Annotated in this window: 53 protein-coding genes; 43 read left to right on the top strand and 10 right to left on the bottom strand. The window is 39.0% G+C overall.

Annotation, left to right across the window (positions count from 1 at the left end):
* Positions 1 to 262 precede the first annotated feature (262 nt).
* The 7 genes from HMPREF2984_RS02640 (at position 263) to HMPREF2984_RS02605 (ending at position 7,271) form a co-directional block, all read left to right on the top strand.
* Entirely contained in the window at positions 263 to 1,111 is an 849-nt protein-coding gene (locus HMPREF2984_RS02640) for an SAM hydrolase/SAM-dependent halogenase family protein (RefSeq protein WP_021001990.1), read from the top strand.
* 18 nt (positions 1,112 to 1,129) lie between these two features.
* Positions 1,130 to 1,675 carry an ECF-type riboflavin transporter substrate-binding protein gene (locus tag HMPREF2984_RS02635; RefSeq protein ID WP_070670312.1) on the top strand — a complete coding sequence of 182 codons (546 nt, stop codon included), beginning with the start codon at positions 1,130 to 1,132 and terminating at the stop codon, positions 1,673 to 1,675.
* Between the two features lie 681 nt (positions 1,676 to 2,356).
* On the top strand, positions 2,357 to 3,118 hold the full coding sequence (locus HMPREF2984_RS02625) for a nucleoside phosphorylase (RefSeq protein ID WP_070670309.1): 762 nt from the start codon (positions 2,357 to 2,359) through the stop codon (positions 3,116 to 3,118).
* Positions 3,119 to 3,128: 10 nt separating this feature from the next.
* Positions 3,129 to 4,808 carry an ABC transporter ATP-binding protein gene (locus HMPREF2984_RS02620; protein WP_070670306.1) on the top strand — a complete coding sequence of 560 codons (1,680 nt, stop codon included), beginning with the start codon at positions 3,129 to 3,131 and terminating at the stop codon, positions 4,806 to 4,808.
* On the top strand, positions 4,801 to 5,637 hold the full coding sequence (locus HMPREF2984_RS02615) for an energy-coupling factor transporter transmembrane component T family protein (protein ID WP_003023551.1): 837 nt from the start codon (positions 4,801 to 4,803) through the stop codon (positions 5,635 to 5,637). Before HMPREF2984_RS02620 ends, HMPREF2984_RS02615 begins: the two co-directional genes overlap by 8 nt.
* Before the next feature lie 32 nt (positions 5,638 to 5,669).
* Positions 5,670 to 6,422 carry an SDR family oxidoreductase gene (locus HMPREF2984_RS02610; RefSeq protein WP_070670303.1) on the top strand — a complete coding sequence of 251 codons (753 nt, stop codon included), beginning with the start codon at positions 5,670 to 5,672 and terminating at the stop codon, positions 6,420 to 6,422.
* A gap of 21 nt (positions 6,423 to 6,443) precedes the next feature.
* Positions 6,444 to 7,271 carry a glycosyltransferase family 8 protein gene (locus HMPREF2984_RS02605; protein WP_049534666.1) on the top strand — a complete coding sequence of 276 codons (828 nt, stop codon included), beginning with the start codon at positions 6,444 to 6,446 and terminating at the stop codon, positions 7,269 to 7,271.
* Between the two features lie 37 nt (positions 7,272 to 7,308).
* Here HMPREF2984_RS02605 and rsmG read toward each other — a convergent pair whose 3' ends face one another.
* Positions 7,309 to 8,022 carry a 16S rRNA (guanine(527)-N(7))-methyltransferase RsmG gene (gene rsmG, locus HMPREF2984_RS02600; protein WP_049534665.1) on the bottom strand — a complete coding sequence of 238 codons (714 nt, stop codon included), beginning with the start codon at positions 8,020 to 8,022 and terminating at the stop codon, positions 7,309 to 7,311.
* Positions 8,023 to 8,169: 147 nt separating this feature from the next.
* On the opposite strand from rsmG, the gene HMPREF2984_RS02595 reads away from it, so the two are divergent.
* Positions 8,170 to 8,730: a LemA family protein gene (locus HMPREF2984_RS02595; protein ID WP_006270461.1), complete on the top strand. Its 561-nt coding sequence runs from the start codon at positions 8,170 to 8,172 to the stop codon at positions 8,728 to 8,730.
* A gap of 1 nt (position 8,731) precedes the next feature.
* Positions 8,732 to 9,634: a zinc metalloprotease HtpX gene (gene htpX, locus HMPREF2984_RS02590; RefSeq protein WP_003029919.1), complete on the top strand. Its 903-nt coding sequence runs from the start codon at positions 8,732 to 8,734 to the stop codon at positions 9,632 to 9,634.
* Between the two features lie 37 nt (positions 9,635 to 9,671).
* Here htpX and HMPREF2984_RS02585 read toward each other — a convergent pair whose 3' ends face one another.
* On the bottom strand, positions 9,672 to 10,901 hold the full coding sequence (locus tag HMPREF2984_RS02585; RefSeq protein WP_003029922.1) for an MFS transporter: 1,230 nt from the start codon (positions 10,899 to 10,901) through the stop codon (positions 9,672 to 9,674).
* Entirely contained in the window at positions 10,885 to 11,085 is a 201-nt protein-coding gene (locus tag HMPREF2984_RS02580) for a hypothetical protein (protein WP_003041551.1), read from the bottom strand. The genes HMPREF2984_RS02585 and HMPREF2984_RS02580 overlap by 17 nt, the downstream gene beginning before the upstream one ends.
* A 187-nt stretch (positions 11,086 to 11,272) precedes the next feature.
* Here HMPREF2984_RS02580 and HMPREF2984_RS02575 point away from each other — a divergent pair, with 187 nt between their 5' ends.
* A complete protein-coding gene (locus HMPREF2984_RS02575) occupies positions 11,273 to 11,812 on the top strand; it encodes a DUF177 domain-containing protein (protein ID WP_003029925.1) in 540 nt (179 codons plus the stop codon).
* A 122-nt stretch (positions 11,813 to 11,934) separates the two neighbouring features.
* On the opposite strand, the gene HMPREF2984_RS02570 is transcribed toward HMPREF2984_RS02575, so the two are convergent.
* The 4 genes from HMPREF2984_RS02570 to HMPREF2984_RS02555 are packed head-to-tail and all read right to left on the bottom strand — an operon-like array spanning position 11,935 to position 14,263.
* Positions 11,935 to 12,162, bottom strand: coding sequence for a hypothetical protein (locus HMPREF2984_RS02570; protein ID WP_003029926.1), 228 nt, complete (start codon positions 12,160 to 12,162; stop codon positions 11,935 to 11,937).
* Positions 12,162 to 12,890 carry an ABC transporter permease gene (locus tag HMPREF2984_RS02565; RefSeq protein ID WP_003029927.1) on the bottom strand — a complete coding sequence of 243 codons (729 nt, stop codon included), beginning with the start codon at positions 12,888 to 12,890 and terminating at the stop codon, positions 12,162 to 12,164. Before HMPREF2984_RS02565 ends, HMPREF2984_RS02570 begins: the two co-directional genes overlap by 1 nt.
* Positions 12,874 to 13,608 carry an ABC transporter ATP-binding protein gene (locus tag HMPREF2984_RS02560; RefSeq protein ID WP_003029928.1) on the bottom strand — a complete coding sequence of 245 codons (735 nt, stop codon included), beginning with the start codon at positions 13,606 to 13,608 and terminating at the stop codon, positions 12,874 to 12,876. The genes HMPREF2984_RS02565 and HMPREF2984_RS02560 overlap by 17 nt, the downstream gene beginning before the upstream one ends.
* Positions 13,598 to 14,263, bottom strand: a complete 666-nt coding sequence (locus HMPREF2984_RS02555) for a TetR/AcrR family transcriptional regulator (protein WP_049534658.1) — start codon at positions 14,261 to 14,263, stop codon at positions 13,598 to 13,600. The genes HMPREF2984_RS02560 and HMPREF2984_RS02555 overlap by 11 nt, the downstream gene beginning before the upstream one ends.
* 204 nt (positions 14,264 to 14,467) lie before the next feature.
* Between HMPREF2984_RS02555 and gndA the strand changes: the two genes are divergently transcribed.
* From gndA to HMPREF2984_RS02535, 4 genes are all read left to right on the top strand, one after another.
* Positions 14,468 to 15,892 carry an NADP-dependent phosphogluconate dehydrogenase gene (gene gndA / locus HMPREF2984_RS02550; RefSeq protein ID WP_059221018.1) on the top strand — a complete coding sequence of 475 codons (1,425 nt, stop codon included), beginning with the start codon at positions 14,468 to 14,470 and terminating at the stop codon, positions 15,890 to 15,892.
* A gap of 8 nt (positions 15,893 to 15,900) precedes the next feature.
* Complete coding sequence (locus HMPREF2984_RS02545) at positions 15,901 to 16,590, top strand: response regulator transcription factor (protein WP_022526966.1); 690 nt, start codon at positions 15,901 to 15,903, stop codon at positions 16,588 to 16,590.
* Between the two features lie 211 nt (positions 16,591 to 16,801).
* Complete coding sequence (locus HMPREF2984_RS02540; RefSeq protein WP_049534654.1) at positions 16,802 to 18,991, top strand: PTS transporter subunit IIBC; 2,190 nt, start codon at positions 16,802 to 16,804, stop codon at positions 18,989 to 18,991.
* A gap of 16 nt (positions 18,992 to 19,007) precedes the next feature.
* Positions 19,008 to 19,823 (top strand): endonuclease/exonuclease/phosphatase family protein, encoded by an 816-nt coding sequence (locus HMPREF2984_RS02535; protein WP_070670300.1) that lies wholly within the window; start codon positions 19,008 to 19,010, stop codon positions 19,821 to 19,823.
* A 46-nt stretch (positions 19,824 to 19,869) separates the two neighbouring features.
* On the opposite strand, the gene HMPREF2984_RS02530 is transcribed toward HMPREF2984_RS02535, so the two are convergent.
* Positions 19,870 to 20,481 (bottom strand): hypothetical protein, encoded by a 612-nt coding sequence (locus HMPREF2984_RS02530; RefSeq protein ID WP_070670297.1) that lies wholly within the window; start codon positions 20,479 to 20,481, stop codon positions 19,870 to 19,872.
* Positions 20,482 to 20,647: 166 nt separating this feature from the next.
* Between HMPREF2984_RS02530 and nrdR the strand changes: the two genes are divergently transcribed.
* From nrdR to HMPREF2984_RS02460, 14 genes are all read left to right on the top strand, one after another.
* Positions 20,648 to 21,121, top strand: coding sequence for a transcriptional regulator NrdR (gene nrdR / locus HMPREF2984_RS02525; protein ID WP_022526962.1), 474 nt, complete (start codon positions 20,648 to 20,650; stop codon positions 21,119 to 21,121).
* Entirely contained in the window at positions 21,122 to 22,270 is a 1,149-nt protein-coding gene (locus HMPREF2984_RS02520; protein ID WP_070670293.1) for a DNA helicase, read from the top strand.
* The gene (gene dnaI / locus HMPREF2984_RS02515; RefSeq protein WP_049534648.1) at positions 22,271 to 23,170 is read left to right on the top strand and encodes a primosomal protein DnaI; all 900 of its coding nucleotides are present in this window, start codon (positions 22,271 to 22,273) and stop codon (positions 23,168 to 23,170) included.
* Positions 23,167 to 23,880 (top strand): NADPH-dependent oxidoreductase, encoded by a 714-nt coding sequence (locus tag HMPREF2984_RS02510; RefSeq protein ID WP_070670290.1) that lies wholly within the window; start codon positions 23,167 to 23,169, stop codon positions 23,878 to 23,880. The genes dnaI and HMPREF2984_RS02510 overlap by 4 nt, the downstream gene beginning before the upstream one ends.
* A gap of 338 nt (positions 23,881 to 24,218) precedes the next feature.
* Positions 24,219 to 25,529, top strand: coding sequence for a ribosome biogenesis GTPase Der (der, locus tag HMPREF2984_RS02505; RefSeq protein ID WP_003029941.1), 1,311 nt, complete (start codon positions 24,219 to 24,221; stop codon positions 25,527 to 25,529).
* An 88-nt stretch (positions 25,530 to 25,617) separates the two neighbouring features.
* A complete protein-coding gene (locus HMPREF2984_RS02500) occupies positions 25,618 to 25,956 on the top strand; it encodes a hypothetical protein (RefSeq protein ID WP_003029943.1) in 339 nt (112 codons plus the stop codon).
* Positions 25,957 to 26,036: 80 nt separating this feature from the next.
* Complete coding sequence (locus tag HMPREF2984_RS02495; protein ID WP_070670287.1) at positions 26,037 to 29,147, top strand: pilus expression-regulating Snf2 family helicase; 3,111 nt, start codon at positions 26,037 to 26,039, stop codon at positions 29,145 to 29,147.
* A 40-nt stretch (positions 29,148 to 29,187) separates the two neighbouring features.
* Positions 29,188 to 29,832, top strand: a complete 645-nt coding sequence (locus tag HMPREF2984_RS02490; protein WP_049534644.1) for a divisome accessory protein ZapJ — start codon at positions 29,188 to 29,190, stop codon at positions 29,830 to 29,832.
* Between the two features lie 81 nt (positions 29,833 to 29,913).
* Positions 29,914 to 31,245 carry a UDP-N-acetylmuramate--L-alanine ligase gene (murC, locus tag HMPREF2984_RS02485; RefSeq protein WP_070670284.1) on the top strand — a complete coding sequence of 444 codons (1,332 nt, stop codon included), beginning with the start codon at positions 29,914 to 29,916 and terminating at the stop codon, positions 31,243 to 31,245.
* Positions 31,235 to 31,768, top strand: a complete 534-nt coding sequence (locus HMPREF2984_RS02480; protein WP_070670281.1) for a GNAT family N-acetyltransferase — start codon at positions 31,235 to 31,237, stop codon at positions 31,766 to 31,768. Before murC ends, HMPREF2984_RS02480 begins: the two co-directional genes overlap by 11 nt.
* On the top strand, positions 31,765 to 32,274 hold the full coding sequence (locus HMPREF2984_RS02475; protein WP_070670278.1) for a GNAT family N-acetyltransferase: 510 nt from the start codon (positions 31,765 to 31,767) through the stop codon (positions 32,272 to 32,274). The genes HMPREF2984_RS02480 and HMPREF2984_RS02475 overlap by 4 nt, the downstream gene beginning before the upstream one ends.
* A gap of 98 nt (positions 32,275 to 32,372) precedes the next feature.
* Entirely contained in the window at positions 32,373 to 33,977 is a 1,605-nt protein-coding gene (gene mltG, locus HMPREF2984_RS02470; protein WP_070670275.1) for an endolytic transglycosylase MltG, read from the top strand.
* 452 nt (positions 33,978 to 34,429) lie between these two features.
* Positions 34,430 to 34,912 carry a transcription elongation factor GreA gene (gene greA / locus HMPREF2984_RS02465; RefSeq protein WP_070670272.1) on the top strand — a complete coding sequence of 161 codons (483 nt, stop codon included), beginning with the start codon at positions 34,430 to 34,432 and terminating at the stop codon, positions 34,910 to 34,912.
* Positions 34,913 to 34,991: 79 nt separating this feature from the next.
* Positions 34,992 to 35,456, top strand: coding sequence for an 8-oxo-dGTP diphosphatase (locus HMPREF2984_RS02460; RefSeq protein WP_003041300.1), 465 nt, complete (start codon positions 34,992 to 34,994; stop codon positions 35,454 to 35,456).
* Positions 35,457 to 35,528: 72 nt separating this feature from the next.
* Here the strand turns inward: HMPREF2984_RS02460 and yidC are convergent, their stop codons facing one another.
* On the bottom strand, positions 35,529 to 36,446 hold the full coding sequence (gene yidC, locus HMPREF2984_RS02455; RefSeq protein WP_049534638.1) for a membrane protein insertase YidC: 918 nt from the start codon (positions 36,444 to 36,446) through the stop codon (positions 35,529 to 35,531).
* A gap of 79 nt (positions 36,447 to 36,525) precedes the next feature.
* A complete protein-coding gene (locus HMPREF2984_RS02450; protein ID WP_003023619.1) occupies positions 36,526 to 36,804 on the bottom strand; it encodes an acylphosphatase in 279 nt (92 codons plus the stop codon).
* A gap of 31 nt (positions 36,805 to 36,835) precedes the next feature.
* Between HMPREF2984_RS02450 and HMPREF2984_RS02445 the strand changes: the two genes are divergently transcribed.
* The 15 genes from HMPREF2984_RS02445 (at position 36,836) to HMPREF2984_RS02375 (ending at position 47,082) form a co-directional block, all read left to right on the top strand.
* On the top strand, positions 36,836 to 37,576 hold the full coding sequence (locus tag HMPREF2984_RS02445; protein ID WP_003023621.1) for a TrmH family RNA methyltransferase: 741 nt from the start codon (positions 36,836 to 36,838) through the stop codon (positions 37,574 to 37,576).
* A gap of 45 nt (positions 37,577 to 37,621) precedes the next feature.
* Entirely contained in the window at positions 37,622 to 38,113 is a 492-nt protein-coding gene (locus tag HMPREF2984_RS02440) for an HDIG domain-containing metalloprotein (protein WP_003029959.1), read from the top strand.
* 25 nt (positions 38,114 to 38,138) lie between these two features.
* Entirely contained in the window at positions 38,139 to 38,822 is a 684-nt protein-coding gene (locus HMPREF2984_RS02435) for a Bax inhibitor-1/YccA family protein (RefSeq protein ID WP_021001963.1), read from the top strand.
* 84 nt (positions 38,823 to 38,906) lie between these two features.
* Positions 38,907 to 40,157: a diaminopimelate decarboxylase gene (locus HMPREF2984_RS02430; protein ID WP_070670268.1), complete on the top strand. Its 1,251-nt coding sequence runs from the start codon at positions 38,907 to 38,909 to the stop codon at positions 40,155 to 40,157.
* 54 nt (positions 40,158 to 40,211) lie between these two features.
* On the top strand, positions 40,212 to 40,460 hold the full coding sequence (locus HMPREF2984_RS02425; protein ID WP_003031614.1) for a YneF family protein: 249 nt from the start codon (positions 40,212 to 40,214) through the stop codon (positions 40,458 to 40,460).
* Positions 40,461 to 40,553: 93 nt separating this feature from the next.
* Complete coding sequence (gene racE, locus HMPREF2984_RS02420; RefSeq protein WP_024051489.1) at positions 40,554 to 41,348, top strand: glutamate racemase; 795 nt, start codon at positions 40,554 to 40,556, stop codon at positions 41,346 to 41,348.
* Entirely contained in the window at positions 41,345 to 42,331 is a 987-nt protein-coding gene (locus tag HMPREF2984_RS02415) for a nucleoside-triphosphate diphosphatase (protein WP_049516800.1), read from the top strand. Before racE ends, HMPREF2984_RS02415 begins: the two co-directional genes overlap by 4 nt.
* The gene (locus tag HMPREF2984_RS02410; protein ID WP_003068159.1) at positions 42,307 to 42,828 is read left to right on the top strand and encodes a metallophosphoesterase; all 522 of its coding nucleotides are present in this window, start codon (positions 42,307 to 42,309) and stop codon (positions 42,826 to 42,828) included. Before HMPREF2984_RS02415 ends, HMPREF2984_RS02410 begins: the two co-directional genes overlap by 25 nt.
* Entirely contained in the window at positions 42,825 to 43,286 is a 462-nt protein-coding gene (cbpB, locus tag HMPREF2984_RS02405; protein WP_018543705.1) for a cyclic-di-AMP-binding protein CbpB, read from the top strand. Before HMPREF2984_RS02410 ends, cbpB begins: the two co-directional genes overlap by 4 nt.
* Complete coding sequence (xerD, locus tag HMPREF2984_RS02400) at positions 43,283 to 44,014, top strand: site-specific tyrosine recombinase XerD (protein ID WP_003041382.1); 732 nt, start codon at positions 43,283 to 43,285, stop codon at positions 44,012 to 44,014. Before cbpB ends, xerD begins: the two co-directional genes overlap by 4 nt.
* Positions 44,014 to 44,724 carry a segregation/condensation protein A gene (locus HMPREF2984_RS02395; RefSeq protein WP_049534630.1) on the top strand — a complete coding sequence of 237 codons (711 nt, stop codon included), beginning with the start codon at positions 44,014 to 44,016 and terminating at the stop codon, positions 44,722 to 44,724. Before xerD ends, HMPREF2984_RS02395 begins: the two co-directional genes overlap by 1 nt.
* On the top strand, positions 44,717 to 45,283 hold the full coding sequence (scpB, locus tag HMPREF2984_RS02390; protein ID WP_049534628.1) for an SMC-Scp complex subunit ScpB: 567 nt from the start codon (positions 44,717 to 44,719) through the stop codon (positions 45,281 to 45,283). The genes HMPREF2984_RS02395 and scpB overlap by 8 nt, the downstream gene beginning before the upstream one ends.
* Positions 45,270 to 45,995 carry a pseudouridine synthase gene (locus tag HMPREF2984_RS02385; protein WP_049534625.1) on the top strand — a complete coding sequence of 242 codons (726 nt, stop codon included), beginning with the start codon at positions 45,270 to 45,272 and terminating at the stop codon, positions 45,993 to 45,995. The genes scpB and HMPREF2984_RS02385 overlap by 14 nt, the downstream gene beginning before the upstream one ends.
* The gene (yidD, locus tag HMPREF2984_RS02380) at positions 45,995 to 46,249 is read left to right on the top strand and encodes a membrane protein insertion efficiency factor YidD (protein WP_049534622.1); all 255 of its coding nucleotides are present in this window, start codon (positions 45,995 to 45,997) and stop codon (positions 46,247 to 46,249) included. Before HMPREF2984_RS02385 ends, yidD begins: the two co-directional genes overlap by 1 nt.
* A gap of 347 nt (positions 46,250 to 46,596) precedes the next feature.
* A complete protein-coding gene (locus tag HMPREF2984_RS02375; RefSeq protein ID WP_049534620.1) occupies positions 46,597 to 47,082 on the top strand; it encodes an acyl-CoA thioesterase in 486 nt (161 codons plus the stop codon).
* Positions 47,083 to 47,483 lie beyond the last annotated feature (401 nt).

The following is a 47,483-nucleotide window of genomic DNA, read 5'->3' as shown; positions in this document are numbered from 1 at the left end:
GTCACTTACAGTATAGTCCAAATGGGCTTTTTATGGTGTTTTGAGTTTAACTAGCACCACGGGTTAATGTTATTTTTTAATATTAGAGATTTGTACCAAGTTTGAATTAGAATGATATTTTTTGTTAAAGTAGCTATTCTGTATTTAGTTATTGGGGGATATGGGCAAATAGCTATAGAGAGTATTTATCAACGTGATAAAAAATAGATATGGATAAGAAACTTAATTTATGTTATGATATAAGTGTAATAAAGGAGAGAAAATGCAGAATAATTTACTGGTATTACAGTCAGATTTTGGTTTGGTAGATGGGGCTGTATCGGCAATGGTCGGTGTGGCTTTAGAGGAATCCCCAACGTTAAAAATACATCATTTGACCCATGATATTACGCCTTATAATATTTTTGAGGGAAGCTATCGTTTGTTTCAAACGGTGAATTATTGGCCGGAAGGGACAACGTTTGTATCCGTTGTGGATCCAGGTGTCGGTTCTAAGCGTAAAAGCGTGGTTGCCAAAACTGTACAAAATCAGTATATTGTCACGCCAAATAATGGGACACTTTCGTTTATCAAGAAACATGTGGGAATTCTAGCGATTCGTGAGATTTCGGAAGTGGAAAACCGGCGGAAGAATACGGAACATTCTTACACGTTTCATGGCCGAGATGTTTATGCTTATACTGGTGCGAAGTTAGCAAGCGGACACATTACATTTGAAGAAGTGGGCCCAGAATTAAGTATAGATGAAATTGTAGAAATTCCTGTTGTGGAAACGACAATTGGGAATGATTTTGTTAGTGGGGCTATTGATATTTTAGATGTTCGTTTTGGTTCGCTATGGACGTCTATTACACGTGAGGAATTTTATACTCTTAGTCCTGAATTTGGTAATCGGTTTGAGGTCACGATTTATAATAACGATATGCTGGTCTATCAGAACCAGGTGACTTATGGGAAATCTTTTGCGGATGTACGGATTGGTCAGCCTATTTTGTATATCAATTCTCTTTATCGTGTTGGTCTTGCTATCAATCAGGGGTCTTTTGCGAAGGCCTATAATGTAGGAGTCGGAGCGCAATGGAGTATTGAAATCAAGCGGATTGAAAAATAAATAATAAAGGAGATTATTATGAAAAATAATTCAATAAGAAGTGTTGTCGCAACGGGGATTGGTGCAGCTCTCTTCGTCGTTATTGGAATGATTAGTATTCCAACTCCTGTGCCAAATACGAGCATTCAATTGCAGTATGCTTTGCAGGCCTTGTTTAGCGTGATTTTTGGTCCGATTGTTGGATTTTTAACGGGTTTCATCGGGCATGCCTTAAAGGACTCTTTGCAATATGGAAATCCTTGGTGGTCATGGGTGATTGCCAGCGGTTTGTTTGGCTTGATTGTTGGACTGTTTCGGAAAAGAATCCGTGTTGTGCAAGGTATTTTTGAAGCAAAAGATATTGTATCGTTCAATGTAATTCAACTGTTGGCCAATGCTGTGGTGTGGATTGTCATTGCGCCGCTAGGTGATATTTTGATTTACAATGAGCCTGCAAACAAGGTGTTTGTACAGGGCGTTGTTGCAACGATTTCTAATGGTTTGACGGTTGCTATTGCAGGAACAGTGCTTTTGCTAGCTTATGCCCGCACGCAAACCAAATCAGGAAGTTTGAAAAAAGATTAGTGACAGGAAGCGGGAGTGAGACGGAGCGAAGGTTTGAAAATGTTTTTTCCTATTCTCACCACTGCGTCTTATAATTCTGATGACTATATAAACTATATAAACAAAGGAGCTGAGCATTTTTGCCTCAGTTTCTTACTTTATAATGGCAAAATGCCCTATGATGGAGCTTTTCATTTGCTTTTAGGCTTAAGAAAGCACCTAATACGGAAAATATTGTCTGGGTAAGCTTTCTGAGGCTCAGACGGAGCGAACTAGTTTTAGTTCATGTCATCCGAGGGGCAGACGGAGCAAATTGGTTTTAGTTCATGTCATCCGAGGTTCGGACGGAGCAAACTGATTTTGGTTCATGTCGTTCGAGGCTCAGACAGAAGAAACGAGTTCTTGTTTGTCCCGTCGACCGGGTCGATACTTTTAATGAGTTTTAGTTTGCTTCGTTGACTGGGTCGATAGTCTCAACGAGTTTTGGTTTGCTTCGTCGATCGAGTCGAGCATTTTAACCATTGTCGCACTTTCTCATTAACCGTGTAGGGTTTGGCAGGAAGCTGAACGCTTCTTGTTTGGTCAGATTTTTTTCACGTTCAAGGTTTAATTTTGCGGCAGTGTTAGCGGACTTCAAAATTGATTTTCATCTTATTTTCTTTTATGCTACAATAGAATGAGTAAGTACAAGAGGAGAAGTGGATGATTTTAGAGGAATTTGATGAAAACCGTCAGGCGATTATCAATCCAGAAGATTTGGTTGAGGCGTTGCCAGATTTTCCAGAAATAGTGGTGTCTTGCTTTGCCCGTGAGACCTTTAAGCGCATGCTGGCTGATTTTCAGCATGAGTTATTGACCTCCACTTCCATGGCAAATATTGAGATTCCCATTTACAAGGTTGTTATAAAAGGTAAGGCAATCGCCGTGTTTAATTCACCAGTAGGGGCGGCTGCCTGTATCGCTATTTTGGAAGATTTGATTGCCTTTGGAATGAAGAAGCTGGTTCTTTTTGGAACATGTGGTGTTTTAGATGAAACGATTAGGGAAACGTCTATCATTGTTCCTCATGCGGCTATTCGTGATGAAGGGACCAGTTATCATTACCTGCCGGCTTCTGATGAGATAGAAGTAAATGTCGGTTTGCGGGATTTTCTGCTTTCTTTTTTAACGAAAAACAAGATTTCCCATTCGACTGGGAAAGTTTGGACGACAGATGGTATTTATCGGGAAACGGCTGCGAAACTCCGTAAGCGAAAAGAAATGGGTGCTGTTTGTGTAGACATGGAATGTTCAGCAGTTGCAGCTTTGGCAGCTTTTCGTGAGATTTCCGTTTGCCATTTCTTTTATGCGGCGGATCACTTGTCAGAAGAAGCCTGGGATATGCGCAATTTAGCCAATCATGCAGACCTAGATGAAAAAGACAAAGTGGCTAACTTGGCAATGCAAATTGCCCTTGCTTTATAGAGAACATGCTATGAAAAAACCAATTATTCAATTTGAAAACTTTAGTTTTCAGTATCAAGCGCAGACAGAACCAACCTTGAAAAATGTTGATTTGACGATTTATGAGGGCGAAAAGGTCTTGATAGTCGGCCCTTCTGGTTCGGGAAAGTCCACTCTTGGGCAATGCTTAAACGGCATTATTCCAACTATTTATCATGGAGAAATGACTGGGAATCTGTGGATTCAAGGGAAGTCTGCGTTTGGCAGCAGTATTTATGACCTGTCCAACCTTGTCAGTACCGTCTTGCAAGATACAGACGGTCAATTTATCGGGCTGAGTGTCGCGGAAGATTTGGCTTTTGCTTTGGAAAATGACATGGTTAATTTGCCAACGATGAGAGAAAAGGTTCATTTGTGGGCAGAGAAATTGGATTTGTTATCGCTGTTACACCAACGTCCTCAAGACTTATCTGGTGGGCAGAAGCAGCGGGTCAGTTTGGCTGGGGTGCTGATTGATGAAAGTCCGATTTTGCTCTTTGATGAGCCTTTGGCAAATTTAGATCCGAAGTCGGGACAGGATACGATTGAGCTGATTGATCAGATTCATGCGGAAGCAGGAACGACAACGATTGTTATCGAGCACCGTCTGGAAGATGTGCTGTATCGGTCTATTGATCGGATTGTCCTCATTAATGACGGGCAAATTCTCTTTAACGGCAGTCCTGATGACCTGCTGCATACGCAGTTATTAACCGAAAATGGGATTCGAGAGCCGCTTTATCTGACTACCTTGCGTCAGCTTGGTTTTCAGCTGGAAAATTCTGCACAGTTGGCAAATTTAGCTCAGATAGATGTCTCCGCTGTTCAGTTTTTGGGTAAAAAAGTCTCTATTCAAAAACCACAGGCCCAGGATGATTTGCTGAAGTTGAAAAATGTCCACTTTGCATACGGTGAGAAAAAGGTTTTACAAGATATTGATTTTACAATCTCTAAAGGAGAAAAAATTGCCATTGTTGGTAAAAACGGTGCTGGAAAATCCACGTTAGCTAAAGCGCTCTGCCAGTTTATCGCAACAGAAGGAAGCTATACTTGGCAGGGAAGAGACATCAAAGGCGATTCCATTAAGGAGCGGGCAGAACGGATTGGTTACGTTTTGCAAAACCCAAATCAGATGATTTCTACGACCATGATTTTTGATGAGGTTGCCTTGGGCTTGAAGTTGCGTGGGATTGCAGAAGATGAGATAAAAGAGCGTGTATTGGCTGTGCTGAAAACCTGTGGTTTATATGAATTTCGGCATTGGCCCATTTCTGCTCTGTCTTTTGGGCAAAAGAAGCGGGTGACCATTGCTTCGATTTTAGTGTTAAATCCAGAGATTATCCTTTTAGATGAGCCAACGGCTGGCCAAGATCAACGCAATTATACAGAAATCATGAATTTCTTAGATGAGTTGAACCAAAAAGGGCATACGATTATCATGATTACGCATGATATGCAGCTGATGCTGGATTATTCTGACCGTGCGGTTGTGATGTTAGACGGAAAGATCTTGGCAGACAAAACACCGGCCGAAGTTTTGACAGATAAGACTTTGATTCATGCAGCGAACCTTAAGGAAACGTCTATCTTTTCCTTGGCTAAGAAATTAAACGTTGATCCACTAGCTTTAACAGAATTTTATATGCAAGAAAGGGAGGAAAGCCATGCTTAATCAGCAAAAACTTATTGGTTACCATGCGGGAACGACCTTTTTGCATCGCCTATCCGGAGCGAGTAAGTTACTGTTTTTCATTTTGGTATCAACTGCAGCGATGATTAGTTACGATACTCGCTTGCTGTTGGTCATTGCGATTGGCTCACTCTTTCTTTTTAGAGTGTCGAACATTCATTTTAAAGATGTATCGTTTGTTTTGGCTTTTGCAGGTATTTTTGCCGCTTTGAATCTTATCATGGTTTATCTGTTTGCTCCTCAGTACGGAGTGGAGATTTATGGCCAACAGACGGTCTGGTTCAGCGGATTGGGCAGTTATACCGTAACTGCGCAGGAAATCTTTTATCTGTTTAATCTGTTCTTGAAATATCTCTGTACCATTCCTTTGGCAGTTATTTTTCTAATGACCACTCACCCTAGTCAGTTTGCGTCTAGTATGAATCAAATCGGAATTCCTTATAAAATTGCCTATTCTGTCAGTTTGACGCTGCGCTATATTCCTGACCTGCAGGAGGAATTTTACCTGATTAGAATGTCGCAAGAAGCGCGTGGACTGGAATTGTCCAAAAAAGCAAAATTAAGCCAGCGCATCAAAGGGAACCTGCAAATCATTATTCCATTGATTTTTAGCTCACTGGAGCGGATTGATACGATTGCAACAGCCATGGAATTGCGGCGTTTTGGTAAAAATAAAAAGCGGACTTGGTACACTTATCAGGCTTTTCAGAGGTTGGATATTGAAGTGATTTTGCTGGCTATTTTATTTTTACTGCTGAGCTTCCTACTCTTTTTTGTCAATCACGGTCGCTTTTACAATCCTTGGTTATAAATGAGAATTGAAATGTACATAGGAGGAAGAAAATGATTGCATTGGTAACAGGAGCTTCAGCTGGTTTTGGTGAAGCTATTTGTCGTCGCTTGGTGGCAGAAGGTCACCGAGTGATTGGTTCAGCGAGAAGATTGGGAAAGCTGACACAACTTCAAGAGGAGTTGGGTCTTGAAAATTTTTATCCGCTTCAAATGGATGTGTCGGATACAAAAAGCGTGGATCAGGCCTTAGAAAGTTTGCCAGAGGATTGGCGAACGATTGATATTTTGGTCAACAATGCAGGTCTGGCATTGGGCTTAGACAAGTCTTATGAGGCAGATATGCAAGATTGGCTGACGATGATTCAGACCAATATTATTGGTTTGGTTTATCTAACACGTCAGATCCTACCGCAAATGGTAGAGCGAGATAGCGGATTGATTATCAATCTAGGTTCGACTGCTGGAACGGTTCCTTATCCAGGGGCCAACGTCTATGGAGCTAGTAAAGCATTCGTGAAGCAATTTTCTTTGAATTTACGTGCTGATTTGGCAGGACATCATATTCGTGTTACTAACATTGAACCCGGTCTTTGTGAGGGAACAGAATTTTCAAATGTCCGATTTAAAGGGGACGATCAACGAGCTGAAAAATTGTATGAAGGAGCTCATGCTATTCAGCCAGTTGATATTGCCAATACTGTTGCTTGGATTGTTGGACAGCCTCCTCATGTCAATATTAACCGGATTGAAATCATGCCTGTTTCACAAACATTTGGAGCGCAGCCTGTTTTTCGAGAAGAATAGATGAGATAGAATGGGGAGAGTATGACAGAAATAAACCTTTTGTTTTCAATCGATGATCGCTATGTCGAGCAATTTAAAACGACTTTGTATTCAGTTTATTTGAATACACCTTCAACTTTGCTGCATGTGTTTGTCTTGCAAAAACAATTGTTAGAAAAGAATGCGGAGATTGAGGATTTTTGTGCAGCATTAGGAATCATCTATGAGCCGGTTGTGATTGGTGAAAAAGCTTTTGAAGATGCTCCAAGTACTGATCGGTATCCAGAAACAATCTACTATCGCTTGCTGGCACATGAATACCTTCCTCAAGATTTGGATCGGATTCTTTATTTGGATGCAGATATTTTATGTTTGAACGACATTTGTCCTCTTTATGAAATGGAGTTGGGAGCTTCTTTGTATGCTGCGGCCAGTCATGGATCAGATGACAATATGACAGATTTAGTCAATAAGATGCGTTTGCAGAATTTTGAGGCAGAAAGTTATTACAATTCCGGCGTTTTACTGATGAATCTAGCTGAGATTCGGCGAGAAGTGAAGCGTGATGCTATTTTGGATTACATTGCTCAAAATAGTTTTAAACTCTTTTTACCGGATCAAGATGTGCTAAATGCCTTGTATGGGCATTTGACAATTCAAATTCCAGATGAATTGTATAATTATGATGCACGCTACAATGTGCTGTATTATGCTCGGAGTAAAGGAGAGTGGGACTTGGATTGGATGATTGAGAATACCGTTTTTCTTCACTTTTGCGGTCGAGATAAGCCTTGGCTGACAGAATACCACGGACGCTATGCTGCACTTTACAAGCATTACCAACATCGCAGCCGAAAAGTTGGCAGATAAAAACGAAACCAACCAATTAAATGGTTGGCTTTTCTTTTTATAACGGCCGTTTATTAGGCATCCCTGCTTTGCGCGGGTATTTATTGGGAGTTTCTTTTTTTTTGCCAACAACCGTGATATACCGCGGGTCGCCATTGGGGAGTTGGTAATGAATGTTTTCTTCGACTTTGCTGAAAAGAAGGCTAAGCGCAGTTTTTGCTTCCGTTAATTCCTCAGGAGCATTGCTGGCTTTGAGCGCTAAAAGACGTCCACCAACTTTAAGAAAAGGAATGGTCAGTTCGGCTAAGATTTGCATACGGGCGACGGCGCGCGCAGTTACAATATCAAATTGGGCGCGGAAGTCTTTATCTTGAGCAAAATCTTCTGCCCGACCATGATAAAAATGAACTTTTTCCAGACCTAATTCGTCAGCCAAGTGATTTAAAAACAGAATACGCTTGTTTAGAGAATCAATAATCGTCACATCTAGCGCTGGATAGAGGATTTTCATCGGAAGACTCGGAAAACCTGCTCCAGCTCCAATGTCCAGCAGTTTAATGCCTTTATTGTCAATCAATCCCTGTAAAATTGGCGCAATGGAATCATAAAAATGCTTGAGATAAACTTCCTTTTTGTCAGTAATAGCTGTCAGGTTGATATTTTCATTCCATTCAACGAGCAGTTCAAAATAGCGTTCAAATTGTTGCTTTTGTCGGTCTGTGAGTTCAATCTGGTGTTGTTTTAAGAGTTCATAAAATTCTTCGGGTGTCATCATTTGTCCTTACTTGTATCGTCTTGCCTCTATTATACCAAATAATCAGAAGAGAATCTTTAAAATTTCTCTTTTGAAGAAGTCAAAATGTTTATTATTTTCATTTTTCTGGTATAATATCTATAATAAATTAAAAGGAGAATGACTATGTGGATAATTATTTTAGCTATTGTAGTGGTACTAGTGCTGTTTGTAATTGCTAGTTACAATGGTCTTGTCAAAAGCCGCATGCAAACCAAAGAAGCATGGAGTCAGATTGATGTTCAATTGAAACGTCGAAATGACTTGTTGCCAAATTTGATTGAAACGGTCAAAGGGTATGCCAAATATGAAGCATCAACGTTTGAAAAAGTAACAGAACTGCGTCGGCAGGTGGCTGCTGCAACAACTCCAGCAGAAGCTATGAAAGCAAGTGATGCCTTGACGCGTCAGATCTCAGGAATTTTTGCTGTTGCAGAAAATTACCCAGAATTACAAGCAAGTACAAATTTTGTAAAATTGCAAGAAGAATTAACTAATACTGAAAATAAAATCTCGTATTCTCGTCAGCTTTATAATAGTGTAACAAGTAATTATAATGTGAAGTTAGAAACATTTCCAAGTAATATTATTGCTGGAATGTTCAGTTTTAAGCCAGCAGATTTCTTGGCTGTTCCAGAGGAAGAAAAATCCGTACCAAAAGTTGATTTTAGCGGTTTAGGTGACTAATATGCTCTTTGATCAAATTGCTAGTAATAAAAGACGAACGTGGGTTCTCTTGATTGCATTTTTTGCTCTCTTAGCGATTATTGGTGCTGCAGTTGGCTATTTGTGGTTCGATTCGATTCTTGGCGGAGTGTTGATTGCCTTTATCATTGGAGGGATTTATGCTTTTAGCATGATTTTTCAGTCTACCGAGGTTGTCATGTCCATGAATGGTGCTCGACAAGTCACGGAAGCTGAGGCTCCTGATCTTTATCATGTGGTAGAAGATATGGCAATGGTAGCCCAAGTTCCTATGCCACGAGTGTATATTGTTGAAGACTCATCACCCAATGCTTTTGCAACAGGCTCAAAACCTGAAAATGCTGCAGTAGCAGCGACAACAGGTCTGTTGAATATGATGAATCGTGAAGAATTAGAAGCTGTTATTGGACACGAAGTGAGTCACATTCGTAATTATGATATTCGAATTTCAACGATTGCAGTAGCTCTAGCAAGTGCTGTGACGATGTTGTCCAGTATCGCAGGACGCATGATGTGGTTTGGTGGTGGCAGCCGACGTCGAAGCAATGATGATCGTGATAGCAGCAGTGGTTTAGGAATCATCATGCTGTTGTTATCCTTGATAGTCATTGTTCTTGCTCCTCTAGCGGCAACTTTGGTGCAGTTGGCTATTTCGCGCCAGCGGGAATTTTTAGCTGATGCCTCCAGTGTTGAGCTGACTCGTAATCCACAAGGTATGATCAATGCCTTGCAAAAGTTAGATGGAAGTGAGCCCATGCATCGCAAGGTTGATGATGCTAGTGCAGCTCTCTATATCAATGACCCTAAAAAGCCAGGTGGTTTGCAAAAACTTTTTCACACTCACCCTCCGATTAGTGAGCGGATTGAACGTTTGAAAAATATGTAAAAATAACTCTCCTAATGACATAACTGGGAGAGTTTTCTTATCTGTTTTTCCAAGCAAGTCCAAGGGCGAGTACTCCTAGTAGAGTAAATACAGTCCAACAAATAGTCATATTCCAAACAGCAAGAGCTGTAAAAAGAGTAGTTCCGACAGGAAGGGAGAGACTAAAGAGAAGGGATAAAAAAGAGCTGGTCTGTGCGAGAACATCAGAAGGAAGGCTGTTGAGAAGAAGAGCATTGAGCTTGGGATTGACCTTCGCTGCCAGATACATGAGGAACATGGTGGAAAGAAGAGTAATTAGTTGAGAACCAAAAAATATTTGATTTAATCCAATAAGAACAATGGGAAGGATTGCCCATAAAACAATTTGGGCGACGGAGAGTTTAGCAAAGTAGTCTCTGGGAGTGAGACTTCCGAGAACCATACCTGCCATGACTACTACTTGAATGAGAAATAGTGATTGACTGAAAGTGAAATTCCAGAAAGGACGATTTAAAAGGCTGAGGTTAAAGATGGCATTTAAGCTGCCACCCAAGGCATTAATAATGGCAATGCTGGCTAGGAGCAGTATAAAATTGCTTTTTTCTTCTTTTTGGAAAATTTCTTCGCCCAATTTAAAAATTTCTTTAGCTTGAGTAAGGAAAGAAGTCTTTTTCTCTAATTTTTTGACAGTGACAGGTGCATGAGTTAGCTGTTTGCGGTAGAAATAGAGGACAGTTGAAGAAAGCAGGAAAGCTAGGGCATTGATAGAGGCAACGAAAAAGAAATTTTGATTGCTAATGGCGAGTAGCCATACTCCCAGAGCTTGCCCCGAAATAGAACAAATGATAGAGAGAAATTGAGTAAAACTATAGGCTTCCATACGATCTTCTTCAGGAATATTTTTCTGGAAAATAGGCATTTGCAAACCGCCGCGGTAGTCACTGAGAATATCTGAGATGATGTTAATTAAGCAAACAAAGGAAAAAGCGATTAGACTTTTTTGATAAGTCAGCATTGCAACAAGGACAAACAATATTGCTTGAATGTAGCCTGTGGCAATCAGCCAGTACCCTTTTTCGTGCGTTTGGTCAGCCCGCTTACCGACATAAACAGTAAAAAGGATAGGAGCAAGTAAGATAATATTGGCAGTTCCAACTGCGAATTTAGCATGGGGCAGACTTGCTGCAAAAACTACAAAAACAAGATTGTAGATAGAGGCTCCTAAGTAGTTGAAAAAGCGAGAAAGAGCTATGACACGAAAAAGTGAATTTTTAATCAATAGTTTCATCTGCTTTATCTCCTGAATATTTTTTGACAAGTTGTTTAGCGAGGCTAGGACTTTTGAGTTGAAACCTTTTACCCTGTGTGACAAATTCCCAAACCTGACGAATATCACTCTTTATGGTTCGCTTAACAATTCGACTTTCACTTGATGTGAGAGTAATTCTTTTCTTTTCAATGTATATATTCATAAATTGTTCTCCTAAAAGCTTTATTGCCACCATTATAGCGGGGTATAACAGGGTTTTCAAGGTCTTTTAGCCAAGTGGTGTCAAAGGGAAAGTGACTGGTAGAAAACGGCAGGGTAAGTTGCAAAGAAAGGCGCACAAACAGAAAGAAAATGCTATAATGGTTTAAGGAATATTGGAGGAAAAGTATATGCTAAATATTCATGAAATTCGTAAGAACCCCGATGGACTAGACTTTGAAGTGAATTTTGACTTAGTTGCTGATTTAAAAGGGCGTAACCCTGAAATTTTGGGCATCCGCGATGTGCTTGCAAGAGGCAAGGCTCAGTATGAGGACGGTCTTTACTTTTTAGACTATGATTTGTCCTACACGATTACTCTGGCGTCCAGCCGCAGCATGGAGCCTGTTGAGCGCAAGGAAACTTACTTGGTCAATGAGATTTTCATGGAAAATCATGGCGAGAAGATCAGCCAAGACTTGATTGATGATGACCTCGTTTTGGGGCTTGAGGGCGATGAGATTGATCTGGCAGAAAGTGTAGCGGATAATATCTTGCTCAATATCCCGCTTAAGGTCTTGACGGCTGAGGAAGAAGCAGGGCAGGATTTTCCAGTGGGACAAGACTGGCAGGTCATGACCGAGGAAGAATACCGCCGCCAGCAAGAAGAGCAAAAAGCAAGCAAGAGCCCTTTTGCTAGACTGAAGAACCTGTTTGATGAAGAAAATTGAGTTAATAATCCAGATAGAAGAAACACACAAATATATATTTGTGTGTTTTAATATTTTTAAATGTTAGGATTTATTCTTTTGACGTGGATATCTCTTGGAAAATTGAAAGTAACTAAGAATAATTATAACAATAACTGAATGATACCACTGATAATTCCTAAGCAGCCTAATCCAATGCAAATCCATCCAATTGTTCGCTTTTTGGAAGACGAGTTGTTTTTTGAAAATAAAAACATGCCTATTCCTACTACTAAGATGATAAATCCAAAAATCATATTGATTTGCAAACCGTTTTTACCAAAAATGCTTTCAAGCACAGTATTAACTGTATTATCTAAGGTCCGTTCCATTATTCTACCTCCATATGGTTTATTTTTTTAGTAAGCAACAATGACACACCAATTCCACCCAAAACAGTAAGGCACATTAAGATAAGAGCGGCTACATCATTTTTATTGCTATTTCCTATAAAACTAAACAGGATATTACAAAATAAAGAGGAAAGAAAGACAGCCGACAAAATGGTAGTTGGTATAGATTTTTTCAAAAAACCAATACCTACAGCTATAATCCCAGTTGATGCTGCTATCATGGACATGATGATTGTTATTTTGATTGCTCTCATCATAAGAGAGACAGTCCATGTGCCTTCAACCAAAGGACTAATGGACTCTGTGATGCCAAATATTCCAAAGGCTAGCACATTACAAGATACCATTGCCATGAGCGTAAAAAGAAAGACAACCATTAATTTTGAACATAATATTTTATCTCTTCTGATAGGGTAGGAAAATAATAAAATAGCTCGTTTATCTTTGTATTCATCAATGATAAACCGTGTACACATGGTGGCAGAGAGTGTTGCGAAGACAGCCATACTTAGTGTTGAAAATAAGGAAATAATTTTAGGATATCCTGCAAATATTTGTAGATCTGGGTCTGGATTTATTTGAGGGGCATATGCAAACAAGTAAATAAAGCCAAGCATTACAATAAAGGTAACGCTACTTGCAATTACATATGTTTTGATATTATTTCTTTTTAATTCTAATTTTATCAATTTAAACAATTTTTTCACCCCCACTCATGATATTGAAGAAATAGTCTTCCAGTCCATTTGGGAATTGATTTTCTATTGCAGACAAGCTAACTTCCTCTACAACGGTGCCATTCACAATGACACCGATAGTATCTGCAATATGTTCTATTTCACTTAATATATGGCTAGATACTAGAATGGTCATACCTTGTTCATTCTTTAGTTGCAAGAATAATTCTCGCATTTCTCTGATTCCCATAGGATCCAGACCATTTATTGGTTCGTCTAAGATGAGTAGTTCTGGTTCATGGACAATGGCTCGCGCGATTGCTAAACGTTGTCGCATGCCCAAAGAAAATTTAGATACTGGCAAGGTTCCAGTGTTATTTAGCCCAACCTTTTGCAAAGCAGAGACACAATCTTTACCTTCTTTTCCCATATAGGAGAGATGGATTTGTAAATTTTCCTCGGCTGATAAATGTTCATAAAATACAGGTGTTTCAATTAAGGTGCCTATTTCTGATAGGATTTCATTTCGCTGTTTTCCAATATCTAATCCCAAGATTTGTATCTTGCCCATTGTTGGTATGAGTAGCCCGGACAGTAGTTTAAATACAGTTGTTTTTCCAGCTCCATTTGCTCCTAGAAATCCGTAGATACTCCCTTTTTCTACGTGAATATTGCAAGCTCTGATAACCTCTTTTTTATCAAAGGTTTTGGTTAGATTGTCTGTTTCGACTGCTAAATTATGTTTCATTGTTACCCTCCTTAAAATATAATCTGTGCAATAAGTTCATGAATTTTTCAATGAGCGTATTATTCAATACATCAATGCCTAGAGAAGCCATTAGGGTTTGTAAGAAATTTAATCGTGTTAATAGCTTCTCTTCATCACAAGTAAATACCGCAGGGTCACACCACACATTTAATAATAGCAAAAAGATTTCTGCGCATTCATCAGGATATTTTGTAACAATAGATCCATCATCAATCCCTTTTTGAATAATTTTAGAAAGAAAAGGAGCATCGTTATTTACACAATCTTTCATGTAGGAGATAACAAATTCTGCACTTTTCATTTTTGGAACCATGGCATCATCTAAATAATGAATTTCTTGATTTTCAATAGTCTTTTCTAAAATAAGTGACAATTGTTCTTTTCCGCTCAGAGAGCTTGTTTGGGATAGTAAGAGCTTCATTGTCTCTTTTGTAGCTTCAGTTTGCCTTTTTGTTACAGCATTTATAACATCATCTTTCGATTTGAAATGATGATAAATGGCACCTTTTGACACATTTGCTGCTTCTGCAATATCTCGCATACTGGTTTTATCAAAACCTTTTTCTAAAAATAATTTGGTTGAAACAGTTAAAATGGTTTCGATAGTAACCTTTGAATCATACTTTTTTTGCATATTATTTACCTTCTTTTTTAAAATACATACCGACTGGTCGGTTTTTATTATATAACAAAAGGTCTTTTTTGTCAAGCAGTGAAAAATATTTTGTTCACCTAGTTGCAGTTTCGCTCTTTTTATAATTCATATCATGGCAAAGTACTTTCAATTATGCTTGCAAAATGTTACAATAAGACTAGTAACTATAAATAGGAGTAAGACATGACAAAAGCAAACTTTGGCGTTGTGGGTATGGCCGTTATGGGTCGTAACCTTGCCCTAAACATCGAATCTCGTGGCTATACAGTAGCAATTTACAACCGGTCAGCGAATAAAACAGAGGATGTGATTGCATCTCATCCTGAAAAAAACTTTGTTCCAAGTTACGATGTGGAAAGTTTTGTGAATTCTATTGAAAAACCACGTCGGATCATGCTCATGGTTAAAGCTGGGCCAGGGACAGACGCAACGATTCAAGCATTATTACCGTTCCTGGATAAGGGAGATATCTTGATTGACGGTGGAAATACGTTCTATAAAGATACTATTCGTCGTTCAGAAGAATTGGCAAATTCTGGAATCAATTTTATCGGGACAGGAGTATCTGGTGGTGAAAAAGGTGCGCTTGAAGGTCCATCTATCATGCCTGGTGGACAAAAAGAAGCCTATGAATTGGTAGCAGATGTATTGGAAGAAATTTCAGCGAAAGCGCCAGAGGATGGGGCACCATGTGTAACTTATATCGGACCAAATGGTGCAGGTCATTATGTAAAAATGGTCCACAATGGGATTGAGTATGGCGATATGCAACTGATTGCAGAAAGTTATGATTTAATGCAGCACTTGCTTGGATTTTCAGCAGCAGAAATGGCTGAAATCTTTACTGAATGGAATAAGGGTGAGTTGGATAGCTATCTGATTGAAATCACTGCTGATATTTTGACACGTAAAGATGATGAAGGACAAGATGGACCAATCGTTGATTACATCTTGGATGCAGCTGGAAATAAAGGAACAGGAAAATGGACGAGCCAATCAGCTCTTGATTTTGGTGTTCCACTTCCACTTATCACGGAGTCTGTTTTTGCGCGTTATATTTCTGCTTACAAAGAAGAACGTGTTCAGGCTAGCAAGGTTCTTCCAAAACCTACTGCTATTAAATTTGAAGGAGACAAGGCTGAATTGATTGAAAAAATTCGTCAAGCCCTCTACTTCTCGAAAATCATGTCTTATGCACAAGGTTTCTCACAATTGCGTGTAGCATCTAAAGAACAGGATTGGAATCTTCCGTTTGGTGAAATTGCTTCTATTTGGCGTGCTGGATGTATCATCCGTGCTCGTTTCTTGCAAAAAATTACAGATGCATACGGACGTAATCCAGATCTTGCAAACTTACTGCTTGACGAATATTTTATGGACGTCACTGCAAAATACCAACAAGCTGTTCGTGATGTAGTGGCGTTGGCTGTTCAAGCAGGTGTGCCGGTACCAACGTTCTCTAGTGCGATTGCTTACTTTGATAGCTATCGTGCAGAAAACTTGCCAGCCAATTTAATTCAAGCGCAACGCGATTACTTTGGTGCGCATACGTATGAACGCAAGGACAAAGAAGGAATTTACCACTATTCTTGGTATGATGAAAAATAGGATAGGCTATGGCGAAGCGGATTTTATTAGTTGAGAAAGAAAAAAAATTAGCGCAATTTATTGGCTTAGAGCTACAAAAAGAAGGTTATCGAGTTGATCTTTTTGAAACAGGAAAAGATGCTTTGGCGTCTGCGAGAGCTAATCAATACGATTTATTCCTGTTGAATTTTATGCTTGACGATATGACAGGAACAGAATTTGCCGCACAATTAAGTGTGATAAAGCCTGCTTCGGTCATCATTGTATTGGATAATCGTGATAATATTCTTCAATATACTGAGGAAATCCAACGCTTTGCTGTTGCTTACATGGTAGAACCATTCATTGTGACGGACTTAGTTGAAAAAATTTCTGCCATTTTTCGTGGGCGTGATTTTATTGACCAGCATTGTAGTCAGATGAAAGTTCCAACATCTTATCGGAATCTTCGGATTGATGTGCAAAATCATACAGTTTATCGAGGTGAAGAAGTGATTGCTTTGACTCGAAGAGAGTATGATTTATTAGCAACATTGATGGGAAGTCATCAGGCTTTAAGCCGTGAACAGTTGTTAGAACGCGTGTGGAAATACGAAGGAGCTGTTGAAACAAATGTTGTCGATGTTTATATTCGCTATCTTCGTAGTAAAATTGATATAGTGGGGCAAAAAAGTTATATAAAAACCGTGCGTGGTGTTGGTTATGTTATGCAAGAATAACTCTGAGGTGCAGGAAATATCGTTTTTCTGCCCTTTTCTAATGGGCGTATTTCCCTAGTCTATTACAATTTGTAAGCAAGAAATAGGAAAAATTTTTAAAATATTATATAAAAACGCTTTACAAAATAGAAATATATGATATAATTAAAGAGTCAAATAAATGCAAACGTTTGCGGAAAGCGCTTGCGGAAAATTTTATAAGGAGATATGAATGATGAAAGAGACATTCAAAAACATATTCAGTTTCGAATTTTGGCAAAAATTCGGAAAAGCTCTGATGGTCGTTATCGCAGTAATGCCCGCGGCTGGTTTGATGATCAGTATTGGTAAGTCCATTCCAATGATCAATCCAAACGTAGCTGCTCTTGTTACAACAGGCGGTATTCTTGAGCAAATTGGTTGGGGAGTTATCGGAAACCTTCACATTTTGTTTGCATTAGCTATTGGAGGTAGCTGGGCAAAGGAACGTGCTGGTGGTGCATTTGCGGCCGGACTTTCATTTATTTTAATTAACCGTATTACAGGGGTCTTTTTTGGAGTAACTTCAGACCTTCTTACAAAACAAGGAGCTACTGTAAAAACTGTCTTTGGTGGAACCATTAAGGTGGCTGATTATTTTGTAAGTGTACTTGAAGCTCCTGCTCTTAATATGGGGGTGTTTGTTGGTATCATTGCCGGTTTTGTTGGAGCAACTGCTTACAACAAATATTATAATTACCGTAAATTACCAGATGCGCTTTCATTCTTTAATGGTAAACGGTTTGTGCCATTCGTTGTTATTTTGCGTTCTACAATTGTGGCTTTGATTCTTGCAGTATTTTGGCCAGTTGTTCAAACTGGAATCAACAATTTTGGTATTTGGATTGCTAACTCTCAAAAGACAGCTCCAATTCTCGCACCATTCTTGTTTGGTACTTTAGAACGTCTTCTTTTACCATTTGGACTTCACCATATGTTGACAATTCCAATCAACTATACTCAATTAGGTGGGACATATGAAGTGTTGACAGGGGCTGCTAAAGGAACGACTGTATTTGGTCAAGATCCATTATGGTTGGCTTGGGTAACAGACCTTGTTAATTTAAAAGGTTCACACGCTGACCAATATCAACATCTTCTAAATAGTATTACTCCAGCTCGTTTTAAAGTTGGGCAAATGATTGGTTCATTTGGTATTTTGATGGGGGTTGCCTTTGCAATTTATCGAAATGTAGATGATGATAAGAAACATAAATACAAAGGGATGATGATTGCAACAGGACTTGCAACTTTCTTAACAGGTGTTACAGAACCAATTGAATACATGTTTATGTTTGTTGCAACACCTCTTTATTTGGTGTATGCAGTTGTGCAAGGGTTAGCCTTTGCAATGGCTGACGTTGTTCACTTGCGTGTTCACTCATTTGGTTCGATCGAATTCTTAACTCGTACCCCACTTGCAATCAACGCTGGTTTGGGTATGGATATCATTAACTTTATTTGGGTAACAGTTCTCTTTGCAGTTGGAATGTACTTTATTGCCAACTTTATGATTAAGAAATTTAACTACGCAACTCCAGGACGTAATGGTAACTATGAAACAGCTGATGGAGAAGATAGTGATTCATCTGCTCAAGCTGGTGGCAAAGTAGCTGAAGCTTCTCAAGCAGTAAATATTATCAACCTTCTTGGCGGACGCGCAAATATCGTTGATGTAGATGCCTGTATGACACGTCTCCGTGTGACTGTCAAAGATGGTGAAAAAGTTGGTACAGAAGAACAATGGAAAGCTGAAGGAGCAATGGGCTTGGTGATGAAAGGCCAAGGTGTTCAAGCTATTTATGGTCCGAAAGCGGATGTTCTTAAATCTGATATTCAAGACTTACTTGACTCAGGTGAAGTGATTCCTGAAACTCTTCCGAGTCAAATGACAGCTTCACAAGCTGCGGAAGTGAGCTACAAAGGTGTAACAGAAGAAGTTGAAACGGTTGCTGACGGTGAAGTCATTGCTATCTCTGATGTGAAAGATCCTGTCTTCTCACAAAAAATGATGGGTGACGGATTTGCAGTTGAACCTGAAAATGGGAATATCTACTCACCAGTAGCAGGTACTGTTACAAGCATTTTCCCTACAAAACATGCTCTTGGTCTCTTGACTGATAATGGCCTTGAAGTGCTTGTTCATATCGGACTTGATACAGTCAGTCTTGAAGGTAAACCATTTGAAGTACATGTTGCAGAAGGACAAAAAGTTGCAGCAGGTGATCTTCTTGTGACAGCTGATTTAGAAGCTATCAAAGCGGCAGGTCGTGAAACTTCAACAGTTGTTGTCTTCACAAATGCACAAGCTATTAAATCTGTAACGGTTGAAACATTCGGCAAAGTAGCAGCGAAAACGGTTGTTGCTAAAGTAGAATTGTAAATAGAAAAGAGAAATCATGGCAAAATTCCTGACTTTAAATACTCATAGTTGGATGGAAGATGAGCAAGAAAAAAAGCTAGATCAACTAGCTGAGCGGATTCTTCAAGAAAAATATGATGTCATTTGCCTGCAGGAAGTCAATCAAGAAATGGAGTCTGAACAGGTTGTTCAGGCTCCATTTTATCATGCGGTAGATGGTGCCATTGCGATTCATAAAGACCACTTTGCACATTGTCTTGTGGAGAGATTGGTAGAGAAAGGTCTTATTTATCATTGGTCTTGGGCTTATAATCATATTGGTTTTGATCGGTTTCATGAGGGAGTTGCTATTTTATCCTTAAATCCATTGAAACCAAGGGAGTTATTGGTTTCAGATGCCAACGATCCAACGGATTATCACACTAGAAAAGTACTTTTGGCGGAAACAGAAGTTGATGGACGGCTTGTAACGGTGGCTTCCTGTCATCTTTCCTGGTGGAATAAAGGCTTCCAAGAAGAGTGGGCACAGATAGAAGAAGAATTGTTACAATGCAACATGCCTTTGGTATTGATGGGAGATTTTAACAATCCTGTCGGTTATGAAGGCTATCAGCACATTCTAAGAAGTCCACTTGCTTTGCAAGATAGTCATGCTGTTGCTGACACAGTCGTTGGTACAGCAACGGTTGAAGGCGATATTGCTGGCTGGGCTGGAAATAAGGAAGCTCTAAAAATTGATTATATCTTTACAAGTAAAGATTTCAACATTGAAAAATCTGCTGTTGTTTTTGACGGCAAAGCAACACCTGTTGTTAGTGACCATTTTGGGTTAGAAGCAGAAGTTGCATTTTAACAATCAAAAACGGGAAGTTCAAGATAAAACTTCCCGTTTTTGATTGTCATTCTTTAGAGGTGTGGTGTTTTCCAGCATTGATAGCGTCGGCCTCGGTCATGGTGACTACTCTGTCAAACCGTGTATTGCGTGGCATATTATCTAAGCTGTACCAATAAACCTCAGCAGTTCCGTTACGAGCTACATAAACGGTTCGTTCCTGCTGTTGAGCTTCTTTTGCTGCAGCAGTCTCTTGTTGTTGCTGCGCTTGAGCGGCAGCTGCTTCTTCTTGTTTTCGTTTTTCTTCTGCTTGCCTAGCTATTTCTTGTTCTTTCGCTGTTTTTTCTGCGGACTCTTTTTCTTGCTTAGCTTTTTCCGCTTCCTTTTTCTTCTTTTCCTCTGCGGCTTTCTCCTTCTTTGTCTGTTCCTCTTTTTTACCTAGAGCAATATATTGCTCGTTTTCTTTTTTGTAGGAGTCAAACTCATTTTTTAATGTTTTGTAGTCTTTCGCGGCTTCTTCATTGCTTTTTGTTAATTTTTGAATCTGTACCTTATATTCTTTCTCGTCCTTCTGCTGGTTTCCCATGGCAGAAAACGATCCCAATAAAAGAACTACTAGCGTTAGAATAGCGATATTCTTTTTGTCTTTAAAAAAGGCAACAGAAAAAAATCTTTTCATCATAATTCTCCTTAAAATGATAACGTTTACAATTTATTATATAAAATTTCTCGAGAGAAGTAAATAGGATAACGGATTATTATATGTTTTCGTGAGGAAGGTCCTATCTTTTGTTATTTCTTAAAACATGGTATAATGAAGTATTAAGAATTCAGGAGGGAAGCAGATGCGTTGTCCTAAGTGTGGTGGTAGTAAATCAAGTGTTATTGACAGTCGACAAGCAGAAGATGGTAATACAATTCGTCGTCGTCGTGAGTGTGATGAATGTCAGTATCGCTTTACGACTTATGAACGTGTAGAAGAACGGACGCTCGTTGTCGTTAAAAAGGATGGCACGCGGGAACAATTTTCAAGAGATAAGATCTTTAATGGAATCATTCGTTCGGCGCAAAAACGTCCTGTTTCTAGTGATGAGATTGAAGCAATTGTTAGCCGAATTGAGCAAAAAGTGCGCAGTAGTAATGAAAATGAGATCGCAAGCGAGTATATCGGTGGTTTGGTTATGGAAGAGTTGGCGGATTTAGATGAAATTACTTATGTTCGTTTTGCTAGTGTTTATCGTAGCTTTAAAGATGTGAGCGAGCTGGAAAACCTCTTGAAACAGATTACAAAAACAGCTAAAAAGAAAAAGGAACAATAGATGAAACCGAATGATCAATTTTCTTTTGTGAAGAATAATCTGATTAGCCAGGACAGCACCAATTTGATTCGTCTGTATTTGCCAATTTTAGGGCTTGAAGCGACCTCTATCTATCAGTATTTTCTTGCTTTTTGGGACAACGGGAAATCATCTTACACCTTTGGGCACATTTTGAATCATCTCAATCTGGGGATGAATGCCTTGCAAAAAAGTTTAGAAATGTTGTCTGCTATGCAGTTAGTAGAGCTTTATCATACGGAGAATCATTTTCAGGTCTATTTGCAGCCCACATTGTCGTCTGGTGAATTTTTAAGCAATCCTGTTTACAAGCGCCTGCTAGAAAAGAAGATTGGTGAAGCTGCGGTAGAGACTTTGTTACCTAGTCACCCAAATGGTGAGAAGCAAGATGTGAAGCTGTCAGAGGTTTTTCAAGTGGAAGATGCAAAGGCAGAGACGCAATCAAAACAGAATCATTTTGACTTGGATTACTTTAAACAATTGATGGCGCGAGAAAACTTGCGTTTTGAAAACGAAAAAGAAGATTTGCTGGTACTTTTTGCTATTTCAGAGCAACAAAATTGGACTTGGTATGAGACCTATTTGTTGGCTAAGGAAACGGCTGTCGGTCATGTGATTTCGACCAAGCGAATGAAACAAAAATTAAATCAAAAACCTGCTGTAAGCGGATTTTCTAATGCTGAACAAACGATTATCCGAGAGGCTAAGAGTAAGTCAGCCATGCAGTTTTTGGCAGAAATCAAAAAAACCAAGCATGCGACAATCACACGAGGAGAACGTCAGTGTTTGCAAGAACTGGCTAATTTGGGACTGTTAGATGAAGTGATCAATGTGATTTTGCTGTTGACTTTTAACAAGGTAGATTCGGCTAATCTCAATGAAAAATACGCTTTGAAAGTAGCAAATGACTTTTCATATCAGGAAGTGTCATCGGCAGAAGAAGCAGTTTTGCGAATTCGTGAGCGAAATCAACAACCAAGCAAAAAAGCAAATCAAACGGCTACTTCAAAGAGCAATGTTCCCGACTGGAGCAATCCTGACTATAAGAATGAAACAAGTGTTGAAAAGCAGGCTGAGCTAGAGGAGCAAAAGAGAAAACTTTTAGCGAAATTAGACCAAGGAGGTGACTAGATGGAGAGTGTTGGACAAACGATGGCGCATAGGAAACAAGCTCGTCAATTTAACTATGAAGAGTTGGTGAAGCAAATCGTCGCCGATCCAGATGTAGTGGCTTTTATCCAGTCTGAGCGATTAACACCTGCTGAAATCAAACGAAGCATTTCTAAGTTTAATCAGTATATTTCTGAACGCAATCGATTCTTACTGGGAGATGAAGCGTATATTGCTAAGGGCTATAAGCCAATCTTGGTGAAAAATGAGGGTTATGCGGATGTTTCTTATGAAGAAACTCCAGAATTAGTTGAAGCGCAGAAACAGGCAACTATCAATGCACGTTTAAACTTGATTAGTCTTCCTGCTAGTCTCAAGGAAGCTAGTTTGGCAAAAGTGGATTTGGACGATGTTGGTCGTTACAAGGCTTTTGAATTGCTGACGAATTTTGTGGCAGATTATCCAAACTACAAAAAAGCGATTTACCTTTATGGTGATTTTGGCGTAGGGAAAAGTTACATGATGGCGGCTTTGGCACATGATTTGTCGGAAAAACGTAGTGTTTCTACGACATTACTTCATTATCCTAGTTTTGTTTTGGATGTAAAGAATGCTATTTCTTCCGGTCTAGTTAAGGAAAAGATTGATGAAGTAAAAGTAGCGCAAATATTGATTTTGGATGATATTGGTGCGGAGCAATCAAGTCCGTGGATGCGAGATGAGATTTTGCAGGTTATTTTGCAGCACCGGATGCAGGAAAATTTGCCAACTTTCTTTACATCGAATTTTAATTTTGCGGATTTGGAGCGGCATTTTGCGACATCCAAAAATGGAGATGAAACTTGGCAGGCTCGTCGGGTCATGGAAAGAATAAAATTTTTAGCAGAGGAAGTTCGTCTGGAAGGAGAAAATCGCCGATGAATGAAACGATTGATTTGATGAAAAAACATACTTCTGTTCGTCGTTTTACAGAGGAGCAGATTTCAGATGAGGATTTGAAAGCGATTATTGATGCTGGTCGAGCAGCCTCCAGCTGGAAGAATTTCCAGTCTTATTCGATTATCGTTGTTCGTAGTCAGGAAAAGAAAGCAGCCTTGTTTGATTTGGTGCCTCAGGAGGCTATTCGTCAGTCGTCTGTTTTTCTTCTTTTTATCGGAGACCTCAATCGAGCTGAGAAAGGTGTGCGACTTCACACAAATGCCTTTTACCCACAAGGAGTGGAGAATCTTCTGATTAGTTCTGTTGACGTTAGTCTGGTCGCGCAGAATACTCTTTTGGCAGCTGAAAGTCTGGGATATGGCGGGGTCATCATTGGCTTGATTCGCTATGCTTCTAGGGAAATAGCAGAGCTGTTTAATTTACCAGATTATACGTATCCTATTTTTGGAATGGCTTTGGGAAAGCCAGCTCAGCACCATGCTGTTAAACCACGCCTGCCGTATGAAACAGTCGTTTTTGAGGAAGATTATCAAGAACAGGATGCGTCTGTTATTCAGGCTTATGATCAGATTCAGGCAGACTATGCTGGAGATCGAGCAACTGATACATGGAGCGAGCGGTTGACGAATCAATTTGCTCAAAAGCCCAATCCTGCTAGCCAGAATCTATTACAAGATAAGAAATTATTATAAAGTAAAGGAAGTGAGACCAAAAACAGGCATTTCGAAGCAATTCGATTTTGTTGTTTCACCCCGCACAGATCGAAAGGTTTGGGGAATCTTTCGAAGTTGGAAATAGTCAAGTGAAACTTGACGTCAAAAGAGTTGTAAAAGCTGATTTATCAGCACATTAGCCCCCACTTAGCAGTGATTGATTGGCACTAAGGTGCTAATCAATTGTGCATGGGAAATTCTAAATTGACTAAAGTCAACAGAGTTTCTCCAAATCGCTGCGCCCTGTAATTATAACTACATAAACAAGTGAAGCTGAGCATTTTGTCCCAGCTTCTTGGAATAGAAAGAGGAACACTATGGCTTTACCAACCATTGCCATTGTCGGCCGTCCTAATGTCGGCAAATCAACATTTTTTAATCGGATTGCTGGGGAGCGGATTTCGATTGTTGAGGATGTTGAAGGAGTAACCAGAGACCGTATTTATGCAACGGCTGAGTGGCTGAATCGCAAGTTTAGCATGATTGATACGGGCGGGATTGATGACGTAGATGCGCCTTTTATGGAACAAATCAAGCACCAAGCAGAGATTGCTATGGATGAGGCTGATATCATCGTTTTTGTGGTGTCTGGAAAAGAAGGTATTACAGATGCGGATGAATATGTGGCTCGTATGCTCTACAAGACCCACAAGCCGATTATTCTAGCGGTTAATAAAGTAGATAACCCAGAGATGCGTAGTGAAATTTTTGATTTTTATGCTCTTGGCTTGGGTGACCCTTATCCTGTTTCTTCCGTTCATGGGATTGGCACGGGGGATATTTTAGATGCCATTGTTGAAAATCTCCCTAATGAAGAAGCCGTTGAAAATCCAGACATGATTAAATTCAGCCTTATTGGTCGTCCCAATGTCGGCAAGTCTAGCCTAATCAATGCGATTCTGGGAGAAGACCGTGTGATTGCTAGTCCTGTGGCTGGTACTACTCGTGATGCGATTGATACGGTCTTTACGGACAATGAGGGACAAGAATTTACCATGATTGATACAGCAGGTATGCGCAAGTCAGGCAAGGTCTATGAAAATACAGAGAAGTATTCTGTTATGCGAGCTATGCGAGCCATTGACCGTTCCGATGTAGTACTCATGGTGCTCAATGCTGAAGAGGGGATTCGCGAGTATGATAAGCGGATTGCTGGTTTTGCTCATGAAGCAGGTAAAGGAATTATTATCGTTGTTAACAAGTGGGATACGCTGGAAAAGGATAACAAGACCATGCAAAATTGGGAAGCCGATATTCGCGACCAATTTCAGTATCTCTCTTATGCACCGATTGTCTTTGTATCAGCTCTGACTAAGCAACGTTTGCATCAATTACCAGACATGATTAAGAGAATTAGTCAAAGCCAAAATACCCGCATACCGTCTGCAGTACTCAATGATGTCATCATGGATGCCATTGCGATTAATCCGACACCGACCGACAAAGGCAAACGGCTGAAAATCTTCTATGCGACACAAGTTGCGACCAAACCGCCAACCTTTGTTATTTTCGTCAATGAAGAAGAGCTCATGCACTTTTCTTATATGCGTTTCCTAGAAAATCAAATCCGCAAGGCTTTCGTATTTGAAGGGACACCAATTCATCTCATTGCCAGAAAGCGGAAGTAGGGCGGAGCTAGCTAAATAAGGCTGAACATAAAAATAGTAGAAGTGGTACAGTACAAGATAATCTAATGTACTTATGTGAGAAAGAAATATGAATTGGATAAATATTGCTAAAGTGGTGCTCATTGGAATGGCAAGTGCAGCTTATGTGAATATTCACTATGATGATAGAAAGTACAAACCGTTTGGTTTTCGCTATTGGTTATCACTTTTTAGTCTGATAGTTGTAGGAATTGCACATCTTTTCTTGGCTGCTATAACATTGGGCGTCATTTGGCTTATGATAACAAAATTCTCTATACTTTTACTGGGAATTTGGCTCCTTTTAGTATTCTTAGTAATAGGAAATACAATATTGCTAGTCGGTTTTATGAAAGTGTTGATTGCACGCACTAAGCACTATAAAAAGCTCAACAAGGATATTTTCTAAAAGAAAGCGAGGCGAACCTTGCTTTTTTTCTTTATACTGAAAATATGGTATAATGAATAGATAAAATAAAGGTGGTACTTATGGCAAAATTGATTCCTGGAAAGATTCGGACAGAAGGAATTGCTCTTTACGAAGCAGGGAAAATTGAAATTCTCAAAGTGAAAGATCAGATGATTTACAGCCGAGTGGAAAATCACAATCTGCGATATAGCTTGGATGATGAAGCCATTTTTTGCGCCTGTGATTTTTTTCAAAAAAAGAAATACTGTGCTCATCTAGCAGGCTTAGAATATTTTCTAAAAAATGATCCTGAAGGGAAAGTCGTTTTGGCAAATCTAGAAGAGGAGCAGACAACTTCAGAAGAAACTCAAACGAAGGTCTCATTTGGCAGTCTCTTCTTGGATAAAATCCTCCAGACAGAAGATGTAGCCGTTCGCTATGAACTGTCTGCTGTCGGGCAAGAAAATGATTATACAGGACAATTTTTGTGGACCTTGCGTATCAGTCGTTTACCAGATGAGCGCTCCTATGTTATCCGGGATATTCGTGCTTTTTTAAAGATTGTTGAAAAAGGCGATTATTATCAAATCGGCAAGCACTATTATGAAAAAATGCAATTAGCCACTTTCGATGAAGCTAGCCAAGAGGTGATTCAGTTTTTACGAGGACTTGTTTCTTATCAGCAGGATCAAGATGCTTCTTTTATCTTTCCAAATGCAGCTAGACATCTTTATTTTCCGTCTAGTCTGTTTGAAGAAGGCGTGAATCGGCTTATGAATTTGCCGCATTTCCGCTTAGAATACAGTCTTTATGACTATGACAAAATCTTTTTTCAAGATTTGCATGCTGAAGTAGGCATCTATGATTTTACAGTAGAGGAAAATTCAGATTATTTTGAGCTCATCATTACAGAGCAAAATTATAAAATCTTATATGGTGGTGACTTTATTTTTTATGGAGATCATTTTTATCAACTGACGGAGCAACAAAAGCGGATGATTCAGGTGATTCGAGAATTACCTGTGGATACCGATCGCAAAAAACGCCTTCAATTTGATACAAGCGATCAAGCCAAACTGGCTTCAGGACTATTAGAATTTGGTAAAATTGGCTTTATTCATGCATCGGAAAGTTTAGTAATTCATACGTTTACTCCGCTGTTTGATTTCGAATTATTGGATACTCAGGAAATTCGTCTCAAAATCCAGTTTGACTATGGAAATTGTGTTGTGGATACTCGTCTTGAGTTGGAAGAATTGCCATTTGCCAGCGATTTCCAGTTAGAACAAAAGGTTTTTCAACAAGCTCTGTCTGCTGGTTTTGAAGCAGATTTCACAAGCACCCGTCCGCCATTGCAACCACAAGAAATCTACTCCTTTTTCACAGCGACTCTGCCTCATTTTAGACGCTTGGGAAGGGTATCTGTGGCAGAAAACCTGACAGCCTTGTACCAAGTGGAAAGACCAGCAGTTTCTGTTCAGACAAATGGTGGCTTGTTGGATATCGGGTTTGACTTTACAAGTATTGACCAGACAGAAGTGGACGATGCGTTAGAAGCTCTTTTTTCGGCTAATGATTATTTCATTAGTCGCTCTGGCAAGGTGCTCGTTTTTGACGAAGAAACAAAAAGAGTCAGCAAAACCTTACAGGATTTACGAGCTAAAAAAGGAAAAGACGGCATTTTCCAAACGCAGAAGATTGCTGCTTATCAGCTATCTGAATTGTTTAAAGACCAAGAAAAAGTTAGTTTTTCAGAGGAGTTTCGCCATTTAGCCTTTGATTTGACGCATCCAGAGGAATTTGCGCTACCGACGTTAAAAGTGGAAGCAACTTTGCGTGATTACCAAGAAACGGGTGTCAAATGGATGTCTATGCTTCATCGTTACGGATTTGGTGGTATTTTAGCAGATGATATGGGGTTGGGAAAAACCCTTCAAACCATTGCCTTTTTAAGTAGTCAGCTAAAAAAAGAGATCAATGTTTTGATTTTGGCTCCGTCTAGTTTGATTTACAATTGGCTGGATGAGTTTGCGAAATTTGCACCAGAAATGGATGTAGCGGTCATTTATGGATTAAAACCAGTCAGAGATAACTTGATTGCAGAAGGTCATCAGGTGATGATTACAAGCTATGCTTCTTTCCGTCAAGATGTTGAAGAATATAGTCAATTGAACTTCGATTATCTCTTTTTAGATGAAGCGCAGGTCATGAAAAATGCACAGACCAAGATTGCTCATCATTTACGAAATTTTGAGGTCAAAAATACCTTTGCTCTTTCTGGAACGCCGATTGAAAATAATCTCGGCGAATTATGGTCTATTTTTCAAATTGTTTTGCCAGGATTATTACCTAGCAAAAAGAACTTTTTGAAATTGCCTGCAGAAACTGTCGCTCGTTTTATCAAACCATTTGTCATGCGGCGAAAGAAAGAAGATGTCTTGCAAGAATTGCCCGATCTTATCGAAGTGTCTTATCGCAATGAACTGGCAGATAGTCAAAAGGCTATCTACCTAGCGCAGCTAAAACAAATGCAGGAGCGCGTGCTTGCTTCTACAGAGGAAGAACTCAATCGCAGCAAAATGGAAATCTTATCTGGCTTGATGCGTTTACGACAAATCTGTGATACACCAGCGCTCTTTATGGAAGATTATCATGGCGAGAGTGGTAAACTAGAAAGCTTGATGGAACTATTAGAACAGATTCAGACGGGAAGCCACCGTGTGCTCATTTTTTCTCAATTCCGAGGCATGCTCGATATTATCGAAAAAGAATTGAAAAAGATGAAAATAGAGACGTTTAAAATTACAGGCTCCACCCCAGCAAAAGAACGTCAAGAGATGACAAATGCTTTCAACAATGGGGAAGGAGACGCTTTTCTAATCTCCCTAAAAGCTGGTGGCGTTGGCTTAAACCTGACAGGTGCAGATACCGTTATTCTAGTTGACCTTTGGTGGAATCCAGCAGTAGAGTCTCAGGCAATTGGTCGAGCTCACCGTATGGGACAAGAAAGAAATGTAGAAGTCTACCGCCTGATTACGCGAGGAACGATTGAAGAAAAAATTCAAGAGTTGCAGGAAAGCAAGCGCCATCTCGTGTCAACTATCCTAGATGGAACGGAATCTCGCAGTAGTCTAACTGTTGCTGAAATACGAGAAATTCTAGGAATTTCTCCAGAAACACTTGAAAAATAGCATCAATAGTTTATAATGAAGTGTTGAAAGGAATGTGCTAATGAAAGAAAAATCTTTTCCATTGATTTCTGACGATGAAGTCATGCTATCAGAAATGCCGCGTATGAACCTTTATGATGAAAGCGATCTTATCAGCAATATTAATGGTGACTATGTCGATAAAAATTATTTAGAATGGGAACCAATTGTAAAGAAAATTGCAGACAGTCAAGTAAAAGAAGGACAGGCAAAGTCTTACCAAGCGACTTCAGTTGTTCAATCTGTCAAAGCCAAAAAGTCTGCTTCAAAAAGTTATGCAGAATTGGCTAGAGAAGAAGCCAGAGCAGATTTGAAAAAGAAACGTTCGGCAGCTTATTTGACATCGGATTTTACTGCTAAAAAGCGCTCCTATCCTGCCGTTACGAATGGTAACACAGCTATTTCACATCAACCAACAGCATTTTTCCAAAAGGAAAATGGTAGTGAACTGGCAAAATACAGTCGGAATTTGAAACAGGACCAATATATTTTAGCAGATATCAAGACGGAGCCTTCTGTACATCAACCAAATGAATTGCCCAAAAAAGCTAAAAATAATTATGACTTTTTAAAGACAAGTCAAATTTACAATAAAAAAGAATTGCAAAGCCAAAGAGAGCGCCGGATAGCACAAGAGCTAAATTTAACACGGCTGGAAGAAAAATAATCGAACGTTGACAAGAGCCAAATATTTTTGTGTGAACTTGGTTTCACTAAATTTAACGCTCTTAGCATTTAAGGAGAAATTATGACAAAAACCTATCATTTTATCGGGATTAAAGGCTCTGGAATGAGTGCTTTAGCATTGATGCTGCATCAAATGGGACATCACGTTCAGGGAAGCGATGTGGAGAAATATTATTTTACACAACGTGGCTTAGAACAAGCAGGGATTAAAATCCTACCTTTTGATGAAAAAAATCTTCAAGCAGATGTAGAAGTCATTGCGGGAAATGCTTTCCGTCCAGATAATAATATTGAAATTGCCTACGCTGATGCAAATGGAATTACTTATAAGCGCTACCATGAATTCCTTGGGACCTTTATGCGTGATTTTGTCAGCATGGGAGTGGCAGGGGCACATGGAAAGACATCAACGACGGGTATGTTAGCACACGTTTTGTCAAACATTACGGATACCAGTTATCTGATTGGTGATGGGACGGGGCGCGGCTCTGCAAATGCGAAATACTTTGCATTTGAAGCAGATGAATATGAACGTCATTTCATGCCTTATCATCCTGAATATTCAATTATCACGAATATTGACTTCGACCACCCAGATTATTTCACCAGCTTAGAAGATGTTTTCAATGCTTTTAATGATTATGCTAAGCAAGTTAGCAAAGGGTTATTTGTTTACGGTGAAGACAAAGAATTGCGCCGGGTCACAGCTAACGCTCCTATTTATTACTATGGCTTTAAGGAAGGTAATGACTTTATCGCTCATGACTTACTCCGTTCTACGACAGGCTCTAGCTTTAAAGTTTCTTTCCGTGGGCAAGAATTAGGAGAATTTAAGATTCCTAGCTTTGGTCGCCACAATATCATGAATGCAACAGCAGTCATTGGGCTCTTATACACAGCTGGATTTGACTTAAATTTAGTTCGGGAGCATTTAGTCACTTTTGGTGGTGTGAAACGCCGTTTTACTGAAAAAGTGGTCAATGGAACGACAATTATTGATGATTTTGCGCATCATCCAACTGAAATTATTGCGACTTTGGATGCAGCTCGCCAGAAATATCCAAGTAAAGAAATTGTTGCGATTTTCCAACCCCATACCTTTACTAGAACCATTGCACTTTTGGACGAATTTGCCGAAGCCTTGAACCAAGCCGATGCTGTTTATTTGGCGCAAATCTATGGTTCTGCGCGTGAGGTGGATCATGGAGATGTCAAAGTAGAAGATTTGGCTGAAAAAATTATCAAAAAGGCAGAAATTATTACTGTTGACAATGTTTCGCCATTGTTAGAACACCCAAATGCTGTTTATGTTTTCATGGGAGCTGGGGATATTCAGACTTATGAATATTCTTTTGAACGTTTACTATCTAATTTGACAAGCAATGTCCAGTAACCTAATACCACAAGTCACACAAGTTACCCTTCGAGAAGCTGCTTCGGAAGATTGGGAGACAATCGTTGCGATTGAGGAGGCGAATTTCTCCACAGAAGCAGCTGGTGCAGAAACGCTCCAAAAATGGATTGAACAGGGTCAAACGAACTTTTTAATAGCAGAATTAAATGAGAAAATAGCTGGCTACATTGTAGGGTCAGCCGTTTTTTCACGTCATTTGACAAAGGAAATGATAGACAATTCGTCAAAGTGGCAGCAAGATTCTGATTTTATGACGATTCAGCGCTTATCCATTCATCCAGATTTTAAAGAGCAGGGACTGGGAACTTTGCTTTTAGCTGCTTGCAAAGAAATAGCTGTTGCACAAAATCAGAAAGGTCTTCAGCTGGTTTGTTCAGATGATTTGATTTCTTACTACGAAATGAATGCTTTCATAAATGAAGGAATTTCTGAAAGGGGAGATAGCCATGCTATTTTACATGAATTCGTTTGGGATAATCCATATTTTAAGGAGGGAAAATGAAGATTAGACAGGCAAATTTAGCAGATTTGGATGCTATTACGACTATTGAATGGGAAAACTTTGGACCAGAAGAAGCTCTGAGTCGAGAGATTTTGGAAGCCCATATCCAAAAATTAACAACCAGTTTCTTAGTAGCTGAACGAGACGGTCAGATTTTAGGCTACCTTGAAGGACCTGTTCGTCCTGAGCGCCATTTAGTAGACCAATCCTTTACTTCTGAGGTAGAAGATTATAGTCATTTGACAGAGCATTATATTTCGTTGACCAGTTTATCTATTGCTAAAAATGCTCAAAATATGGGGTTAGGTCGAAGTTTGTTAAATGCAATGAAGGATATTGCTGTTCGCGACCAGCGTTTGGGAATCAACTTAACCTGTCATGATTATTTGGTAGCTTACTACGAAAAACATGGTTTTATCAATGAGGGTGTATCCCAATCTACCTATGCAGGTGAAGTTTGGTATGATATGCTTTGGAAAACTCCCAATAGTGGAGAAAAGAATTGATTATTCTGTAGAATGCTTGAAAGAAAGGCATTCTCTTATTGCTTTTATTTACCTTTTAAGATATAATAGTAGGGATATTGAACAAGGAGGTCAACTATTTGGCTGAAGATTCACAAGAAAAAGAAGGGCTGAGTTTTAAAGAGCAGATTCTGCGCGACTTGGCAAAAGCAAAGGGAACTGAACAACCAAAACCTGTAGAAGAATCTAATGACTTGCAGGAAAAGTTAGGTTTGGGTCAATCTGTGCTTCCTTCTGCACAGGAAGAGGAGAAAACAACTGCTTCTGAAACGGATATACCAAAAGTTCAAAAAGAAGAAAGTGGCGAACCAGAGCCAGCTCCTTTAGAAAGTCCCCTTCCAACCGTTGAACAAATAGAAGCCGAAACGGCAGCTAGGGAAGAGAAAGAGTTTAATACTCATACAACGAAAGTTCCTGTTTCTTATCCAACCAATCAAGCGGTTGAAGAAAGTAAAGCTCCGGAAGAATTGGTTCAACCTGCAGTTTACGGAACAGAGCAAGACACAAAGAAACTTTCTCGTTCAAATCGGACTGCTCAAACGATTAACACGAAGAAGCGTCAAAACAAAATCGCCGGAAAAATCGTCAAAACGGTCTTAATTTTGCTACTTTTAGGGATTGGTTTAACTGGTTTCTTTGCTTATCGCTATGTTACATCAGCTTTACAACCAGTTGATGCGAAAAATACAAAGTATGTGACGGTTAAGATTCCGACTGGATCGAGCACCAAAGCAATTGGAACGGTCTTGGAAAAAGCTGGTTTGATCAAAAATGCTCAGATTTTTAGCTATTATGCTAAGTTTAATAACTATGCAGATTTTCAATCGGGTTATTACAATCTGCAAAAGAGCATGAGTTTGGATACGATTGCTAAAAAGCTACAGCAAGGTGGAACGGATACTCCGCAGGATCCTTCAATGGAAAAATTAACCATTCCAGAAGGATATACGATTGACCAAATTGCAAAAACGATTGCGAAGTTGAAGAAAAGTAAATTGTCTTCGGATACGTTCTTAAAGAAAGTGCAAGATGATAATTTTATCACTCAGGAAGTTGCAAAATATCCAAATTTATTAGGCAACTTAGCGAAAAAAGAGAGCGGTGTTAAGTATCGCTTAGAAGGTTATCTTTTCCCTGCTACTTACAATGTGACCGATAGCACAACTGCTGAAACGCTCATTGACCAAATGTTAGCAGCAATGGATAAAACCATGTCGCAATATTATGATGTTTTAGCCTCAAAGAATTTGACTGTTCACGATGTTTTAACAATTGCGTCCTTGGTTGAAAAAGAGGGTTCAACAGATCAAGACCGAAAAAACATCGCAAGTGTCTTTTACAATCGTTTAAATCAAAACATGCCTTTGCAAAGTAATATTGCAATTTTGTATGCTCAAGGGAAGCTTGGTCAAAAGACAACCTTAGCAGAAGACGCTGCGATTGATACTAATATTGATTCGCCTTATAATGTTTATAAAAATACCGGTTTAATGCCTGGTCCTGTAGACAATCCTAGTCTTTCTGCTATTGAAGCGACTGTTAATCCAGCTAAAACGGATTATCTTTACTTTGTAGCTAATACAGAAACAGGAAATGTTTATTTCGCAAATACCTATGAAGAACATGAAAAAAATGTTCAAGAACATGTTAATAGTAAATTGACACAATCAAGTAGTTCAAGTTAAAAAAGCGGGACAAAATCGTAACTTTTAAAACTTGATTTTGTTCTACTTCTGAGCAATGATGTATAAGTCTAAAAAATTGCTACAAGAGTATTTTAGACTAGACGAAGAATGCACTTTGCAAAGCAAGCGAATATTAAAAAGAAGCTGGGACGAAAGTCTCCAGCTTCAAAGTATAAAGTATATAGCTATAATATAATATAATAAACCAACGACGCGCAGTTACTGATTGCTCAAAGCATTGCTTTGAAGTGGCGGATAGAACTTGTAAAGCAAATCTCAAAGCTGTTTGCTTTTCAAGCTCGGAAGAACACTTTTGACAAAAAATTGTTTTCTTTATCCACCACCTCAACAGTCTGGGAGACTGTTGAGCAACCCTGCGGGGGTGAGACTAGGAACTAAAATTTTCAAGCTGAGTTCTGTCCCACTCCCTCAAATAGAAAGAAGAAAAAATAATGGCAGAAAAAACTTATCCTATGACCCTTGAAGAAAAGGAAAAACTTGAAAAAGAATTAGAAGAACTTAAATTGGTTCGCCGTCCTGAAGTAGTAGAGCGTATTAAAATTGCTCGTTCTTATGGAGATTTATCAGAAAATAGTGAGTATGAAGCAGCCAAAGATGAGCAAGCTTTTGTTGAAGGACAAATATCTAGTCTAGAAACCAAGATTCGTTACGCTGAAATTGTGGACAGCGATGCAGTAGCTCATGATGAAGTCGCTATTGGTAAGACCGTTACGATTCAAGAAGTTGGTGAAACAGACGAAGAAGTCTATATGATTGTTGGCGCAGCTGGAGCAGATGCTTTTGCTGGAAAAGTCTCTAATGAAAGTCCTATTGGACAAGCTCTAATTGGCAAGAAAACAGGCGATACAGCTACTGTTGAAACACCTGTTGGCAGTTATGATGTAAAAATCCTAAAAGTCGAAAAAACGGCATAATTAAAAATGAGTAAGATGAGCCCCCGTGATTGTAATAGTACCACGGGGGTTGTCTCTGCAAAACATAGAGGAGAGAAATATGGCTCGTAAGTCTCAAGTAATTTTAACCAATATGTGTCTGATTGAAGATAATCAAAATCGCATTGTCATGCAGATTCGTGATCCCAAGATGTATTCTTGGTCAGGAGCAGCCTTACCCGGCGGACATATAGAAGAAAAGGAGAGCCTCCACCAAGCAGTTGTGCGTGAAATTTATGAAGAAACGGGACTAACAATCCATCATCCTAGACTGGTTGGTATGAAACATTGGTACACGGCAGAAGGCATTCGTTATCTGGTCTTTCTTTATCGCGCAAATGAATTTTCAGGACATCTTCGTTCATCAGAAGAAGGTGAAGTTAAGTGGGTGGCGCGTGAAGAGTTGGACACTCTCGAATTGGCTTATGATTTAAAAAATTTGCTACGTATTTTTGATGACAAATCGTTGTCAGAATTGTTTTATAGTGAACGTTTAGAAAATGATTTTGTTCGCGAATTTTGGTAATTTTATTTTTGAATGAGAACATTTAAATTGAACGGCAAGCAAAAAGCTGGAACAATCGTTCCAGCTTTTTGCTTATCTTGAACGTTGTTTTCCAGCGTTACGATTTTTCTTTTTATTTTGTTTTCTATTTTCAATAACGGCCTGTGCTTGAGGTGTCACATCTTTTTTACGACCAGAATTTTTAATGGCTTTAGGCGGATTATTTTTGTATTCTTCAGCTACGCGTTTTCTGAGCTGAGGACGGATGTAATGATTGATAATCAATTGTTGAATGATCATAATGAAACCACCGACTACCCAGTAAAGTGTGACACCTGCAGGAGCTGTGAACGAGAAGATGACAATCATGAGCGGGCTCATGTACATCATTTTCTTCATTTGCTCTTTTTGAACCTCATCAACGCCGACAAGGGTCAAAGCAGATTGAATAAAATACAAAACTCCGACGATAACAGTAAGGAGAATGCTGGCTTTTCCGAGTGGAATTCCTAGGAATACACTCTTAGCCACTCCTTCAGTGTATTGAGCAGAGAAATAGAGGGCAGAGAAAAATGGTAATTGAATCAGGAGAGGAAGGCATCCGATACCTCCGAGCATATTGACACCATTTTCTTTTTGAGCAGCCATGAGTGCTTGCTGAGCAGCAAGCTTTTCTTCTTGTGTTTCAGCATTTTTCATACGTTCTTGGATAGGCTCAAAAATAGGCTTCAAGTAGTTCATCTTTTCAGATTGATAAGTTGCTTTCCATGATTGATAAAGTCCTAGTGGCAAAATGATCAGCCGCACAATCAGGGTAACAATGATAATAGCAACACCAAAACCTAGCCCCATGTTATTAGCAAAATACTGAATGGCAAGGCTCATTGGTCTTCCAATGATATCCCAGACAAACCCAGCAGGCTTACCATCTTTTACTTGCACACATCCTGAGAGCAGCAGAAGCATAGATAACCCTAATCCTGAGAATAAAATACGATTTAATTTTTTCACGTGTTTGTTTCCTTTTTCTAAAAAATAATACCTTTCTATTCTACTGTTTTTTTCCTAAATATACAATAGTTCTTAGGACTTAATTTGCAATTTTAAAATCTGAATAGGATTCAAAATTCGTCATTGTAACATCTAAATAGTTGACTTTTGAAAATGGCGTTGGCCCTTTGCGGATTTCTTGGATAAATTTTGCCATAAGGGCAGAGTTTTCTGCTTGCGCCAAAATCTCTACGGTACCATCTTCATTATTCCAGACACGCCCTGTGATACCGCCAATTTCTGTGGCAAGTGTGTAAACACCCCAACGAAAGCCAACTCCTTGCACGCGACCTTGTGCAATCATTCTTACTTTTTGCATGTGAACCTCCTTTTTGTGATATAATAGTTCTATGAATATTATAACCTCAAAAGCGAATAATGTGGTAAAAAATACTAAAAAATTACTTCAAAAAAAATATCGAAAAGACTCATACTTAATTGAGGGCTGGCATTTATTTGAAGAAGCAGTCAATGCACAAGCTAAAATTAGGCATATCTTTGTTTTAGAAGAATTTGTTGACAGAGTGCAGGATTTTCCTCAAGTTTATGTAGTGACGGCAGAAATTTTGGCGGATTTAGCTGATTCCAAAACACCGCAGGGAATTGTAGCAGAGCTTGCTTTTGAGGAAGCGACGATTCCTTCAGTTCTCAAAGGGAAATATCTCTTTTTAGAAGATGTGCAGGATCCAGGGAATGTGGGCACGATTATCCGAACAGCTGATGCGGCTGGTTATGACGGGGTGTTTATTTCGCAGCATTCAGCAGATATTTACAATCTGAAAACTCTACGCTCCATGCAAGGCAGTCACTTTCATTTGCCTATTTACCGAGTAAAAACAGCAGATTTTCTTGACCTTGCTAAACAGGCACAATTGCCGATATTGGCAACAACGCTTTCAAAAGATTCGATGGATTATCGGAAGTTAGCACCACTGTCGAATTTTGCTCTTGTGTTGGGAAATGAAGGTCAGGGGATTAGTTCTGAAATGGCAGAAGCAGCTGATTACCTCATTCATATTTCGATGAAAGGACGAGCTGAGAGTTTAAATGTCGCCGTGGCAGCAGGAATTCTCATCTTTGCTTTAAGCTAAAATTTAGAAATATATTTATAATTAGAAGCACATGGAGGTGGTTCTATGCTTTATAAAGAAGACAAAGAGTATATGGAGCATGTTGGACAATTGATTGCTCAACCACGCGTCCAGAAATTAAAAACTATAACCCACCATATTTATTCCAATCGCTTGGAGCATTCGATTCATGTTAGTTATACGAGTTATAAAATTGCTAAAAAATTAGGTTGGGATGCAAAAAGTACCGCACGTGGCGGACTTCTGCACGATATGTTTTATTATGATTGGCGGGAAACGAAATTTAATAAAAGTCATGCTTGGGTACACCCTCGCTTAGCAGTACGAAATGCACGGAAAGTAACCAATTTAAATAAAGTGGAAGAAGACATCATTATCAAACACATGTGGGGAGCAACATTGGCACCACCACGGTATAAAGAAGGCTATATTGTCACCATGGTGGATAAATACTGGGCGATCAAGGAAGCCATGGCGCCAGTTCGGAAAAGAATGGCTAAAAGAAGACTTTTTCATCGAAAAATGTTAAAATCGTAACATATCATAATAAAGGAGAGAGCTTATGAACAATACAGTTATTCAAGAAAATAGTGGTATCAATAGTTTTTACGCTAAAGTTTATTCATTAGTCGGTATGGGGATTGGCATTTCTGCCCTTGTCTCGGCTTTGATGTTAACAATATTTCAAGATGTGATTTATTCAGTAATAATGGCGAATAGTTGGATTTTTTACTTAGCTATTTTTGCTGAGTTGGTTCTTGTCTGGGTAGCTTCAGGAATGTCTGCCAAAAACAATCCAGCTGCATTGCCAACTTTTCTAGTTTATTCGGCTTTAAATGGCTTTACGATTAGTTTAGTGTTGGCTCTTTACACACAAGCAACGGTTTTAGCAGCCTTCATTACTTCTTCAGCGATGTTTTTTGCTATGGCATTGATTGGGAAATTTACCAAAAAAGATCTTTCTGGTCTGGGCAGATCCTTTATTGCAGGTCTGATTGGAGTTATCATCGCTAGTTTGGTGAATATTTTCCTTAGAAGTTCTGGACTAGATTTCATCATTAGCATTATTAGTGTGATTATCTTCTCTGGATTGATTGCTTGGGATAATCAAAGAATTCGCTATGTCTATGAGCAATCAGGCGGAAATGTAGCAGCTGGTTGGGCAGTTTCACTCGCCTTAAGCCTTTACCTTGATTTTATCAATCTGTTCCTCAGCATTCTTCGTATTTTTGGAAGAGATAATTAAAAGCAAGAATTAGAAGTTGGACTGGTTTCAGCTTCTTTTTTTATGATATAATAAAGCAAATGAAAAGAAAGTATGAGACTAGTTATGAAAGAACCTTATATCAGTCGTGAAAAATTAGCTGAAATCACAGCTCAATTTCCAACACCATTTCATTTGTATGATGAGAAAGGTATTCGGGCAACAGCTCGTGCGCTTCAGAAAGCCTTTTCTTGGAATCAAGGATTTAAAGAGTATTTTGCAGTAAAGGCAACTCCAAATCCGGCTATTTTGAAAATCTTGAAAGATGAAGGCTGTGGAGTAGATTGCGCCAGCTATGTAGAACTTTTGATGAGCCAAAAAGTAGGTTTTTCAGGAAATGACATGATGCTTTCGTCCAATGACACGCCTGCAAAAGAAATGCAATTTGCGCGTGAATTGGGAGCTACTATCAATCTTGATGCTTATGAAGATGTTGCATTTTTACAGGAAGTGGCGAGCATTCCAGAAATTATTTCTTGCCGCTATAACCCAGGCGGTGTATTTGAGTTGGGAACAGATATTATGGATTCTCCAGAAGAAGCCAAATTCGGGATGACCAAAGAACAACTCATCCAAGCATTTAAAGATTTAAAAAATTTGGGCGTTAAAAAATTTGGGATTCATGCCTTATTAGCTTCTAATACTGTTACGAATCATTATTATCCTGAATTAGCCCGTCAGCTATTTGAATTAGCCGTTGAGGTCGTAGCTGAGACCAATGTGGACCTGGATTTTATCAATCTTTCAGGCGGAGTAGGCGTTCCTTATCGTCCAGAAGAAAAAGCAAATGACATTTTAGCGATTGGGCAAGGAGTTCGCCGAGTTTATGAGGAAATTTTAACACCTGCAGGTTTAGGAAAGGTTAAAATTTTTACGGAACTGGGACGTTTTATGCTGGCCCCTCATGGATTATTGGTGACGAAAGTATTGCATAAAAAGAAGACTTATCGCACTTACATTGGTGTAGATGCTTCAGCAGTGAACCTGCTGCGCCCGGCTATGTATGGCGCTTATCACCATATTACAAATATGGATTACCCAGACGGACCGACAGAAATAGTGGATGTGGTCGGCAGTCTTTGTGAAAACAATGATAAATTTGCTATTCAGCGCGAACTGCCGATTACCAATATTGGGGATACCTTAGTGATTCACGATACAGGAGCACATGGTTTTTCAATGGGCCATCAGTACAATGCTAAACTTCGTTCAGCTGAAATTTTACTGGAAGAAGACGACGGTGTACGAATGATTCGGCGTGCTGAAATACCAGAGGATTACTTCGCAACTTTGTATGGCTTTGATTTTGAAAAATAGACAATTTTTGATATAATAAGAAGATGTAAAAAGGGAAAAGAGGATTACATATTTATGAATTTACTATTAGCTATTTTGTTGATTATTGTGGCTTTTTTTGGTGGCATGCTCGCTGGAATGTATCTAGTTCGCAAACAAATTGAAAAAGAATTTGCAGACAATCCACGTTTGAATATTGATGCGGTTCGTACGATGCTATCTGCAAATGGACAAAAGCCAAATGAAGCAAAGGTACAACAAGTGTATCGTCAAATTAAAAATCAACAAAAAGCAGCACTTGAAAATGCTAAAAAGAAAAAATAAGCTGTTAAAACAGTATAAAATTTGATTTTTAAAGAGATAAATGAATGGGGATTTGGGACTTGCACCCAGTCCCTTCTTTAGAAAGAAGAACTTATGGATAATCGACCAATTGGTTTTTTAGACTCAGGAGTGGGCGGTTTGACAGTTGTTCGTGAATTGATGCGGCAGCTTCCACATGAGGAAGTGATTTATATCGGTGATTCTGCACGTGCGCCTTATGGTCCAAGACCAGCAGATCAGATTCGCGAGTATACATGGCAATTAGTGCAATTTCTCTTAACTAAAAATGTCAAAATGATTGTTCTCGCCTGCAATACAGCTACTGCTGTGGTTTGGGAAGAAATCAAAGAAAAATTGGATATTCCAGTTTTGGGAGTGATTTTACCGGGAGCTAGCGCAGCAATTAAAGCCTCTCAACATGGGACGATTGGCATTATTGGAACGCCAATGACGATTCAATCAGATATTTATCGGCAAAAAATCGAACGTCTCTTACCAGAAGTGGAGGTGACAAGTCTTTCTTGTCCCAAGTTTGTCCCACTGGTAGAGTCTAACGAGCTGTCGTCTAGCATTACGAAAAAAGTGGTCTATGAGAGCTTGATGCCGCTAAAAGGCAGGGTAGATACTTTAGTGTTAGGCTGTACGCATTATCCTTTGCTAAAACCAATCATTCAAAATGTAATGGGACCAACAGTGAAACTGATTGATAGTGGAGCAGAATGCGTGCGGGACATTTCTGTTTTGCTCAATTATTTTGAAATCAATCACAGCAGAGAAGGAGAACTTCCTCAACACCGCTTTTTTACAACAGCAAATGCGAAAAGTTTTGCTGAAATTGCAGAAACGTGGCTAAATAAAGAAATAAATGTGGAGCATGTGACCTTATGAGTAGCAAAATTTATGAGTATAAAGATACCCAAAATTGGTATGTTGGAGAATGGTCTTCTCGTGGTGGAACTTTCCATTTTAAGGATGTTGATTCGGAAGAACTCAGTCGTATGGAAGAAGAGCTCTGTCAATTAGTAGTTGAAGGTCAAGCATTTTCTGTTACGGTTATGCAATATAGCTCAATGATGTCGTTTGTCCAATTCGTCTTGCAAATGATCAATGAGAATCAAAATTCACAGTTTCAGGCGCAATTTCATAAAGGTGCTATTCTGATTACGGAAAAGGGACAATTAGTTTTAGTGCACTTACCTGAAAAAGGTGTCAAATTAAATGTTTTCTTTTCTCAACAAGAATTGTCAGGTTTGACAGTAGGAGATACGATTTTAATTGCTACTCGTAATGAGGGAAAGACCGCTGAATTCCGCAGAATCTTTGAAAAATTAGGCTATCAGATTGAAAATTTGAATGACTATCCTGATTTACCAGAGGTCGCAGAAACTGGGATGACTTTTGAAGAAAATGCTCGTTTGAAAGCAGAGACCATTTCTAAGCTGACTGGCAAAATGGTATTGGCGGATGACTCAGGCTTAAAAGTGGATGCACTAGGTGGTCTTCCTGGAGTTTGGTCTGCTCGTTTTGCTGGAAATGATGCAACAGACTTAGAAAACAATGCAAAATTGCTACATGAATTAGCAATGGTTTTCGACTTGAAAGATCGCTCTGCACAGTTTCATACCACTCTGGTAGTGGCAAGTCCTGACAAAGAAAGTCTGGTCATAGAGGCTGACTGGCCAGGCTATATCAATTTTGAGCCGAAAGGTGAAAATGGATTTGGCTATGATCCTTTATTTTTAGTAGGTGAAACAGGCAAAACATCTGCAGAATTAACAATGGAAGAAAAAAACGCTCAATCACATCGAGCTCAAGCAGTTCAAAAATTAGTGGAGGTATTTCCAACATGGCAAAACAAACCATCATCGTAATGAGTGATTCTCATGGAGATCGTGCTATTGTAGAAGAGATAAAGACCTATTATCTCGGAAAAGTAGATGCTATTTTTCATAATGGTGATTCTGAGCTGCCAAGTGATGACGAAGTGTGGCAAGGAATTTACGTTGTAGCAGGGAACATGGATTTCTATGGTGGCTATCCAGATCGTTTGGTGACGGATTTAAATGGTACCGTTATTGCACAAACTCATGGTCACCTTCAGCATATCAACTTTGGTTTTCAAAAATTGGATTTATGGGCACAAGAGGTAGATGCGGATATTTGTTTATATGGGCATTTACATATTCCAGATGCGTGGATGGAAGGAAAAACACTCTTTTTAAATCCCGGCTCTATCAGTCAACCGCGTGGTGTTATCAATGAGCGACTTTATGCTAAGGTAGAGATTAGTGATGATGCATTTCAAGTGAACTACTATACGCGTCAACACGAACTGTATTCTCGCCTATCAAAGGAGTTTACTCGATGATTGCCAAAGAATTTGAAAATTTTCTCTTACAGCAAGAAGATACTTTTTTAACACCGGCAGAAAACTTGGCTGTTTTGATTGATACTCACAATGCTGATCATGCTATTTTGTTGTTAAGTCAGATGACCTACTCACGAGTACCCGTGGTGACAGATCAGAAAAAGTTTGTTGGCACCATTTCGCTGACAGATATCTTGTCTTATCAGATGCAGCACGAAATTCCTGACGAGGAGTTTATGACAACCGATATTGTGCACATGGCAAAAAAAGATGATTTGACAGTTGGTCCAGATTTTACATTGACAGAAGTGCTGCATAAGTTAGTAGATGAGTCCTTCTTGCCAGTTGTTGATCGGGACAATACATTTCAAGGAATTATTACACGTAAATCTATCCTAAAAGCAGTTAATGCTCTTTTGCATAGTTTTGCGAATGAATACGAGATTCATCCAAAATGAAAGAAGAAATAACAACCTTTTTAGAAGGAAAAAATTTATCTGAGAATTCAAAAACAGCTTATTTTTATGATTTGGAGCAATTCGTAGATGTGACCCATGCAAAAATTACAGAGACCAATCTGCGGATTTACCAAGCTTCTATCGCTGACTTCAAACCATCTGTTCAGAAACGAAAACTATCTGCTATCAATCAATTTTTGCATTATTTATACAAGCAACGGTTGATTTCAGACTTTTATCGTTTGGAGTTGCCAAAAGTTGGTATTCCGAAAGAACACGATGCGGAAATTTTGGATTTGTCTGATTTTTATGCAGATACAAATCAATACAACGGTCGCTTGATTGCGCTTCTCATTTTAGAAATGGGGCTTTTACCAAGCGAAATTTTACAGTTGAAAGTAGCAGATGTCAATCTGGATTTTCAGATTATTCGCATTGAGAAAGCAGGTCAAAAGCGTATTGTGCCCATTCCAGACCAGTTGATTGGAGAACTGGAAACAACTCTGGAAGGAACTTATTTGTTAGAAAAGAATGGGAAAAGCTATTCGCGCCAATGGGGCTTTCGTCAATTAGAAGCTTTTTTGATTGAAAAAAATCAAGCTACTTTATCAGCTCAGAGTTTGCGAGAGCAATATATTTTACGTCAGCGAGAGCAAGGTGTTGAATTGTATGAAATTGCGCGCAATTTAGGCTTGAAAACAATGATGACATTAGAAAAATACAGATAATGGACATAAAAATTAAAGATTTTGAAGGCCCATTGGACTTATTGCTTCATTTGGTGTCAAGATATCAAATGGATATCTATGATGTGCCGATTACAGAGGTCATTGAGCAATATTTGGCTTATGTGGCGACTCTTCAAGCAATGAAGTTAGAAGTGACGGGAGAATACATGGTTATGGCAAGTCAGCTCATGTTGATTAAAAGCCGAAAACTCTTGCCAAAAGTAGCTGATAGCTTAGAAGCTGAAGAAGATTTGGAGCAAGATTTGCTTTCTCAAATTGAGGAATATCGGAAATTCAAATTATTAGGTGAGAAAATGGCGGAGCAACATGAAGAACGAGCTCTTTATTACTCTAAACCTAAAATTGAATTGGTGTATGAAGATGCAACATTGCTCCATGATAAGACAACGATTGATTTGTTTTTGGCTTTTTCTAAATTGATGACGCAAAAAAGAGAAGAATTTGCCCAAAGTCATACAACGATTGTCAAAGATGAATATAAAATCGAAGACATGATGGATGTGATACGTGAGCGCTGTTATTCTCAAGAAGAAATTGCTCTGCAAGCCATTTTTTCAGAAACAAAAGATATGAATGAAGTGATTACCTTATTTTTAGCGACATTGGAACTAGTAAAAGTCCAAGAAATCCAAGTAATGCAAGAAGAAAATTTTGGGAATATTTATCTAATAGGAAAAAGAAATGAGTAAGTTAGCAGAGATTGAAGCCCTGCTCTTTGTAGCGGGCGAAGACGGCTTGCGGGTCCGTCAAATAGCAGAGCTCCTCTCTATACCTCCGACAGGTGTGACACAGAGCTTGGAGAAATTGGCAGAAAAGTATCAAAAAGATGAAGATTCGAGTCTTGCCTTGTTAGAGACGTCGAATACTTATAAAATTGTTACCAAGCAAGATTTCGCTGAATTGTTGCGGGAATATTCAAAAGCCCCTATCAATCAAAGTTTATCAAGGGCTGCCTTGGAAACCTTATCCATTATTGCTTATAAGCAGCCCATTACGAGAGTGGAAGTGGATGAGATTCGTGGAGTCAATTCTAGTGGTGCGATTTCAAAGTTGCAGATATTTGACTTGATTCGTGAAAATGGAAAAAAAGAAGTGCTAGGGCACCCAAATCTTTATGTGACAACGGATTATTTTTTGGATTATATGGGAATCAATAGCTTAGAAGAATTGCCAATAGTAGAAGAAACAGAGTTAATAGCAGAAGAAAGTCAGCTATTTACCGAAAGGATAGAGGATGAGAATCAATAAATATATTGCCCATTCTGGGATTGCAAGCCGTAGAAAGGCAGAAGAGTTGATAAAACAAGGGCTTGTCACTGTGAATGGACAAGTTGTTCGTGAGTTGGCAACGACGATTAAGTCAGGTGATCGTGTTGAGGTCAGTGGTCAGCCGATTTACAATGAAGAAAAAGTGTATTATCTCTTAAACAAGCCTCGCGGTGTCATTTCTAGCGTGACAGATGACAAAGGTCGTCCAACGGTGGTTGATTTGTTGCCAAATGTCACAGAGAGAATCTATCCAGTTGGTCGACTTGATTGGGATACGTCGGGTGTTTTGATTTTGACAAATGATGGCGATTTTACAGATGAGATGATTCATCCTAGAAATGAAATTGATAAGGTCTATGTAGCTCGTGTCAAGGGGGTGGCTGATAAAGAAGTTCTCCGTCCCTTGACAAAAGGTGTGGAAGTTGACGGCAAAAAAACCAAACCAGCGGTTTATGAAATTCTGAAAGTAGACCCGATTAAGAATCGTTCGGTTGTCCAGTTGACCATTCATGAAGGACGAAATCATCAAGTGAAAAAGATGTTTGAAGCGGTTGGTTTGCAAGTAGATAAACTTTCTCGTACGCAATTCGGTCATTTGAATTTAACGGGACTTCGTCCAGGTGAAGCTCGCCGTCTCAATAAAAAAGAGGTCAGCCAGTTACATAACCTAGCTGTGACGAAGAAAAAATGATGAAAAAAATCCTTATTGCACCAGTGCGTCTTTATCAAAAGTTTATCTCGCCAGCCTTTCCACCTTCTTGTCGCTATCAGCCGACTTGTTCAAATTATATGATTCAAGCGATTGAAAAGTACGGTGCTAAAGGTGTCTTAATGGGAACAGCACGTATTTTGCGTTGTCATCCTTGGGCAGAAGGAGGAGATGATCCTGTGCCGGATGTATTTAGCTTGAAGCGTAACTATGCAGAAGACAAAGAAAGAGGTTGAGACGCTTCCTCTATAAAAGGGGCAACCAGAGATTCTTTATAAAATACTATAACTTAATAGTACAAATAAGAAAAACGAACAATTTTGATATTCTAACTAACAGAAAATCAAAATTGCTCGTTTTTTGTATTTCTCGCTGGCCTTTTGTTGCCTGTTCATCTCATACTCAATGAAAATTGAAAAGTTTTAAAGGCATTCGTTGTGTGAAATCTAACTATATTTTCTATAAAGTAAGCTTAGACGAACGATTAAAATATCTTGAATCTACTTCGTATTTACTCTTCATTTAAAGACTGATATAATAATCATGAAAGCGCTTGTAAAATTAATTTTAAAAAGGAGAACAAATGGTTTTGGAAACAAGAAATATTGCTATTCAAGATACTTATGGTGAGCGATTCCAGCATTGTTGGGGATGTGGTTCTAAGAATGAGTCAGGCTTGCATTTAAAAACTTATCCTAGTTTAAACGGAACTAGTTGTATTAGCAAGATAACACCAGCTCAACAGTATACCGGTGGTGTTCCAGCTAATCTATTTGGCGGTATGATTGCCATGATTTTTGACTGTCATGGTACCGCTTCAGCAGCCTGGTTTGCTCATCAAAATAAGGGCTTAGATTTGACAGAAGAAACGGTCATTGGACGATTTATCACAGCTCGCTTGGAAATAGATTATAAAAGTCCAACGCCCATTGATGAGGAAATTACGGTCATCTCTCGACTTGAAGAACTAGGCCAAAGAAAAGCCATTGTGGCAATGGAGATGACAGTAGCGGGTCAGGTTCGTGCCAAAGCTAGAATGGTAGCAGTCGCAGTGAAAGATAACATGTAGTATGTTTCGAAGATGAGACTATATACTAAATTGTTGTTTCATTTAGTTCCTATACGGTAAATTTTAAAAAAGTGAAAAATGCTTTCTCTATAATATAATCAGAGTGAAAAATTATGGAATGTTAGTTTGTCTCTAATATTCTTTTTGTGTTTAAATAGAATCATCATAGCTTATCTGATAAGAAGTAGATAGTATACTAATCTCAGTGGAAAATGAGTAAGGGTTATTGTTGCTTTTTGCGATAAACATAATAAACTACTAATCACAAATATCTCACTAGGATTACACACCTAATGAAGACTTTATATTGGCTCACATAGTCTTTTAAGCAAGTGTAGCAAAATCATGGAATTTATTTAGGTTTCATCTATTTAAAATTTTTTTAATTATTTGAATAGTTT

The organism is Streptococcus sp. HMSC066E07 (assembly GCF_001814695.1).
GTDB lineage: Bacteria > Bacillota > Bacilli > Lactobacillales > Streptococcaceae > Streptococcus > Streptococcus hominis.
Note: the sequence above shows the minus strand (reverse complement) of the source record. Positions and strands in the feature narration are given on the sequence as shown.

Excerpts from the sequence above, each read along its gene's own strand:
- HMPREF2984_RS02640 (WP_021001990.1), top strand. The coding sequence starts at position 263 with ATGCAGAATAATTTACTGGTATTACAGTCAGATTTTGGTTTGGTAGAT.
- HMPREF2984_RS02635 (WP_070670312.1), top strand. The coding sequence starts at position 1,130 with ATGAAAAATAATTCAATAAGAAGTGTTGTCGCAACGGGGATTGGTGCA.
- HMPREF2984_RS02625 (WP_070670309.1), top strand. The coding sequence starts at position 2,357 with ATGATTTTAGAGGAATTTGATGAAAACCGTCAGGCGATTATCAATCCA.
- HMPREF2984_RS02620 (WP_070670306.1), top strand. The coding sequence starts at position 3,129 with ATGAAAAAACCAATTATTCAATTTGAAAACTTTAGTTTTCAGTATCAA.
- HMPREF2984_RS02615 (WP_003023551.1), top strand. The coding sequence starts at position 4,801 with ATGCTTAATCAGCAAAAACTTATTGGTTACCATGCGGGAACGACCTTT.
- HMPREF2984_RS02610 (WP_070670303.1), top strand. The coding sequence starts at position 5,670 with ATGATTGCATTGGTAACAGGAGCTTCAGCTGGTTTTGGTGAAGCTATT.
- HMPREF2984_RS02605 (WP_049534666.1), top strand. The coding sequence starts at position 6,444 with ATGACAGAAATAAACCTTTTGTTTTCAATCGATGATCGCTATGTCGAG.
- rsmG (WP_049534665.1), bottom strand. The coding sequence starts at position 8,022 with ATGACACCCGAAGAATTTTATGAACTCTTAAAACAACACCAGATTGAA.
- HMPREF2984_RS02595 (WP_006270461.1), top strand. The coding sequence starts at position 8,170 with ATGTGGATAATTATTTTAGCTATTGTAGTGGTACTAGTGCTGTTTGTA.
- htpX (WP_003029919.1), top strand. The coding sequence starts at position 8,732 with ATGCTCTTTGATCAAATTGCTAGTAATAAAAGACGAACGTGGGTTCTC.
- HMPREF2984_RS02585 (WP_003029922.1), bottom strand. The coding sequence starts at position 10,901 with ATGAAACTATTGATTAAAAATTCACTTTTTCGTGTCATAGCTCTTTCT.
- HMPREF2984_RS02580 (WP_003041551.1), bottom strand. The coding sequence starts at position 11,085 with ATGAATATATACATTGAAAAGAAAAGAATTACTCTCACATCAAGTGAA.
- HMPREF2984_RS02575 (WP_003029925.1), top strand. The coding sequence starts at position 11,273 with ATGCTAAATATTCATGAAATTCGTAAGAACCCCGATGGACTAGACTTT.
- HMPREF2984_RS02570 (WP_003029926.1), bottom strand. The coding sequence starts at position 12,162 with ATGGAACGGACCTTAGATAATACAGTTAATACTGTGCTTGAAAGCATT.
- HMPREF2984_RS02560 (WP_003029928.1), bottom strand. The coding sequence starts at position 13,608 with ATGAAACATAATTTAGCAGTCGAAACAGACAATCTAACCAAAACCTTT.
- HMPREF2984_RS02555 (WP_049534658.1), bottom strand. The coding sequence starts at position 14,263 with ATGCAAAAAAAGTATGATTCAAAGGTTACTATCGAAACCATTTTAACT.
- gndA (WP_059221018.1), top strand. The coding sequence starts at position 14,468 with ATGACAAAAGCAAACTTTGGCGTTGTGGGTATGGCCGTTATGGGTCGT.
- HMPREF2984_RS02545 (WP_022526966.1), top strand. The coding sequence starts at position 15,901 with ATGGCGAAGCGGATTTTATTAGTTGAGAAAGAAAAAAAATTAGCGCAA.
- HMPREF2984_RS02540 (WP_049534654.1), top strand. The coding sequence starts at position 16,802 with ATGATGAAAGAGACATTCAAAAACATATTCAGTTTCGAATTTTGGCAA.
- HMPREF2984_RS02535 (WP_070670300.1), top strand. The coding sequence starts at position 19,008 with ATGGCAAAATTCCTGACTTTAAATACTCATAGTTGGATGGAAGATGAG.
- HMPREF2984_RS02530 (WP_070670297.1), bottom strand. The coding sequence starts at position 20,481 with ATGAAAAGATTTTTTTCTGTTGCCTTTTTTAAAGACAAAAAGAATATC.
- nrdR (WP_022526962.1), top strand. The coding sequence starts at position 20,648 with ATGCGTTGTCCTAAGTGTGGTGGTAGTAAATCAAGTGTTATTGACAGT.
- HMPREF2984_RS02520 (WP_070670293.1), top strand. The coding sequence starts at position 21,122 with ATGAAACCGAATGATCAATTTTCTTTTGTGAAGAATAATCTGATTAGC.
- dnaI (WP_049534648.1), top strand. The coding sequence starts at position 22,271 with ATGGAGAGTGTTGGACAAACGATGGCGCATAGGAAACAAGCTCGTCAA.
- HMPREF2984_RS02510 (WP_070670290.1), top strand. The coding sequence starts at position 23,167 with ATGAATGAAACGATTGATTTGATGAAAAAACATACTTCTGTTCGTCGT.
- der (WP_003029941.1), top strand. The coding sequence starts at position 24,219 with ATGGCTTTACCAACCATTGCCATTGTCGGCCGTCCTAATGTCGGCAAA.
- HMPREF2984_RS02500 (WP_003029943.1), top strand. The coding sequence starts at position 25,618 with ATGAATTGGATAAATATTGCTAAAGTGGTGCTCATTGGAATGGCAAGT.
- HMPREF2984_RS02495 (WP_070670287.1), top strand. The coding sequence starts at position 26,037 with ATGGCAAAATTGATTCCTGGAAAGATTCGGACAGAAGGAATTGCTCTT.
- HMPREF2984_RS02490 (WP_049534644.1), top strand. The coding sequence starts at position 29,188 with ATGAAAGAAAAATCTTTTCCATTGATTTCTGACGATGAAGTCATGCTA.
- murC (WP_070670284.1), top strand. The coding sequence starts at position 29,914 with ATGACAAAAACCTATCATTTTATCGGGATTAAAGGCTCTGGAATGAGT.
- HMPREF2984_RS02480 (WP_070670281.1), top strand. The coding sequence starts at position 31,235 with ATGTCCAGTAACCTAATACCACAAGTCACACAAGTTACCCTTCGAGAA.
- HMPREF2984_RS02475 (WP_070670278.1), top strand. The coding sequence starts at position 31,765 with ATGAAGATTAGACAGGCAAATTTAGCAGATTTGGATGCTATTACGACT.
- greA (WP_070670272.1), top strand. The coding sequence starts at position 34,430 with ATGGCAGAAAAAACTTATCCTATGACCCTTGAAGAAAAGGAAAAACTT.
- HMPREF2984_RS02460 (WP_003041300.1), top strand. The coding sequence starts at position 34,992 with ATGGCTCGTAAGTCTCAAGTAATTTTAACCAATATGTGTCTGATTGAA.
- HMPREF2984_RS02450 (WP_003023619.1), bottom strand. The coding sequence starts at position 36,804 with ATGCAAAAAGTAAGAATGATTGCACAAGGTCGCGTGCAAGGAGTTGGC.
- HMPREF2984_RS02445 (WP_003023621.1), top strand. The coding sequence starts at position 36,836 with ATGAATATTATAACCTCAAAAGCGAATAATGTGGTAAAAAATACTAAA.
- HMPREF2984_RS02440 (WP_003029959.1), top strand. The coding sequence starts at position 37,622 with ATGCTTTATAAAGAAGACAAAGAGTATATGGAGCATGTTGGACAATTG.
- HMPREF2984_RS02435 (WP_021001963.1), top strand. The coding sequence starts at position 38,139 with ATGAACAATACAGTTATTCAAGAAAATAGTGGTATCAATAGTTTTTAC.
- HMPREF2984_RS02430 (WP_070670268.1), top strand. The coding sequence starts at position 38,907 with ATGAAAGAACCTTATATCAGTCGTGAAAAATTAGCTGAAATCACAGCT.
- HMPREF2984_RS02425 (WP_003031614.1), top strand. The coding sequence starts at position 40,212 with ATGAATTTACTATTAGCTATTTTGTTGATTATTGTGGCTTTTTTTGGT.
- racE (WP_024051489.1), top strand. The coding sequence starts at position 40,554 with ATGGATAATCGACCAATTGGTTTTTTAGACTCAGGAGTGGGCGGTTTG.
- HMPREF2984_RS02415 (WP_049516800.1), top strand. The coding sequence starts at position 41,345 with ATGAGTAGCAAAATTTATGAGTATAAAGATACCCAAAATTGGTATGTT.
- HMPREF2984_RS02410 (WP_003068159.1), top strand. The coding sequence starts at position 42,307 with ATGGCAAAACAAACCATCATCGTAATGAGTGATTCTCATGGAGATCGT.
- cbpB (WP_018543705.1), top strand. The coding sequence starts at position 42,825 with ATGATTGCCAAAGAATTTGAAAATTTTCTCTTACAGCAAGAAGATACT.
- xerD (WP_003041382.1), top strand. The coding sequence starts at position 43,283 with ATGAAAGAAGAAATAACAACCTTTTTAGAAGGAAAAAATTTATCTGAG.
- HMPREF2984_RS02395 (WP_049534630.1), top strand. The coding sequence starts at position 44,014 with ATGGACATAAAAATTAAAGATTTTGAAGGCCCATTGGACTTATTGCTT.
- scpB (WP_049534628.1), top strand. The coding sequence starts at position 44,717 with ATGAGTAAGTTAGCAGAGATTGAAGCCCTGCTCTTTGTAGCGGGCGAA.
- HMPREF2984_RS02385 (WP_049534625.1), top strand. The coding sequence starts at position 45,270 with ATGAGAATCAATAAATATATTGCCCATTCTGGGATTGCAAGCCGTAGA.
- yidD (WP_049534622.1), top strand. The coding sequence starts at position 45,995 with ATGAAAAAAATCCTTATTGCACCAGTGCGTCTTTATCAAAAGTTTATC.
- HMPREF2984_RS02375 (WP_049534620.1), top strand. The coding sequence starts at position 46,597 with ATGGTTTTGGAAACAAGAAATATTGCTATTCAAGATACTTATGGTGAG.